36 protein-coding genes (1 of these 36 running past the window's edge) are annotated in these 57671 nt (G+C 41.3%); 20 read left to right on the top strand and 16 right to left on the bottom strand.

The window, feature by feature from the left end; genetic code table 11:
• The 3 genes from J8M01_RS10815 to J8M01_RS10805 all read right to left on the bottom strand — a co-directional run.
• A protein-coding gene (locus tag J8M01_RS10815; RefSeq protein WP_211057976.1) for a DUF3320 domain-containing protein crosses the window boundary here: on the bottom strand, window positions 1–188 show its start. It extends 4627 nt beyond the left edge of the window; 188 of the gene's 4815 nt are visible here — the first part of the coding sequence; its start codon is at window positions 186–188; its stop codon lies beyond the left edge, outside the window.
• 967 nt (window positions 189–1155) lie between these two features.
• The gene (locus J8M01_RS10810; RefSeq protein WP_211057975.1) at window positions 1156–1995 is read right to left on the bottom strand and encodes a transporter substrate-binding domain-containing protein; all 840 of its coding nucleotides are present in this window, start codon (window positions 1993–1995) and stop codon (window positions 1156–1158) included.
• A gap of 211 nt (window positions 1996–2206) precedes the next feature.
• Window positions 2207–3484 (bottom strand): acyltransferase, encoded by a 1278-nt coding sequence (locus J8M01_RS10805; protein ID WP_211057974.1) that lies wholly within the window; start codon window positions 3482–3484, stop codon window positions 2207–2209.
• Window positions 3485–3661: 177 nt separating this feature from the next.
• On the opposite strand from J8M01_RS10805, the gene J8M01_RS10800 reads away from it, so the two are divergent.
• Window positions 3662–4510 carry a LytTR family DNA-binding domain-containing protein gene (locus J8M01_RS10800; protein ID WP_211057973.1) on the top strand — a complete coding sequence of 283 codons (849 nt, stop codon included), beginning with the start codon at window positions 3662–3664 and terminating at the stop codon, window positions 4508–4510.
• 115 nt (window positions 4511–4625) lie between these two features.
• Here J8M01_RS10800 and J8M01_RS10795 read toward each other — a convergent pair whose 3' ends face one another.
• Both J8M01_RS10795 and J8M01_RS10790 read right to left on the bottom strand, forming a co-directional pair.
• Entirely contained in the window at window positions 4626–6107 is a 1482-nt protein-coding gene (locus J8M01_RS10795) for a serine hydrolase domain-containing protein (protein WP_211057972.1), read from the bottom strand.
• A 745-nt stretch (window positions 6108–6852) separates the two neighbouring features.
• Window positions 6853–7272, bottom strand: a complete 420-nt coding sequence (locus J8M01_RS10790; RefSeq protein WP_211057971.1) for a hypothetical protein — start codon at window positions 7270–7272, stop codon at window positions 6853–6855.
• A gap of 743 nt (window positions 7273–8015) precedes the next feature.
• Between J8M01_RS10790 and J8M01_RS10785 the strand changes: the two genes are divergently transcribed.
• From J8M01_RS10785 to J8M01_RS10770, 4 genes are all read left to right on the top strand, one after another.
• Window positions 8016–9500 carry a PfaD family polyunsaturated fatty acid/polyketide biosynthesis protein gene (locus J8M01_RS10785; RefSeq protein ID WP_211057970.1) on the top strand — a complete coding sequence of 495 codons (1485 nt, stop codon included), beginning with the start codon at window positions 8016–8018 and terminating at the stop codon, window positions 9498–9500.
• Window positions 9501–9516: 16 nt separating this feature from the next.
• Entirely contained in the window at window positions 9517–10719 is a 1203-nt protein-coding gene (gene fabD, locus J8M01_RS10780) for an ACP S-malonyltransferase (RefSeq protein ID WP_247671102.1), read from the top strand.
• Window positions 10720–10809: 90 nt separating this feature from the next.
• Entirely contained in the window at window positions 10810–12549 is a 1740-nt protein-coding gene (locus tag J8M01_RS10775; protein WP_211057969.1) for a carbamoyltransferase C-terminal domain-containing protein, read from the top strand.
• Window positions 12550–12711: 162 nt separating this feature from the next.
• Window positions 12712–34608 (top strand): non-ribosomal peptide synthetase, encoded by a 21897-nt coding sequence (locus J8M01_RS10770; protein ID WP_211057968.1) that lies wholly within the window; start codon window positions 12712–12714, stop codon window positions 34606–34608.
• A 124-nt stretch (window positions 34609–34732) separates the two neighbouring features.
• On the opposite strand, the gene J8M01_RS10765 is transcribed toward J8M01_RS10770, so the two are convergent.
• The 3 genes from J8M01_RS10765 to J8M01_RS10755 form a co-directional block, all read right to left on the bottom strand.
• Window positions 34733–35338, bottom strand: a complete 606-nt coding sequence (locus J8M01_RS10765) for a histidine phosphatase family protein (RefSeq protein ID WP_211057967.1) — start codon at window positions 35336–35338, stop codon at window positions 34733–34735.
• Between the two features lie 44 nt (window positions 35339–35382).
• Complete coding sequence (locus J8M01_RS10760) at window positions 35383–35784, bottom strand: DCC1-like thiol-disulfide oxidoreductase family protein (RefSeq protein WP_211057966.1); 402 nt, start codon at window positions 35782–35784, stop codon at window positions 35383–35385.
• Between the two features lie 324 nt (window positions 35785–36108).
• A complete protein-coding gene (locus tag J8M01_RS10755; RefSeq protein ID WP_211057965.1) occupies window positions 36109–36633 on the bottom strand; it encodes a Crp/Fnr family transcriptional regulator in 525 nt (174 codons plus the stop codon).
• Between the two features lie 154 nt (window positions 36634–36787).
• Here J8M01_RS10755 and J8M01_RS10750 point away from each other — a divergent pair, with 154 nt between their 5' ends.
• Genes J8M01_RS10750 through J8M01_RS10740 form a run of 3 tightly spaced genes read left to right on the top strand, consistent with a single transcriptional unit; the run spans window position 36788 to window position 38655 of the window.
• Window positions 36788–37522 (top strand): SDR family NAD(P)-dependent oxidoreductase, encoded by a 735-nt coding sequence (locus J8M01_RS10750; RefSeq protein WP_211057964.1) that lies wholly within the window; start codon window positions 36788–36790, stop codon window positions 37520–37522.
• 2 nt (window positions 37523–37524) lie between these two features.
• A complete protein-coding gene (locus J8M01_RS10745; RefSeq protein WP_211057963.1) occupies window positions 37525–37971 on the top strand; it encodes a DUF2141 domain-containing protein in 447 nt (148 codons plus the stop codon).
• A 21-nt stretch (window positions 37972–37992) separates the two neighbouring features.
• Entirely contained in the window at window positions 37993–38655 is a 663-nt protein-coding gene (locus tag J8M01_RS10740; RefSeq protein ID WP_211057962.1) for a VTT domain-containing protein, read from the top strand.
• Between the two features lie 233 nt (window positions 38656–38888).
• Here the strand turns inward: J8M01_RS10740 and J8M01_RS10735 are convergent, their stop codons facing one another.
• Window positions 38889–39266: a nuclear transport factor 2 family protein gene (locus tag J8M01_RS10735; protein WP_211057961.1), complete on the bottom strand. Its 378-nt coding sequence runs from the start codon at window positions 39264–39266 to the stop codon at window positions 38889–38891.
• Between the two features lie 167 nt (window positions 39267–39433).
• Between J8M01_RS10735 and J8M01_RS10730 the strand changes: the two genes are divergently transcribed.
• Window positions 39434–40315: a bile acid:sodium symporter family protein gene (locus J8M01_RS10730; RefSeq protein ID WP_211057960.1), complete on the top strand. Its 882-nt coding sequence runs from the start codon at window positions 39434–39436 to the stop codon at window positions 40313–40315.
• 177 nt (window positions 40316–40492) lie between these two features.
• Window positions 40493–41674 carry a right-handed parallel beta-helix repeat-containing protein gene (locus J8M01_RS10725; RefSeq protein ID WP_211057959.1) on the top strand — a complete coding sequence of 394 codons (1182 nt, stop codon included), beginning with the start codon at window positions 40493–40495 and terminating at the stop codon, window positions 41672–41674.
• A gap of 220 nt (window positions 41675–41894) precedes the next feature.
• On the opposite strand, the gene J8M01_RS10720 is transcribed toward J8M01_RS10725, so the two are convergent.
• The gene (locus J8M01_RS10720) at window positions 41895–42110 is read right to left on the bottom strand and encodes a TIGR02450 family Trp-rich protein (protein ID WP_192508545.1); all 216 of its coding nucleotides are present in this window, start codon (window positions 42108–42110) and stop codon (window positions 41895–41897) included.
• A 165-nt stretch (window positions 42111–42275) separates the two neighbouring features.
• On the opposite strand from J8M01_RS10720, the gene J8M01_RS10715 reads away from it, so the two are divergent.
• Window positions 42276–42650, top strand: coding sequence for a DoxX-like family protein (locus tag J8M01_RS10715; RefSeq protein ID WP_211057958.1), 375 nt, complete (start codon window positions 42276–42278; stop codon window positions 42648–42650).
• A gap of 35 nt (window positions 42651–42685) precedes the next feature.
• On the opposite strand, the gene J8M01_RS10710 is transcribed toward J8M01_RS10715, so the two are convergent.
• Window positions 42686–43861 (bottom strand): quinone-dependent dihydroorotate dehydrogenase, encoded by a 1176-nt coding sequence (locus tag J8M01_RS10710; RefSeq protein ID WP_211057957.1) that lies wholly within the window; start codon window positions 43859–43861, stop codon window positions 42686–42688.
• A gap of 131 nt (window positions 43862–43992) precedes the next feature.
• On the opposite strand from J8M01_RS10710, the gene J8M01_RS10705 reads away from it, so the two are divergent.
• The 3 genes from J8M01_RS10705 to J8M01_RS10695 all read left to right on the top strand — a co-directional run bounded on the left by J8M01_RS10705 (window position 43993) and on the right by J8M01_RS10695 (window position 45888).
• Window positions 43993–44640 (top strand): hypothetical protein, encoded by a 648-nt coding sequence (locus J8M01_RS10705; protein ID WP_211052480.1) that lies wholly within the window; start codon window positions 43993–43995, stop codon window positions 44638–44640.
• Window positions 44597–45418, top strand: a complete 822-nt coding sequence (locus tag J8M01_RS10700) for a transporter substrate-binding domain-containing protein (protein ID WP_211057956.1) — start codon at window positions 44597–44599, stop codon at window positions 45416–45418. Before J8M01_RS10705 ends, J8M01_RS10700 begins: the two co-directional genes overlap by 44 nt.
• 83 nt (window positions 45419–45501) lie before the next feature.
• Window positions 45502–45888 carry a hypothetical protein gene (locus tag J8M01_RS10695; protein WP_211057955.1) on the top strand — a complete coding sequence of 129 codons (387 nt, stop codon included), beginning with the start codon at window positions 45502–45504 and terminating at the stop codon, window positions 45886–45888.
• 579 nt (window positions 45889–46467) lie between these two features.
• Here the strand turns inward: J8M01_RS10695 and J8M01_RS10690 are convergent.
• A complete protein-coding gene (locus J8M01_RS10690; RefSeq protein WP_210996621.1) occupies window positions 46468–47430 on the bottom strand; it encodes a helix-turn-helix domain-containing protein in 963 nt (320 codons plus the stop codon).
• A gap of 98 nt (window positions 47431–47528) precedes the next feature.
• Here J8M01_RS10690 and J8M01_RS10685 point away from each other — a divergent pair, with 98 nt between their 5' ends.
• A complete protein-coding gene (locus J8M01_RS10685; protein WP_210996622.1) occupies window positions 47529–47942 on the top strand; it encodes an MAPEG family protein in 414 nt (137 codons plus the stop codon).
• A gap of 132 nt (window positions 47943–48074) precedes the next feature.
• Window positions 48075–49517 carry a 16S rRNA (cytosine(1407)-C(5))-methyltransferase RsmF gene (rsmF, locus tag J8M01_RS10680; protein WP_211057954.1) on the top strand — a complete coding sequence of 481 codons (1443 nt, stop codon included), beginning with the start codon at window positions 48075–48077 and terminating at the stop codon, window positions 49515–49517.
• Window positions 49518–49786: 269 nt separating this feature from the next.
• Here the strand turns inward: rsmF and J8M01_RS10675 are convergent, their stop codons facing one another.
• A complete protein-coding gene (locus tag J8M01_RS10675) occupies window positions 49787–51289 on the bottom strand; it encodes an aldehyde dehydrogenase (NADP(+)) (RefSeq protein WP_211057953.1) in 1503 nt (500 codons plus the stop codon).
• A gap of 23 nt (window positions 51290–51312) precedes the next feature.
• The gene (locus tag J8M01_RS10670; RefSeq protein ID WP_210996625.1) at window positions 51313–52314 is read right to left on the bottom strand and encodes a 4-hydroxyproline epimerase; all 1002 of its coding nucleotides are present in this window, start codon (window positions 52312–52314) and stop codon (window positions 51313–51315) included.
• Between the two features lie 330 nt (window positions 52315–52644).
• Here J8M01_RS10670 and J8M01_RS10665 point away from each other — a divergent pair, with 330 nt between their 5' ends.
• Both J8M01_RS10665 and J8M01_RS10660 read left to right on the top strand, forming a co-directional pair.
• Window positions 52645–53886 (top strand): FAD-dependent oxidoreductase, encoded by a 1242-nt coding sequence (locus tag J8M01_RS10665; protein WP_210996626.1) that lies wholly within the window; start codon window positions 52645–52647, stop codon window positions 53884–53886.
• Between the two features lie 8 nt (window positions 53887–53894).
• Window positions 53895–55115 carry a Xaa-Pro peptidase family protein gene (locus J8M01_RS10660; protein WP_192507434.1) on the top strand — a complete coding sequence of 407 codons (1221 nt, stop codon included), beginning with the start codon at window positions 53895–53897 and terminating at the stop codon, window positions 55113–55115.
• A 285-nt stretch (window positions 55116–55400) separates the two neighbouring features.
• Here J8M01_RS10660 and J8M01_RS10655 read toward each other — a convergent pair whose 3' ends face one another.
• Window positions 55401–55568: a hypothetical protein gene (locus J8M01_RS10655; RefSeq protein WP_211057952.1), complete on the bottom strand. Its 168-nt coding sequence runs from the start codon at window positions 55566–55568 to the stop codon at window positions 55401–55403.
• A gap of 284 nt (window positions 55569–55852) precedes the next feature.
• Here J8M01_RS10655 and J8M01_RS10650 point away from each other — a divergent pair, with 284 nt between their 5' ends.
• Complete coding sequence (locus tag J8M01_RS10650; protein ID WP_192507432.1) at window positions 55853–56056, top strand: ParD-like family protein; 204 nt, start codon at window positions 55853–55855, stop codon at window positions 56054–56056.
• Window positions 56049–56834, top strand: coding sequence for a type I methionyl aminopeptidase (map, locus tag J8M01_RS10645; protein WP_210996629.1), 786 nt, complete (start codon window positions 56049–56051; stop codon window positions 56832–56834). Before J8M01_RS10650 ends, map begins: the two co-directional genes overlap by 8 nt.
• A 299-nt stretch (window positions 56835–57133) precedes the next feature.
• On the opposite strand, the gene J8M01_RS10640 is transcribed toward map, so the two are convergent.
• The gene (locus tag J8M01_RS10640; RefSeq protein WP_192507430.1) at window positions 57134–57364 is read right to left on the bottom strand and encodes a hypothetical protein; all 231 of its coding nucleotides are present in this window, start codon (window positions 57362–57364) and stop codon (window positions 57134–57136) included.
• Window positions 57365–57671 lie beyond the last annotated feature (307 nt).

Here is a 57671-nt window from a genome sequence, read left to right as displayed (position 1 = left end):
TCTTGGTTTACTAACAATTCATAAATGTGCTCAGATTTTTCATCGACAATATCCAACACCTTTTGACTGGTGCTACGACAATTTAATTGTGGATTACCTCGAAGCCCCATATCTAAAAGCTCTAAACGACTTCGTTCTAGCTGTTGCTCAATATTTTCATTGTTAGATTTTGTGTGGACGACATTCATCTCATGAAATCCTTGCCTTTTGTTATCCATTAAATTCTAAAATACTGAATTATTTAAAGTTCTTTAATTTGGTGCAATTATTAGGTTAAACCCTTCTAAATGCCTTATTCTTGTTCAAAGCAGCCCTCAACGTGGCAAACATCAATTCAGTAAACTGACTAATTGCTACACCATCGACCTAGTTGTTATTTAAAAATAATAATTAAACTAGATACTTGATTCAGAACTTAAAAAATACACTATTATCCACGCCATTAGAAATAATTTCTTATTAAAATAAAATTCTGTGGAAATTTTTATTCTCACCATTAATCAAAAAAAATGGTTGCTGCTGGTTATTTATATACGGCAGTCACTTTAAATTTGCTCCGACTGCCGAAAGTGCATGACTAATCCCCCTAATACTTTCCCCTATTTAACTAGTTATTTTTACTGTGTAATTGTTAAGCATGTAACTTTTCACATTGCCTAGTAAGTAGCGTGTGTTTGCTTTCTAAACTTGTATAATACAAAGTATTTCCTGTATCGGGCCCAAAATATCATCCGAGTTCACTAACATTGTATCAATTAACTCTAGAGAACGAGTCGTAAGGGTCGCTGTCGTTGATTACTGAAACTAAGTAATGTCAAACCAACACGATACTAAACAACCAGACATCAAACTTTCGCCTCGCATCTCATCCATAAAATAATTGTTATCATCGAGATGTATTAGCCTATGTATCTTTATCCTTATAAAATCAACGTAGGATCAAGCGAACTAACAATTACTCGGCCAATACTTTGGTCATTGTTTGCAGTGAATGAACTTAACTGAAAAATGACTGAAGCACCGACCTAACGCTGGCTCTATGTCACTTCATGTTATTACTTTGATATCGCATATAAAAAGCAAAAGGAGGCGTTCAGCACAAGTGTGATAATGATGGTTGTTATCGAAAATTCGATATTCTTAAGCGGTGACCATCTAGCGTTCAAAATGATCTGAGTACAACGCTTCTAATTCTCCACGTTCTTTCATTTTTTGTAGTGCGGAATAAAACTGATATGCCACACTTTCTTTTACAATGAGCGTTGGAAAGTTACTTATTGATAGCTGGTTATCGGGGTCATATTTCGGGTTTGATACTTCTTGAAACAACGGAGACTTTCTTGAAAAGCCAAGATACATAGGAATAAGACTCTGATTTATCGCATTATAATGAATTTTTATTCCAATATCCGCTTCGCGATTTATATTATGATGTTTCATATAAGCAATGATGGGCTCAACATCGCTAATAAAAAAGTCGCCTCGCCCAATTGCTAACGCTGACAGCACATTTTTAATGGGTAAGTTACTCATTTGCACAATGTCTAAGTTAGGATACTTTTTGTGGTAATTAAGTTTGCTGCTGCCCAACTCAACCAATAACTTCCCTGATACGTGAGACATGTCAGCAATATCTGCATGATGTTTCGACGTGATAACAACTTCTTTTGTCCCAAAACCCATTGGTAAATAATACAAGTATTCTGCCCTAGATTGGGAGAATGATGCCCCTGGATAGAAATCCAAAGAGCCACTTTTCAAGTGTAAATGTACTCGTTTCTTAGGGAAGCGGACTATTTCCAAACTAGCACCAACTTTTTTCGCTGCGGCTTTAAATAGGTCGTTGTACAAACCAGAATTATCATTAATTGTACCGATGAAAGGAGGTGTAGGTTGATCTTTATACCCCATGACATTCTTCATTTCAGTCGCCATTGCAGTTATTGAAATGCTAACAATGACAACGGCTATTTGTATGATTGAGGTGTTTATCATCAATATTCTACCAAATCAAATAACTTACCTATTTGATAGTAGTTTAAATATTTTTAGAATGACGCGTTTTTGATAAGTAACTATAAATCAGGTTATTACGGATTTACGCGAGCTAAATATACAAAAGCACTGTGATTAGCCTTTCAATTTGGCATCTTACTTCTAACATAAACGTGACAGTGGCACAGTATGAGTCTACGAATGTGTCCCTCTAAAAGATAAGAGTTAAAGCAAGCGGACTGATAATAACGCAGCCTATTCCATATCCCCAACAACGCTGTGCGTAAGTATATTGGTGTTTCACACTCACACCGAAAAGAGGTCGCAGCGCATCAAAGCGATAAATTACTGAGAATAGCGCTGTACACACAGCAAACGTACCGCCAATAATAACCAAAGCTTCTAATGCTGCACCGAGTTGCCAAGGCGTTATCCAAAAGGCTAACGCAATGACAACACTCTGATGCAATATATAAAATGGAAATACCGCTTTATTCAAAATAGGTAAAAAACGATGATTGTGATTCAAAAAACGCCCAGCTAATGCCACCATTAAACTGACCCCTATCAGCCCTTGCGTCACATATACTAGATTCAGCACGTCTATTTGCCACTGTTCCGCCTCTGGGTTTTTCCATATTTGAACATATCCAATCAATATCAGAAGATAGCCAGCAATAAAAATCAGCAACAAAGACTGCCAATGGTGTTTCAAGCATTGAAATAAACTTGATTGCCTGGCCAGCATATATCCATACAGTAAAAATACAAACCCTAGTCCGTAACGAAAATACTCACTTTCACTATAGAATTTCAATAACCATATTGGGCATATCAAACATAAAAATAATACACAGCGTGATTGCTCAAAAACAGGCGAAATTAACCGAGACAAACGGCGACTATGTAAAAACGGTAATAGCACTAAAAGTAACAGTGTAAATTGCCATAATGATCTTAAATACCAGAGGTGGTTTACATCTACATGAGGCCATATACCGGCTTGATAGTCTTTAAATATCGGACTAGATAAGTCGACAAATTGTACAACAAAATCACTAAACGTTATTTTCAACCCAACTTCTTGGCTCATTTGAGCATAAAGCTGCACGGGTACGACAAGCCATACTCCAACGAGTAACGGCAAGAGTATCTTCACTGTACGCGTAACAACGAAATGTCTTAACGAGTATTTTGCAACCAAATACCTGAGTGCAACCCCTGAAATAAACCAAATAAGCGCCATTCTCCAGGGTGAAAAAATCAGCATCACATACTCGACGAGCTCCGTTAAATAAGCACTTTTGTAGTGAAACGGCCAATTTAGGCTATACACCATGCCTGAGTGATAAAATATTAAAGAAATAAATGCCAATATACGTAGCCAATCCAAATCGTAGCGTCGAGTAGAAAACGCATGCTCAACATCAAATATCGCCAACCAGGGATGAAACAACTTTTTTACCACACGACTAAACAGTCTTTTCATGACGTACTTTTTATCAATTAAACGGACCTTCAGTATCACCAATCGCTGAATTATATAAACCATAGAGTGCTTATAAAACAATGAGTAGGGATAAACGGTGGCATACAGGGATAAGATAGTTGGTAATGTACCCACTCCTTGATATGCTCAATACCTCCTGTTTTTAAAAGTGAATTTATGCCAAGCCTCAATCACATACAAAACTATCAAGAACGCTATATGTGGCTCCTTCTCTGCGGGTATATTTTTATCAATAATACCATTAACGCTACATCAAATATTATGGAGGCTCAAAGGGAGTCAAGTTTGTCATTTAGTTGGTGGGAACCCTTTGTGTGGGAATACTCAAGTGCGGTAGGTACATTATCTGTGTTACCTGCAATTGTATGGTTACTAAAAACTTTTCCATTTAACTGGCAGAGAATATATTCATCTGTATTGCGCTACTTTCTGGCATCGGTTCTATTTAGCCTAGCGCATGTATTCATTATGGTTATGCTGCGTAAATTAATTTACTTTGCACAAGATAGATATTATGACTTTGGTGTTTTATGGTTTGAACTAATTTACGAATACCGTAAAGATTTATGGGGGTTCATCTTCCTCATTTTTGTTATTAAAGCCTACAACTACATCATCTCGCAACTCTGTGGAGAAGCAGCACCTATTCTAGAAGGCGAAGAACCTACCACGCCACAATATGATCGCTTACTTGTCAAAAAGCTTGGGAAAGAATTCATTGTTAAAGTAAATGAAGTTGATTGGCTCGAATCATCAGGTAATTATGTTAATTTGCATATCGGGGCGCGTATTTACCCTTTGCGAGCAACATTAACACAGCTTAGCGCCCAATTAGCACCGCAAGGGTTTTGCCGTATCCATCGCTCATACGCAGTACGCCTTGATGCCATTGACTCTATTACCTCTCTACCCAGTGGAGACAGTGAAATACAACTGCATACAGGTAAAGATCTTTCCCTTTCACGTCGCTATAAAGAGCAGTTTAAAGCGCAACTAAAGCTTTAATAATCGATGAGCTCAATGTTGTTTATTTGACTTCTATCCACATAACCAGCAAAACAAGGATGTAAAATAAAAGGGACATGCAAACATTTTATGCCTGTCCCATTTCACTCGAAACTCAGTCACCTTGCCACTCAGAAGTAGTATCTCTGCATTCTTTCCAATTAAGCTTTCTTACACTCTCAACTTTTTTTTTCAATGCTTCGCCATTATCTAAGATTTGCTGACATTGTTCGCTTCGATGTTCGTCGTTATAAAAAATAATATTGCGGATCTCTTCCGCGATACAATCTGATTCATAACCAACTTTATTATAATTACTAAACACCATCACGGATTGGTCACGCTCTAGCAGTCTTGAAAAGCTGGTCACCCATGAATAAGGATAATTACCTGAGTACTGTAAAAATTTCTCATATTTTTTCAATTCGTCCGATTCCTTCATTCGATTATCGAAATCTGTGAGGTTATCTGGACAATCAGCCACCATCCCATACTCACTGGGGTTGATATAAGTAACAAACCAACCGTAACCAAAGTATTCACATTCGTTCTTATTTTCGGTTCTTTGATAAGGTGCAAACGCCCTTTCCTTTTGCTCGGCATTTAAAATTTTATCGCCATATAGCCCTTGATCCCACTTGTGCATATCTTTGACTGTAGAATACATATCTCCTGCTGAATACAGCACCAAAGGGTTGCTGTACGGATTTAGAAAAATATTTTCATAAGGTGCAGGCCCTCCTGTTGGAGGTAAACGGCCCGTCGTGCATGGCAAGTATGGGTTTTCTTTATAGACGTAGCCGTTTGTCATGTTCTCATAGATGCCAATGGCGTTAAATGTTCCGCTGTCATGCATAGATAGCGTATCTAATATTTTCTCTTTTACGATATTCCCAAAGTAATAACTCGGGTCAATTTCACCTTGTTTACCTGCTGTTATCTGTTCGATAATATTGCCTATTAGGTAGTAGTTACAGTTACTGTAGGTAAATTTAGAACCTGGTGTAAAACTGGGTTTATCTCCTTGCTCTGTGCAGGTGCAAAAACCATTCGCAAACGCTTCAGGGCCATTTAAATCTAAACTTGCATTACCCAAGTAGGGTCGCCAACCCCAGTTTAAAAATACCTCAGGATTATTACTGTAATCGTCAATACCTGACGACATACTCAACAAATTGTGCAGTGACACTTTCTTACATTCGTTATTAGGATACCAAGGTAAATAGTCGCCAATGGTCTTGGTTTTGAGATCTTCGTGAGCGAGCATTTTTAACAAAATGGCTGCCGTAAACGCCTTGGTATTTGAACCAATACGATATTTAGAGTCAGACGTATTGAATTGCACCTCTTTTTGAATGTTTTGTGGTCCACAGTTAGCCTTATACACCTCGCTTTCACCGGAAGTCACATATATACTGCCGAAAAATAACTGTTTGTTTTTGTCGCAGTACTCATTCACTATAATGTTAAATTTCTCAATTTGTTCTTGCGTAATGGTGTTATCTTTCGCCACGCTATCTTTAAAACACGCACTCAGAAGCAAACATATACAACACAAACTTATAACGCTTAATGGTTTTTGATAAGGCCAGTTCATTTTTCTTTCCTTCTTAAAGGTGCATAGTTAATTTAAGTCAATGTGATGACCATAAAATATTAAGCGTTGTGCTTAATATTTTCTATTACGCCCTTATTACACAATATCAAAACCAGTTACAGGCCCACCTGTATTTTAAACCTTTTAATTGATTTACGAGTTTACTGGAACATTAATAATTGCCGCATCTCATGCTCGTTCCGGCCAACTCTAGTCAACAGAGCTGCCCATATTAGTATGATTTGGTTAACCTACGAATGCATAGCGCTACTGATTCATTATAAGAATTGTACAAAAAATGGGCTTGGGTGTAGTTATACTATATATGCAAGAAATTTGTGACTGTCCCATCTGACTATAAGATAATGCTGTTGCTTGACAATGGGGAGTCCATGTAGCCCATTTAAGGGGTTGATAATAGTTTGCTAGAATGTGAAGCAAAACCGAGCAAACTGTTAGCAGTCCCGCTTTAAATTCTTGTAATATGTTAACCACGCCTAGCCATTTCTTTTTTATACTTATTCTCGGTAACGTACCACATGACTACACCAAACAATAAGCCTGCTATAGGCCAGACAATAACAGTAATGGGACAGGCACATAATTATACGCTCAGCATTGCAATGTAATGCCACCCTATTATGCAATAAATTTGTGACTGCTCCATCTTACTCGTTTATTGATTTAGAGTTAGCCATCACTGTATAAAAACGGTCAAAAAGAACATTAGTGCCTATTGATAGAGTTAAGGCTCATATGTATTAGCTGTACTACCCGCCAAGTAACGCCTTTGAACATAAACAAAATGTAACGTTACAAATAATGGAGCAATTATAAAAGGCAATAAGTATATATTTGTACCGCCAACTGAATAACTTGCAATGGCTGAAGATATTACGCCTAATGCAACATAAACTTTTAGCCTTTTAGGTTTAGTATTCTCCCGCTCTGGGTGCAAAGTTAAAACTAATAAACTTATTGCTCCCCAGAACCCACACAAGCCAAATAAAACTAATGTAGCATACAAGAGAACTGTTAGTTCACCAGAAAATAAGCCTACAAAAATTACTGGGCTAAATACAACACCTAAAATTAATAACAATAGTAATGGTGCAAACCCAATCATAAATTCGATAATGTACGCAAAACGTTTTAATTTATTCATTTACAGCTAACTCTTTAGTATTTATGTTGCACGTTTTTTTGCTGCATAATCGCTTGTTGGACTGAGCCGCTACCTGCTCGGTTTATCAGATTTGGTGTTATTTATGCGATGGGAATTTGCTTTTAGTGGCGTAACTTGTCTCGAGCCTACTTTCTCGGCTTGCCTGTCGCATTTAAGCTATCCCTGCATTCCTCAGTACGTTTTATCGTGCCATTAGAGCAATTAGAGCAATTATCACGGCTTTATCAATGATATTTTCACAGCTCACATACTTTTGTGCCCTAACACTTAAGTGGGTCCACATTCTGATTTGATAAATCAAGCTCTGCTGCTAGCTCGTTCGCTATCATTTCATTACCTCTCAAGCTAAAATGACGACTCCTATTAACCAAAAAATATTACACAGCATTTCAGCATCATTGGCGCTTTACATTATAAATAATCCAACCTGGATCAAAAACATCAAAAACATCAAAAACATCAAAAAGCTTTACTGACAATCACTAAGCACGACAGTAACTGCTGACGTATGTTGACATTGACTTAAACACTTCATAATTACCTGAGGTGGAAACTGATATATTGAATTTACAAAAAAACTAAGCCACTGATATATAGATACTTAATGTTAAATAGCAATACATTACGCTACCTTAAAAGTTCAGCTCTTCATTTCTCCACAATCTTTCCATATTTGTATTTCACTATTGCGCGTAATTACACAGATCACACGTAGAGTTCGCATGCAGACAGGCGTAAATAGAGTAGCCCCGATTTCAAATTCAGAGGTGCCCGATATCAGTACCAATGCGCCTTTGCCACACCTATCTCAAGAGTTTTGTATCACACCTGATAGTTTGGGCTCATATGAATTTAGGCAGGCCTACGGATTAAAATATGCGTATTTGTCAGGGGCGATGTATCGCGGTATTGCTTCCAAAGAGCTGGTTGTTGCGATGGCAAATGCTGGATTAATGGGTTTTTTAGGCACCGGTGGCTGTAGCTTAGATCAGATTGAAAATGACCTTCTGCACATACAGCGCGCCCTAACAACAGGGCAAGCTTATGGGTTAAATTTAGTGTGCAACCTGAATGACCCAGCGCACGAAATGGCCTTAGTGTCACTGTATTTGAAGTACGCAGTACCGTGTATAGAAGCCGCTGCTTTTATATCTATGACACCCGCGTTAGTGCTGTATCGCGTTAGCGGTTTATATCGAGGTACAGATAATCAAGTCGCATCACACTATAAAATCATTGCTAAAGTTTCTCGTCCTGAGGTGGCCAATGCATTTTTACAACCTGCTCCACTGCGTATCATTGAACAGCTGCTCAGGCGTGGCCAAATAACGCCTGAACAAGCCAAAATGAGCCAGTCTATTTTAATGTGCGACGATATCTGTGTTGAAGCCGATTCCGGTGGGCATACCGACCAAGGCCAACCCAGTGTTTTGCTCCCTGCAATTCAAAGTCTACGTGATAGCGTCGTATCAGCGCAGCCCTTTGCGCACGCTCCGCGTATTGGCTTGGCTGGCGGTATAGGCACACCAACTTCAGCCGCTGCGGCGTTTATCATGGGCGCTGATTTTATAATGACGGGCTCGATAAACCAATGCACCGTTGAAGCCGCAACGTCTGATGTAGTTAAAGATATGCTGCAAAGCATCAACGTACAAGACACTGACTACGCACCTGCAGGAGATATGTTCGAGCTAGGTTCAAAAGTACAAGTGCTTAAAAAAGGGGTGTTTTTTCCGGCCCGTGCGAATAAACTTTTTCAGTTGTATCAACAGTACGACTCCATTAATGCACTGCCAACGACGATACAAACCCAACTACAAGAGAAGTTTTTTAAAAAAAGCTTCGACGAGGTGTGGCAAGAAGTTGCACAATATTTAACTCAAACTGACAGAGCCGATGACATCATTAAAGCGCAAACAGATGCCAAATACAAAATGGCGCGAATATTCCGGTGGTACTTCTCTTACAGTATGAAACTGGCCTTTGCGGGCACCACACAAGACAAAGTGAACTTTCAAGTACATACGGGCCCTGCACTCGGTGCTTTTAATCAATGGGTAAAAGGCTCAAAACTTGAGCGTTGGCAAAATCGCCACGTGGCCGATATTGCCAATAAACTCATGCAAGAAACGGCTGAATTACTCAGTATCAAAACACAGCAACTCGTTGCTTTTAGTAAACCCAGTGCCATATCCGCCCAGCAGTAAAACAAGGCCTTTTGTAATGATGAACACCTATTTATTTCCGGGTCAAGGCTCTCAATATGTTGGTATGGGAAAAACGCTTTTTGCGCAGTTTCCAGAGCTCACAAACCTTGCTGATAAGCTCTTAAGCTATTCCATTGAGCAGCTTTGTCTTAACGATACACATAAACAGCTCAATAACACCCAATACACACAACCGGCCCTATTTGTCGTTAATGCCCTCGCCTATCATCAGCAAATAAAACAATCTGGACAGTCAGCTGATTTTTTAGCGGGTCACAGCTTGGGAGAGTTTAATGCCCTTTATGCATCTGGCGCTTTAAGCTTTGAAGATGCCTTAAAGCTGGTCATAAAACGAGGGGAACTCATGAGTAATGCACCACAAGGTGCAATGGCGGCAATTTTAAATATCGATGAAAAAACCCTCCAAAGCTGTCTTGAACACCCACAGTTACGCAGCATCGATATTGCAAACTTTAACTCGCGTGAGCAAATTGTGATCTCTGGGTTGGCTAAAAACATTGCGCACAGCCAAGCCATAATTGAACAACAAGGTGGGCGATTTATTCCACTCAATACCAGTGGCGCCTTTCATTCTCGTTACATGGCAGATGCCCAACAACAGTTTGCAAAGGTCATTAATAATACTGTTTTTAAAGCAATGCAGACGCCTGTGATTGCCAACGTTACAGGCTTACCTTATCAACCTGATGATATAAAGCACCATTTGATTGCACAAATGACCCAGCCCGTGAAATGGACCCACAGCATCCAATACTTGTACGCACAAGGTAACATGCAATTTAAAGAGCTTGGACCAAAAAAAGTACTCACAAAGCTAGTACAAAACATCACGCAAGATATAGCGCAAAATAGCGAGCAAGATACAGGTCGGCATTCAACACGCCTAGATACTAATCCACTAACGACAAAATCACATGTCAGCCCGATTAACACGCCTGTACCAGCAGAACAGCGTCAAACTGAAACCATGCTTGCAAAGGCTGAGCCGTCCAAGTTAAGCCCACAGCAACACGTTGAATACTGGAACTTACATCACCCTATTGGCACGCAAGTTCGCAGTATTACGCACGTCACTTCAATGACAAACCCTATTATGACAACACGCTCACAGGCCACGCTTATTTTTGGCCAAAGGGCCGTTGTGTATTTGCACAACTTTAATGGCTACTTTGCCCTTGACGAGCTGCAATGCATTTAAATTTACTCGCGCTTAATAATAGAGCAGCAACTTAAAGATGACACTCATTTTTAAATTGAAACAAACACTTAAAATACTTTGGTAGATACAATGAAATATTATATTGGTTTAGCAACATCATTCCATGATCCTGCACTGGCAATTGTTGATGCCCACGGCAACGTAGTTTTTGCTGAAGATGCAGAGCGATTCTTACAATATAAAAGAGGTTTATATTGTCTGCCCGATAACCCCTATTACATAGAAGAAATACTCAAACAATACTGCGCTGATTGTACTGAGCTGGTGATTGCAAAAACATGGAGTAAAGGTCGATCGAAAAGCACCAATATCCTTGAAAACATTTTATTGAGCGTATTAGAAACCTTCTCATTTAATATTGATGTAAATACCAGAGACATTAAGGATCAATTTTATTTTGCCAGAGCCTCTCATGCTGCTGCGGGTCGTACTTTGTCTCGGTTTTTTGAAGCGTCTTGTCGAAACTTCATCGTCGGTAATTACCGAAAAAAGCCCGCAACTGACATACGCTACTTCGATCACCACTTAACCCATGCAGCAAATGCCTGCTTTAATAGCCCATTCAGTGAAGCGTCTTGCTTAATTGTTGATGGCATGGGGGAAAAAAGTAGTATTGATTACTTCACCTATAAAAATGGCGTTATTACCCCTGCGCCCATCAAAGTAAAGCGCTCGTTTAAAAGCTTAGGATTGTTTTACACCATTATTTGTGAAAACCTCGGATTTGATCCGCTCAAAGGAGAAGAGTGGAAAGTTATGGGGCTTGCGCCATACGGTAAAAAAGATGACACAGTATATAACTTGCTACGTTCGTCGTTACAAGTTAAAAACGGGAACTTCGCAGTGCCCAAAAACTTGAATGCCATCATGCAAGAAATTAAAAGCATGGCGCGCGCGCCGGGAGAATCGGTTGAGCAGTACAAAGACTTTGCCTATACCGGCCAATTGGTATTCAGTGAAATCTTTATGGATCTCATTAACGCTATATACGAGCACGCCCCATCGAAAAACCTCACCATTGCTGGCGGCTGCGCATTAAACTCATCCTTTATGGGCACCGCGTTAGAACAGTCCAAATTTGATAATATTTATGTGCCCTCAGCACCTGCCGATAATGGCAATGCCATTGGTGCAGCCCTTTTAAGTTATCAACAAGATCACCCCCAGTGGCAGCCTGAAACAACAATCCAATCTCCCTATACAGGCTGTGTTATTAAACAAAAGTCACTCGACAAACTTGCGCAATATAGTCATTTAAAAGTGACAGACCATGGTGATGATGTCTATAAAAAAACTGCAGAGTTCTTAGCTGAAGGTAAAATTATTGGTTGGGCACAAGGACGCGCTGAATTTGGTCCCCGCTCTTTAGGTAACCGCTCTATCTTAGCCAACCCATGTTTAACTGACATGAAAGATATTATCAATGCTCGCGTTAAATTCAGAGAAGAGTTTAGGCCATTTGCCCCCTCAATTTTGCATGAATATGGCGAAGAATACTTTGAGAATTATCAAGAGTCGCCTTATATGGAACGTACTTTGGTATTTAAAGAAGCTGTGCGAAGTAAAGTGCCTGCTGTGGTTCATGTTGATAACACCGGCCGCTTGCAAAGTGTTAAAAAGCAGTGGAATGAACCTTATTACAACTTAATCGAAAATTTCAGACAAATCACTGGAGTACCCGTAGTCCTGAACACCAGCTTTAACATTATGGGAAAACCCATTGTTCACTCAGTTGAAGACATGCTTGCTGTATTTTTGATGTCGGGCATCGATATTCTTGTGATCAACAACACCATTTACGAAAAATAATGCGCTGTTATCTCCAAACCGCCTGTTATTGCAGTCGGTTTTGGGGCTCGTATCCGCAGCGCATCGCTATTTTAGCTGGTACAAGCCAAAAATATAACGCAAAAGATAGTAACTAACCGCATATTTTATCGCACTGTGACATAGACGTTTTAGAGACAAATAATGAAAGATACCCAAACACCATCGGCACCCGTTAACACCCACTCTACTCAAGATATTGCAATTGTGGGTTTGTCTCTTCGCTTTCCCGGTGCGCTCACAAAAGAGCAGTTTTGGCACAACCTAAACAACAAAGTCAGTAGTATTACCGAGATCCCAAAAAAACGCTGGGATTGGAAAAAAGATTATGATCCTGCTCCTAAAAAACATGAACAAAAAATAATAAGTAAATGGGGCGGGTTCATTGACAACATCGACGGCTTTGATGCCAGCTTTTTTGCTATATCGCCAACAGAAGCGCAAAGTATGGACCCACAACAGCGTTTAAGTTTGGAATTGGCTTGGGCCTGCTTTGAAGATGCGGGCTTATCTCCTTCAACCTTTAAAAATACCAAAACAGGTGTTTATTTAGGGTGTAGCAACACCGATTATCAAGAGTTTTCAACAGGTAACATTGACCCTCACTTTTTAACGGGCATGTCGACCGGCGTATTTGCAAATCGTATTTCTCACTACTTTAATTTTCAGGGGCCAAGCGAAACCGTCGATACTGCCTGCTCTTCCTCTTTGGTGGCAATTCACAAAGCGCTCAACGACTTTAAAACCAATGATATCTCGGCCGCTTTGGTAGGCGGTGTTAATTTACTGATCACCAAAAGTCGATATGTATCATTTAGTAAACTCGGCGTATTATCTCCCAAAGGTCGCTGTAAAACACTGGATGCCGATGCCGATGGTTACGTTCGCGGTGAAGGCCTTGGCATGCTTCTATTGTTGCCGCTCGACAAAGCACGTGAAGCCAATGCCAACATTTACGGCATCATTAAGGGCAGCAGTATTGGCCATTCCGGTAAAACCAATACACTCACATCACCGAGCCCATTTTCTCAGTCTCGGGTGATCCAACAAGCCCATGAGTCAGCGGGGATCAGCTCAGATCAAATATCGTTTGTAGAATTGCATGGGACGGGCACCAAATTAGGGGATCCGCTTGAAATTCAAGGCTTAAAGCGTGCATTTCGAGCTACAAAAGCGAAAAATAGCAAAGAGTCAACGTGCTACTTAAGTACCGTAAAAACCAATATTGGTCATCTTGAGTCGGCTGCGGGTATTGCCGGTGTTATAAAAGTACAATTGAGCTTCGCCAACAATGCCATTTCACCGCTACAAAACTTTACCACGCTTAATCCCAAAATATCCCTCGCTAAGTCACCATTTGAACTGGTCACTGAATCGACACCATGGCCACGCAAATCAGCTTCGCCACGTATTGCAGGTGTCTCATCGTTTGGTTTTGCTGGCGTCAATGCCCATGTCATTTTACAAGAGCCTCCCGCATATACTGCAGTGCCATGTGTCGTTGATCACGAAAACATCGTTCAATCCGTGTTTGTGTTATCAGCCAAAAACAAGCGTGCATTACATCAGCGGGCTTCTGCGTTATTGGCCTTTATTGAAGAAGCTTTAAATGACGATAAAAGCAATGCGCAATTAACCATACAAGACCTGGCTTATACTTTACAAGTTGGTCGTGATGCCATGGCATATCGTGTCGGGTTTGTTGCTTCTTCGTTGTCTGAGGCCGTGCAGCAACTTCATGCTTACCTTACAAATACCCCTGATCACTGGTGTGAAAATATAGTAGATAAACACACACTGACTCAGGCTGAACCTTGGCCAGAACCTCACTCAGACGCATGCTCACACCTAGATTTATCGGCATTGTTAACAGCGTGGACTCACGGGTACTTAGTCGACTGGGAAGCCCTGTATACTGGTTTTACTCCATCTAGAGTTAGCTTACCCAGTTACCCTTTTTCGCACAAACAATACTGGATAACGCAAACCGAGTCGGTCGAAAAATTAATCCCGAACAGCACACACACACTTCATCCATTGCTCCACACAACGGTGCCTGCCATGGATGAACTGGTATTTACTGCGACATTTAATGGCCAAGAATTCTTCTTCGCAGACCACAAAGTCAGTCATCAAGCAGTATTGCCAGGGGTGTGCAGCTTGGAAATGATAGTCGAGGCCATTCGTCAATCACATAACATGACAGCCGAACACATCGTAGAATTAAAAAATATTAGCTGGCTGCGTCCTATCGCTCTTGAAGAGCATAGCCCACAGACGAGCGTATACTTATCATTATGGGAAGACCAGAGCACCCTCACATTTGAACTGTGGAGTCATTTAGATGACAACCCGCAGGTCTATGTAAAAGGGAATGCTCTGCTGACCAATCGACTCTCGCAACCCACCGCCTCCTTCAATTTATTCACGTCGTCAACGAAGACTCATTGGCCGGATCTTGCGTTTAAAGATAGCGCAACCCACCCTGAACTAATTGAACACACAAAAGCAGAAATTTACAACATATTTGAAAAAGCCGGCATCAACTATGGCACAGCCTTTCAAGGACTGCATAAAATTCAAAAGCAAGGTGACGAGTTACTTGCTCAATTGTTACTTGATAAGTGCTACTGTAAAGGCTTTAACGTATCACCAACCATACTCGACAGTGCCTTACAATCACTCATGGCATTTTCTGATAGCGAAGAGTTAGCATTACCCTTTGCTTTAGAGCATATTGCCTTTACTGATATTGCCGCTTTATCGGAGGCGTTTTCAGCAAACAATAAACCCACCTCTAACAGTGAAAACTCAACAAATACACAGGTAATGTTATGGGTTCACGCGACAAAAACATCAAATAATGGCGACTCAGTCAAAAAATTCAACCTCACAATATACACAGAGAATGCGAAAGCATGCGTGCGTTTTACGGGGTTCTCTACGCGTTCAATAACAGCGTCTATTGACATTAAGCTTACAGAAAATGCACTTGAAACAAGCTTGCCGTCATCAGATATCACTAATCAAGCCCCTAATGCTCAGATACTTGCGACGGTTACACCTTGTTGGGTTATTACGGCGTTTGATGACGTTAAAAAAACGCCACTTAGCAATGACCTTTTGCAAGCGACACTGTGGGATTATCAAGGCCCTGCTCATTATAAACCGCCCTTTACTAATAACACTCAAAATGACATACAACACAGTGAAACAGCCGTACATCTAAATCATTTATCGAATCACCTTATTTGGCTTGCGCGTGATGAGTTCGCCGATCCTTTGGCTTTTTTTAAGTACATTAAATCACTGCTCCGTTCGGGTTATGGCGAAAAAGCACTGACCATCACCTTAGTGACACTACAAACCCAACGTGTTCATTGTGAGCAAGTTAATCCACAAGGCGCAGGGCTGATTGGATTACTGCAAAGTATCGCCCAAGAATACCCGCTTTGGCATATTACCATTGTTGATATGCCTACCAATCTATTTGATTGTTCACCCGTGTCCCAAACCGACATCCTGTGGCAACAAGTAGTCACTCTGGCACCTGCATTTTATGCCTATCGCAGCAGCCAATGGTATGCGTTTGATATTGCATCACACCACTATCAAAGCATGGGTGCAACACAGGAGACAGCTCAGTTCCCGAATACATCAGGTCAATGTGCGTATCGTCAAAATGGGGTATATGTGATTTTAGGCGGTGCCGGTGGGCTTGGATACGCCTTCAGCGAATGGTTAATTCGCACCTATGATGCTCAGCTTATTTGGCTTGGCCGTCGTGAAAAAAACAACGATATTCAACGCGCGCTAACGCAATTAAGTAATCTAGGTAAAACACCAGTATATTACAGCGTTGATGCCGGCGATAAGAGCGCAATGCAAACAGTACTCAATGATATAAACGCCACATTTAAACACATTCACGGCGTAATTCATTCTATTTTGCAGCTCAATGATCAAAGTATCGCGAAAATGAATGAAGCGCAATTTATCAGCAGCTATCACGCCAAACAACAAACGGGTGACGTTGCGCTTGAGCTATTCAAAGACATTGATTTAGACTTCTTTTTGTTTTTTTCATCCCTTCAATCATTCTCTCCTGCGCCAGGGCAAAGTAACTATGCGGCTGGTTGTCACTACCTCGATAGCCTCGCACAGTCTTACGCACAAAAGATGCCCATTAAAGTGATCAATTGGGGGTATTGGGGATCAATTGGCATAGTCAGCGATGCGTTTTATAAAAATAAAATGGCAAAACAAGGGATAGGATCAATTGAGGTTGATGAAGGAATGCAGGCGTTAGCACAATTTATGCAATCTCCCCTCGCCCAAGTTGGGGTCATCAAGCTCGCGCAAAATACACTGACTCACATGACAAAACACTATAGTTATTCAGCTGATAAGTCTTTATTGGTTAATGACGCTCTGTCTAATACATTCACGTCGCGTGTGCCTTATGATGTAAGTAACCCCAGCACAGACAATACTCAAATACTTGCCTTGTTGCGTCATGCACTTATAAAAGCCCAGTGGAATACTGAAGATAAACGCACTGCTGCCCTCTGCCAACTGCCTGCGTATTTCAGCCTCTGGTGGCAAGAAACACAAACATATTTAACTGACGCTGAATTGCTCGTCAATAGTGAAATTGCTAGTGCTGAACCAGCTAACACCGACATACTAGATGACACATACAATGAGGCGCTTGCATCACAAAACCCGCTCCTTGCTGCTTGTTTGGCGCAATTGCCGGATATTTTATCCGGTAATCAAAAGGCCACTGATGTGGTATTTCCACAGGGTACATTAACGTTAGTAGAGAGTGTCTATCAAAACAATGCCCAAGCCGACTATGCCAATCGCGTTTTGGTTGAACAAGTACAGCATTACCTCACTCATACTAACGTCAGTACTATAAATGTACTTGAAATTGGCGCTGGCACGGGGGGGACCACCCACGCAGTGTTGCCTATTTTAGATGCATGGTCTGTGGGTGAATACGCCTATACCGACTTATCCCAAGCATTTTTTAATCACGCAAAAGCACGCTTTCAAAATGACTACCCATTCTTACACACGCAATATTTTAATGTCAGTAAACCACTGGCAGCGCAAAATATTAAATTGGCGTATTACGATGTGGTGATTGCCACCAATGTTCTGCACGCAACGGCGCATATTAGAACAACACTACAAAATGCCAAGGCTTGTTTAAAGCCTGGCGGGGCGTTAATTATTAACGAAGTCGTTGAAAAATCGCTATTTACCCAACTTACGTTTGGCTTACTTGAAGGCTGGTGGTTAAGCGAAGATAAAGCACTTCGTATTGATGGGTCACCCATGCTATCGGTTGAGGGTTGGCAGCAAGTGCTGGCTGAAGAAGGCTTTACACATATCCATGTGTCAACTCACAAAAGCTCTGCACAACACATTATTCGAGCGCGCAGTAATGGGCAAATCGTTCAGCCCGTCGACACAATTCAGTCAAATAATAAACAAACTAACAACTCAGTACCTCCAACCAGATCTGACAACCAAGAAAACACCATAGCTATGACCGATACACATAACACGACTTCGCTTGCTTCGAGCACACTCACTTTTACCACGCAAACTTTGTTTGCTATTGCTAGCAACACCTTGGGGATACCACAAGACGAGTTAGATTCGAAAGAATCGTTTGCTGACTATGGTGTTGATTCCATTTTAGCGATACAAATGCTAGACGATATTAATGCACAATTTGATTTGAGTTTACCTGCAACCTTGCTGTTCGATTATCCTTCTATTGCGTCATTGAGTCAGTACATCGCCACAGAGCATCACACCCATCTTGCGCACCAATTACCGGACTGTGCACCACAAGCACATGTAAATGAGACTGAGCCAAACAACAATATTATTAACGGCAATACGAATTCAGTAGCCAGTATGGGCGAAATAAGCAACAAAAAAACATATAGAAAGCCTTCTTCAATTGATTTAACGCCATCAAACAAAACCGCTTTTAGAGCTGAGAAAACGCATACGCCACCGGCACCAGATCCTGATATGGATAACAAAATTGCCATTATCGGTATGAGCGGTCAATTTGGTACAGCAACAAATTTAGATGAATATTGGTCTCTGATCCAAAACCAACAAACCTCTGTGGTAGAACAACAGCGTTGGAGTCTCAATACCCTCGCAGAACAAGAGCAAGCGTGGTGTCGTTATGCCAGTTTACTCGACGATATTTCGTCTTTTGACGCTGGGTTTTTCTCAATTACGCCACAAGAAGCCATGTACATGGACCCTCAACAAAGAGTGTTTTTACAAGAATGCTATAAGGCGTTAGATGATGCCAATATGGCAACTTCGGTAGCGGGTAAAAATATTGGGGTGTACCTTGGATGTGCGCAAGGAGATTATGCGAGTTTAGCGCCTGATGACGCGCCTGCTCAAATATTTTGGGGGAATGCCGGCTCGGTTATTCCGGCTCGTGTATCATATTTTTTAAACCTAAAAGGTCCAGCCATCGCTGTGGATACAGCTTGCTCATCGTCTTTAGTGGCCATTCATATGGCATGTCAGGCGCTGGTTAATAACGAAATCTCTAGTGCCATTGTTGGTGGAGTCGCAACGTTATGCACCGCCAAGTTCTCGAAACATGCGGGGAAAGCGGGTATGTTAAGCCCTGACGGTACTTGCTATACGTTTGACGACAGGGCGAATGGATTTGTTCCCGGCGAAGGGGTTGGCGTATTGATATTAAAGCGCTTAGTTGATGCCATTGCCGACAAAGATCACATTTATGGCGTTATTTTGGGCTCAGCGACCAATCAAGATGGCACAACCAGTGGCATTACCGCCCCCAGTTCAGTGTCTCAAGAACAACTGCATCGTGATCTCTATAATCGCTTTAATATTCCCCCTGAATCCATTGGTCTTATTGAGGCACATGGGACAGGCACAAAGCTCGGCGACCCCATTGAGTTTCAAGCTTTAACACGCGCGTTTCGACACGATACCGGAAAAAAAGCGTTTTGTGCGTTAGGCTCTGTTAAAACCAATATAGGTCACTGTTTAACTGCCGCGGGTGTGGCTGGCGTGATCAAAACCCTCCTTGCGCTGAAGCACAAGTCCTTGCCACCTTCGGCTAACTTTAACATCGGCAATTCGCATATAAATTGGCAAGATTCACCATTTTTTGTGAACACACAAGTGCGAGATTGGCATGTGGATGTGGGTCAAAAGCGACGAGCTGCGATAAGTTCGTTTGGATTCAGTGGCACCAATGCCCATTTGGTTGTTGAGGAGTTTACACCACAACCAATCACGACTGTGATGAGTGCATCACAACCATTCATTATCAATTTATCGGCTAAAACCCCCTATTCGTTGCGAGAAAAAGCGCAACAATTACATAATTGGATACACGCGAACAGCACACAATGTTGTCAAGCCATTGCATACACACTCCAGATTGCACGTGAAGAAATGGAGTATCGTATGGGGTTTGTGGCATCAAGTACTGAACAAATCAAAACCGAATTACACCTTTTTATTCATAAAGAACAGGGTCTTTGGAAAAAAGGGGAAGTAAAGCAGGGAAAAACGATTCTATCAGCCTTAGATAGCAGTGACTTTAACCGTTGGGTTGAACAGCGAGAGTATACTAAGTTGCTCTCATTATGGGTGGTTGGCGCACCAATCGATTGGCATTTGCTCTATGGAGCTCACACCCCCAATACAATACGCTTGCCGAGTTATCCGTTTGCAAAAGATCGGCACTGGCTGCCTAATGCTCACTCTCCTCAATTAACCTTGAAAAGAAACGAGCAACATATTGTCTGTGATAAAGCGGACCATATCACACCGCCTAATAGTGAGATGGTGGCAGCTAGTGCAGCAACAGCCCTTGGCTTAGAGCCTCACACTGATAACAACTATCAAACGAGCAACTTTACTCATACACGACATAGCGGGCAAAAAGAGAATAAAACACCATACTTAACAAGCGCCGCAGCCCACTTGCTGCATTACATCCCACAATGGGTTGCTGCTGACATAACACAAACCCGCAGTGAAACATACGCGCACCGCCCAACACATAACATTCGTCATATCATCACGGTGGGTGATGCTCAGCTTAAGTCTCATACCCGTAACATGATAGCTGACAATACTACGGTGCTGCATTTGCATGCGCTAAATACCACTACAACAGACGCATTTCAAGCTAACAACCACGCGCACATCATTGCACAAAACCTGGTGCAAAGTTATGCCTCACAACTGTTAGATTACTTACACTCATTGAGCCCAATCACGTCTCCTACTTTATTACAACTGGTGATCAATGATAGCGCTCAAGCATCACGGCTCTCTTGCTCTGACTTACTGCTGTCGTTGTCTGGGATACTTAAAACAGCGTCACTTGAGTATACTCAGCTGCACACTCAACTGATCATGTTTGAACCAAATGAAAACCCTCAAGGTCATTACACCACATTCAGTGAAGAAGCGGTTATAGCTAAGATAAATCATGAAGCGACCCTGCCTCAACTTGCCGTTTCCCATGTTAAAACACGGGGTAACTCGATTGATAATTCAATTGATACCTTGTTTGGCGTAAACGAAACCTCTATCAGCAACATAGTACGTTACCACGGTGATAACCGTTCAATACTCATCTATACTAGTGTTAACTGCGATGATAGTCCTGATACAACGAACAATGATGAGCAAACACCTTGGAAAGAGCATGGGGTTTACGTCATTTCAGGAGGAACGGGCAAACTCGGATGTATATTCGCACAAGAAATTTTGCATAATACCGCCAATAGCCAAATCATTCTTATTGGTAGAACGCCACTAAACAATACCATCAATGCCCAGCTCAATACGCTGAATAACGCACAATATCGTTCGGGTCAAACTAGCAACGCGCCACGAGTGCACTACGTCAGCGCCGATATCAGTGATGTAGATAGTGTGTCGCAATTGCTCAGCCAAATAAGCTCGAATCATGGCACCATTACGGGAATTATACACAGTGCAGGGGTCATAAAAGACTGCCTTATACAGAAAAAACGCACAAATAACGCATCAAACGATCACAATTCCAGCTTAAATGAAGTCTTTGCCCCAAAAGTCTCCGGCGCTATTGCGCTAGATGAAGCAAGTAAAACGCTAGACCTTGATTTCTTTGTGTGCTTTTCGTCAATTGCAGGGGTTTTGGGTAATCTAGGTCAAGCCAATTATGCCAGCGCCAATGCCTTTGTCGACCTGTTTATGTCACATCGGCGTACGCTAGAAAAACAAGGCAAACGCCGAGGCATCAGTGTGTCGATTAATTGGCCTTTATGGTGTGATGGTGGCATGCAAATTGACGACATAACGCTTTCAATGTTACGCACACAAGGCGTTTGCCCACTCCCAAGTGAAACGGGCATTCATGCTTTTTATCAAGCGCTCTCTCATGCAAGTAAAGCTGCGCAACATTGTTTTTTATATGGTGAACCTGACAAACTTTCCCAATTATGGCACCAGCCTATATGGCCAAATTCAACCGCGTCATCGAATGGTACACTTAACCGCGCACCACACAACTGTGAGGAGCATGCCAATTCAAAAGCACAAAAAAGCAGTGAAGAAGTCATGCGCTATCTTAAATCCGTCATTTATGATATCACTCAGATCCCACCGAGTGATTTAGACATATATGAAAACTTCCGCGAAATGGGGTTTGACTCAATTATGCTCATGTCTATCGCACAAAGAGTAGAATCAGACGGGTTTTTGAGTATCTCAGCTTTACCACCGGCATTGCTCTTTGAAGTGGATACCATCGACACACTAAATGCCTATCTGGTAACACATCAAGTGTGTTCATCACACCATCAAACAACAACGCCAAAGATCAACCTCAGTAAAGACGCTTCGCGATTACAGGACACAATGGCATTATCAAAAGCACAACAAGGCCTATGGTTACAACAAAAACAACAACCAAGTTTAACTGCCAATAATGTCCCTTTAGTATTTGAAGTTGCCGATGTGAATGTACAAACGATGCAAAATGCGCTCGATTGGGTATGCCAAAAGCACCCTATTTTGACTGTATCAATGCGCGAAATTGAAGGCTTACCAACACAAGCCTTATTAGACCTGACACCAATAATTAGTACGCATCTAGCACACTGTGACTCTAAAACAGAGTTAATTCAACAGATTGATGATACGATAAATATTCCCTTCGAGCTGAATCAGCAATTACTCATTAGAGCCAGCTGCTGGCATGTTAACAACAATGGGCATTCTCTGGACTTAATGGTCATTGTCTTCCATCACTTAATCATTGATGGCGTGTCAGCCAGTCTGTTTCTTGAATTACTTATGAGTACATATACCGAATTATTGCACTCCAATACACACGCACCGCACATGCTAAACCATCAAGTACTCACTGCACCGGAGCCTGACTTAGGATTTTTCTCCTACTTAGAATGGGAAAAGGCCATGCTAAACAGTGAATCAGGTGTCATCATGCAGCGTTTTTGGCAAAATGAACTGCAAGGTACATTGCCAGTAATGACACTAAACCATGTAAAACCCCCTGCACCAATGCCCACCCATAATGTTTCACGGGTGAATGTATCCATTGCCCCACACACTCACAGTAAGATTGAGGGTTACTTAAAGCAAACTGGCGTGAGTGCATCGGTATTTTTCTTAACCGTGTATCAGTTAGTATTGCATCATTTTAGTCACTCGAAAGAAATGCTGATTGGTATCCCTGTTTTACATCGTCCAACAACAGACATGAGTAAATCGTTAGGGCTATTCGTTAATCAACTGCCTTTGCGCAATATCATTGACACATCTTGCACATTTGTTGAATTAGCACTGAGCAACCAAGATAAATTAAACTCCATCATTCGCCACAGCGGATATCCGTTCTCTGACATTGTCAGTGCCATACGTACACCGAGAAGTGTCTCGCACCACCCTATTTTTCAAGTAGGTTATGCCTATCATAACTTTATTCAAAGCGCATGGCTTGATCACAATAAGGCACTGGTGAATACGGTATGGGACGAGTTTCAACAAAACCCTGCGCTTGATTTAAGTTTAGAAGTTACCCCAATATCAGACCAATATCGGGCTACGTTTAAGTTTAACCAAGCGATTTACCATCAAACAACGGTTGAGCAATTCGCGCAAACGTATCAAAACCTTATTGTCGATATTTTAACTGCGGGTGCGAGAGCCCATGATAAAGCCATTGCCGAGTACTCTGTAAGTACAGCTAACACACGTGAAATGCGCTCTTCTGTCAATAATTACAGCGTACCAAACGTTGGCAACACAACGCACCCTCAATATTCATCATCACCGATGAGTATCGTCGACCTGTTTGAAAAACAGGCTATTTCAGCACCACACAATACCGCGCTCATTTTTGCGGATCGTAAGGTGTCGTATGGCGAACTGAGTCAAAAATCCAACGCTTTGGCTGTTTATTTACGCAACCAAGATGCATTTAAGCACAGTCTAACGCAAGATATACGCGTAGCTGTGTGTGCAGCACCCTCGTTAGAGTTGATAGTGACTATTTTAGCCATCTTAAAAACAGGTGCAGCGTATGTGCCGATTGACTCAAACTCACCACCAGAGCGAGCTGAATTTATTTTAAATGATGCAAATCCAGCGTTATTTCTAATCGACTCTGCTTTGTCGTTTGCCCATGAAAGTACGTTAAACAATGCACTAAAACTCAGTATCAGTGCAGCTCAAATTATATCGCTCGACACTGCTCTAATAGAAAGTGCTGAGTGTTTGAGCAAGCCCAGTGACACGGTATTCATGCACACCGAACCTAATAAAGTGACGTTAGTAGATGCACGTAATGTGGCATACATCATCTACACTTCAGGTTCTACAGGGCAGCCTAAAGGCGTGCTTGTTGAGCACCAAAATGTCACACAGCTTCTACAAAATAGCCAGCAATTGTTTAACTTTTCAGCACAAGATACTTGGTGTCTATTTCACTCATATGCCTTTGACTTTTCCGTTTGGGAAATATGGGGGGCATTACTCAATGGCGGTAAATTAGTCGTTGCTGATGATTTTACCAAAAAAGATTGTGCAGCCTTTGCAGATTTTGTTGCTGAGCACAAAGTGACGGTTTTAAATCAAACGCCGTCTGCTTTTTACCCCTTAATGGATATTTTTACTGCGAGCCCCGTTCTAACATCGCACTTACACACGATTATATTCGGCGGTGAAGCACTCAACCTATCACGTTTGAAGCCTTGGTTTTCGTCACCCGAGCCCATGCCAAAATTGATCAACATGTATGGGATCACTGAAACCACCATACACGTTACAGCTGCCACAATAACTTCCGAACTGGTATCGCAGCACAGTGATAAAAGCATCATTGGTCAACCATTACCTGGTTATCAGATCCATCTATTGGATGAGCAACAAAACACGGTTAAACAGGGCGTGGTTGGTGAAATGTATGTGGCTGGTACCGGTGTTGCGAGAGGGTATATAAATCAACCTGAGTTAACCGCTAAAAAGTTTGTCTCGCGTGCAATAAGCAGCTGCTCGGATGTGTCACATCCAATTCGCTTATATCGTACCGGAGACTTAGCACGTTTAAATCCACATGGACTACTTGAGTATGTCGGAAGAAGTGACGACCAAGTGCAGATCCGTGGGCATCGAATCGAATTAGGAGAAGTACAATATGCACTAGTAAGCCTCAGTTATGTGACCGATGCATACGTACTCACACAGCATAAACAACACGGTGATGTGTTAACTGCATACCTTATTACGACAGGGCCCATATCTGTCACTACGCTTCGAGGCGACTTACAACGTTGTTTACCCGAGTATATGGTGCCCGCATTTTTTATGTTTGTTGATAAGTTTCCCCTTACGGCGAATGGTAAAGTTGATAAAAATGCATTATGCAATCTCGCTAAAAACGATAAAGCGCCCTATGCTGAGGCACGTATCGCAAACTCTAGCACCGCATCAACCACCGTTAAGGCGCTAGGCAACCAAGTTATCAAAGTCTCTGATATCAATCATCCAGAGCCTCTGTCTCAATTGCTAACAAGCATTACTCAAATTTGGTTAGATGTACTTGATATTGACCACGTTGGCGTTGATGACCCATTTTTTGAGGTTGGGGGTAACTCCTTACTTGCAAATGTGTTATCTGCAAAACTCGCGGCACAATTGAATGTGGAATTTTCAATTACTCATATATTTCAATACAGTACGGTCCGAGCGATGGCCTTACATATACAAGACAACGGTCTCACTCATCCTGTGTTACAAGCAACTAACCTCGTTGAGTCAAGTCTTAATTTGCCAAGCCAAAATAACCGTCAGGGAATACATGCCAAAAGCGATAACACGGGTGCAACAGCACATATACCAGCAAATGAACAATCGTCTAAGTCATTAACCGGGCCATTAACTGAGCCATCGGCTAGCCCATCTTCCCCAGCCTATTACGCTTCAAGCATTGCCATGATTGGGGTATCTTGCCATTACCCTGATGCAGATACGCACCAAGCATTTTGGCAAAACCTCATTCAAGGCAAAGATTTCATTAAAAGGCTGAGTGAAGCCAGTGAAGCGTCACCAATCACTTGGTTAGACTCATGGGTTGATGGGCAAGACCTGTTTGACCCCGCGTTTTTCAATATTTCAGAAAAGAATGCCAAAACCATGAGCTATTCTCAGCGTCAGCTGTTACTTCATGCGTGGAAAGCAGTCGAAGATGCGGGCTACAATTGCGATAATATTCCAAATACAGGGGTTTATATCAGCGCTTCTGCCACCGATACGCCTGACTTAAATTTGCATGATAAAATCAAAGATGACCAGTTCATTCTAAATTCTCAAGACTATGTTGCCTCAACACTTAACCAACCCGGCACACTGCCCACAACCCTGTCTTACCATTTAGGGTTTACAGGTCCAAGCCTATTCGTGCATTCCAACTGCTCATCGTCTATGTCGGCCATTGCTTTGGCATGCACGGCGCTCAAAGCAAAAGAAATAGATTATGCCATTGTTGGAGCAGCTTGTTTGTATCCGCAGCGTTATACCGGTTATCAATACGAAAAAGGCTTAAACTTTGCCCCTGATGCTCGCTGCAAAGTATTTGATGAACATGCCGATGGTATGATTGGCGGTAACGGCGTATCAGTCATTGTTCTTAAACGCGCTGATGATGCTGTCAACGATGCTGATAACATTTACAGTATGATCAGGGACATTAAAGTCAATAATGATGGAAAAGATAAGGCTGGCTTTTTTGCACCAGGCATTAAAGGCCAAATGACGGTAATAGAGCAAACACTGCGCAGTGCGAATATTAACCCTGAAAGTATTAGTTATGTTGAGGCCCATGGCACAGGAACGGCTTTAGGTGACCCAATAGAGTTTAGCGCCTTACAACAGGTTTATCAGCAATACACGCAAAATAAGCAGTTTTGTGGTTTAGGAGCGGTAAAATCTAATGTCGGCCATACAGATACATTAGCTGGCTTAACAGGATTACTTAAAACGTCACTGTCGTTGCACCATAAACAGCTGCCAGCGTCTTTGCATTTTAATACGCCAAACCCACATATCGATTTAGCTAACTCACCTTTTTATATAATCGACACGCCCCAAGACTGGCACACTCCCTATTTACCTCGACGCGGCGCGGTAAGTTCATTTGGGATAGGCGGCACCAATGCACATGCCATTTTGGAAGAGTACGTGCCCAACAACACGAATACAACAGATATTGCCCATAGCAGTTTAATACAACAACCCAGTATTGTGGTGATTTCAGCTATCAGTGCACCGGTATTGAAACAGCAAATGGCGGCCCTACTGAGCCATCTCAACTCACCCCTGATAAGCGAGAAAGAGAGAGTAAATCTCGCGTATACATTACAGACTGGCCGTAAAGTCATGGCACATCGTACTGGTTTTGTGGTGTCTTCTTTAACGCAATTAAAAACCCAATTACAAAACCATTTACATCGTACCACCTTGGATAAGCCAATAAATACGGACGCAATGAGTATTACGCAAAATGAGTTAACACATCTTTTCGCGCAACATGCGTATGACGATATTTTGCAGCTTTGGCTTAAAACTGGATTTAGTGACTGGCAGTTTTTATATCAAGGTGCAAAAGTTTCGAAATTGAGTTTACCCACTGCACCTTTTGCATTAAAAGCCTATGCGTTGCAGCATAGTCAACTAAACCATTCACAGCTAAATAACACGGCACTAAATGAGATTACTGATCCGAAAAGACCAGCTGATCTGAATGAGCAAGACTTTGATAAATCAAAAAATCGCGTCAGCAAGAACACCGATACAACTGCTTTGCAATTGAAAACACCAACATGGGTCGCTAAACCCCCTTCAAATGTGTCCAAAAGTGATCCAATCTCCCCTCAACATCATGTGGTTTTTTGTGAAGTCCCTGAATTTAATATTAGCGGCGCAATCACACAGTCACTTCTTTGTAGTCATTATACGATTGAGCAAAAAGTAGAAGCATATGCGACCCAGTTGTTAGACATACTCCAAGGGATTGCTAAGTCGAAAACAGCAGCCGTATGTCAATTGGTACTCAATGACCGCAATACCACAAGCGCCTGCTCAAGCCAGTCCAACGTATACTTTTGCCTGCACAGTTTATTGAAAACGGTCAGTTTAGAGTGCCCTACGCTCAAAACACAGCTTATTTTGCTGGATAGTGCTTTATTAAGTGATCATACATATCGTGCTGAAACTGATGATGAAACCGCGCAAAGTGCTGTCGTATCGACCAGCACTGTCGTGAAGAGCCTGCTCACGCCGTATATAACCAACAACCTTTACAGTGATGATCATGTGATCCGCTACCACATAGAAAATGGACACTGTAATCGCTACATTCTGGATTACCACCCAGTCCAAACCCTGTGCCCAACACCGGCGTCACAATCACCATGGGTAGACAAAGGCGTATACTTAATAACCGGTGGCCTAGGAGGTATTTGTACGCATTTAATTCATGATCTCAATCGTCAAGCAGGTCATAGAACCGTGATCACAACGGGTACAAAGCCAAGCAGTCACCCACATGTACAAAAACAGCTAGCGGCATTAGCGCACCCAAACACCAGCCTCAAATACTACCAGGTGGATGTAACGAAAAAAATGGCGGTTATTTTGCTCGTCAGAGACCTGCTCACTGAATTTAAAAAACTCTCTGGTATTATTCATGCGGCTGGCGTAGTGAAAGACGGTTTATTTATAAACAAAGATCATGACACGTTTGCGCACGTCCTAGGCCCTAAAGTTAAAGGGGTGATAGCCCTTGATGAAGCAACTCAAGACCTCCCATTAGATTTCTTTGTGTGTTTTAGCGGTTTAAGCGGCGTTAATGGCGCTTTAACACAAGTTGACTATGCAACTGCAAACGCATTTTTAGACAGCTATATGCATTATCGCCATACACTGGTAAATCAAGGGTTACGCAGCGGAAACAGTTGCAGCATTGATTGGCCATACTGGCAAGATGGTGGTATGAAAATCAACCCTCAATTTGCCCCCCTGCTGACTCAAACAGGGTTGTCACCTATGCCAACGGCTGCGGGGATTACTGCATTTTATCAAGCATTCAGTCATAGCCAAACTGTCGTTGAGTATCAACAAGATCACGCTCGTATGACGGACTCAAGCACCTATACCGAAGCAACTGAAACATCCAGCGAAATCACGGCCACACCACGCTTTTCCAATAAAACCGAGCTATCGGTACAATTACGCAAAGATATAAGCTATATCGCAGCTTCTTTACTCGGTGTTGATGCAAGCGACATCGACCCTGATGCTGACCTGGGTGATTTAGGCGCTGATTCAATTGTGTTTATATCGTTTATTAATCAGCTAAATAAATTGTACCAGCTATCCTTATCACCGAGCTTGCTGTTTATGCACTCAACACTCAATAGCATTTTAATGCACTTGTTAGAGCAACATGAAACCGACCTATTGGCCAGCGTAACCCTGTTAGACAATACTGATGCAACCCAGCAAAACATCGCTGATGAGTCGCATAAACAAGGGCAAGTGACGCAACGACCGGCGCAAGTTTCAGCCTCCGAGCGTATTGCGATTATTGGGGTCAGTGGTGAATTCCCCGAAGCAAAAGATATAAATACTTTCTGGCAAAACCTATCTCAAGGTAAAGACTGCGTCGGGCCCTACACTTGGCCTGAGGTGACAAACGCAACCGGCAAACAGCTGCCCGAGCAAGTCAATTGGCTCGCGCGCGTTAGTCGCACACAACATTTCGATCCCTTGTTTTTCAATATTGCCCCTGCGGAAAGTAAGCGAATACAGTTACAAGAAAGCCTCTTAATGATGCATGTATGGAAATGTATTGAGGATGCCGGCTACGACCCAACGTCTCTGGCTGGTACAAATACCGGCGTATTTATTGGTTGTCAGTCTAATTACTCTGATGGCTTGCTCACGTCATCTGCTTTCGCACCTAACCGCATGAGCTTTTTGCTTGATTTACATGGCCCTAGCGAAGGGGTTGATACAACGTGTTCCTCGTCGTTAGTGGCAATTCACAAAGCCATTCAATCAATACAACAAGGTGAATGTACTCAAGCTATTGTTGGTGGTGTCAATATCATTGACTCTCCTAACGCATCTATTGCCATGAACGACATTGGTGCTTTGTCCCCATCAGGACGTTGCAAAGCATTTTCTGCAAACGCCGATGGTATTGTGCGCGGTGAAGGCGTTGGAATGATGTTTATTAAAAAACTATCGACATCAGAGTCAGATAACGATTCAATTTACGGCACAATTTTAGGATCTGCGGTGAACCATGGTGGTAAATCTCATGGTTTTACCGTACCGAATGCCAAAGCGCAAACCAGATTACTAACACAGGCGTGGCAAAACGCCAATATAGACCCTACAACACTTAGCTATATTGAATGCCACGGCACTGGTACATCGCTTGGCGACCCAATAGAAGTGGAAGCCCTTAAACACGCAGTGAGTAACAGCGCAGTGCAGCATGCTCAGCCATGCGCGCTTGGCTCTGTAAAAAGCAACATTGGTCACTTAGAAATTGCAGCAGGTATTGCTGGAATAATTAAAGTGCTGTTGCAGTTTAAGCATAAAACGCTTGCACCTTCATTGCATGTCGATACGCTTAACCCATACCTTGCACTTGATAATTCGCCATTTTATGTGCAAACCGAACAGGCCACGTGGCACAGTAAAGGTAACCGTCGCGCCGCTGTGAGTTCATTTGGGATCAGTGGCGTAAATGCGCACATTGTATTAGAGGAATACCTAGCTGATGAAGATCCCGTTGAGCTAACTTACCAAACTGAATCTCATCACATGCAACAAGTTGCAAAGCCTGCTTCCCTTAAAATTAATGGCGAGCAACTTTCTGGCTCAGCTCAGTCAATCGTTTTACTCTCTGCCACCAGCGAAGTTGCACTACATGCAAAAATTCAGACTTTATATGACTTTATAACCGCATCAAACCATGATACATCCAATGCAGTTAAGTCAGCTCAAAGCTATTTAACTCGTTTAGCGTATACTTTACAGGTTGGTAGAAAACATCACCCTTACCGTGCTGCTTGGATAGTATCATCTGTAGATGGGTTAAGCACACAACTATTAGACACCCTCTCAAAGATTACATTTGGTGACTTTAAAGCGTCAAAAGTAAAAAATGCTGACAAAGAAAAGATCACTGACCACGACCTAATCACGCTTATTAACTCTGGTAATTTGCAAGCCATTGCGCAGTTTTGGTTGACTGCAAAACAGATCAACTGGCCTACACTTTATCGTGAGCGTGCTCGGCCGCCAATGAAAATGCATTTACCAACGACCCCTTTTATTCACCCTAAGGAGCTGACTGTGTGTGATGACACCAACATAGCGCCTGTGAGTAACACCACTAACACGCCAGAAACACCTTGGTTAGTGCTAAAAAACCATTGGCAACATACACCATTAGCGTGTCCGACTGACTGGCTGCTAAAGCTCATAAACGTGTTCAAGACTCAGCGTGTGTTGTTTATTTCGCAAACAACACTTGAACAAACGTATTTGCATGAGTTGCTAAATAATACAGAACCAACACACGACGTGAACAATGCCAGTATCGTCTCTATGCTATTTGATGATATTGAAAATAGCAGCGCCCGGTTTACACCTGAAACGCTACCTGACGTTGTCTTTTTTATTGGTCAATCTGCCGACTTAAATCACGTCAATAGACAACTACAACCGTTGTATCAGTTTATTCAAGCAATTGAACCCTTTGATTCACAGCCAATCCAGCTATTTTATGCCTCGTTTATATCTGAGCACTGTGCTGCGAGAGAAGATATCACCGCCTTATTGAGAAGCTATTCGCTGCGTAGCCCTAAGCACCAGTGGACTATGGTGGAATTCAAGACAGCGTCAGTACCCAAAAACGATTCACAGAACTGGCAATCTCAATTGCTAAAAGAGTTTATAGCCCCTGTACTCACGCACTCTATTGACGAGCAATTTAACTATGTGCAATATCAAGGTGACCGCCGCTTTTGTGCGCAACTGGTAAAAACAGATCTATCGTCAAAGCACGTTATGACGAGTAACAGAGATGCAAAAAACCTAAGCTCTGACTCGATACAATTCAAGCACAATGGTACCTATCTCATCGTGGGCGCACTGGGTGAACTCGGTAAAAAGCTCAGTCAACATTTGTTAACACAATATAATGCAAAGCTTATTTTACTTGGTCGCAAGTCTGAAAATGATGCGCAAAGTGATTTAAAAGAACTTACAGCGCTGCCTGGTAACATTCACTATTTGTCTTGCAATATAGCTGTTGAGCAGGACATGACGCGCGTCGCAAAAATAATAAAAGAAAACCACTTAACAGACTCTGCGCTGAATGGGTTATTTCATCTTGGTACTGCATTTTCCGAGCAAGAGAACAACTGGAAAGACTTTGAACAGTCGATGGCCGTTAAGGTGTCCGGCTCACAATTATTAGATGCAGCATTTAGTGACGAGCCTCTGGACTTCTTTATGTTGTTTTCTTCGATGGCAGTGTTCGGCACTTTGAATCATTTATCATATTCATACGGTAATGGTTTTCAAAATACCTTTGCAACGATGAGAAGTACCTTAGTTGCTAATAACAAACGTCATGGTAAAACGCTGGCAATCAATTGGGGATACTGGCACTCAGATGATGCATTAAAGCGTATTGAAAACGGCTTTGCTGAGAAAAAAGGGTATGCCCTTATCACTATGTGTGATGCTTTTGACTATATGACAACCTTACTTGCATCTGAGCAAAGTACGCTCTGTGTTGTCATGAGCCATGATAAAGATAAAATTTACCAAAATACCTGTCAGCGCCTCAAACGCGTTGCAAATAAAGCCAAAGTGCCAGTCAATCACCAAGACGTCGTCACCGATTCAAGCCAACACAACGTCGCAGATATTGTGGTTAACATTATTGCTAATGTGATCGGCGTAACAGCAGAAGAACTTGAGCTTGATTGTGATCTCTATGAATACGGTTTTGATTCTATTTCGCTCCTGAAAACATTTCAGCAACTTAAAACACAATTACAAATTGATATTCAGGCTGATGCATTCAAAAATATGAACACCATACAAGCATTGATTGATGAGATTGAGCGCATATATCAGCGTAATGCACTTAATGTGAATTCAGATAACTCTTTTGTTAACGATGGCACCGCCACTATTCCTGATTTTATATTAGATGCGGGGGTCAGTTTGCCTAACTTAGCCGACTCGCAGCCTATAGCATTCGAAGCCGACATTAAGTCTGTGCTTCTGACTGGCGCCACTGGCTTTCTTGGGAGCCATATACTTAAGCAGTTATTAGACTCAACTGACGCTATCATTTATTGTTTAGTCAGAGCCAATACCGTTAAGCAAGCACAACAGCGTGTTAAACAAGCCGCCCAATCTTATCGTCTCGCTATTGATTTGCATCGTATTGTGCCGGTCTTAGGTGATATGGAGCAACCACAATTAGGACTATCCAAGAAAAATTGGGCCATGCTGTGCAAGCAGGTGCAACATATTGTCCATACCGCCTCATATGTCAATCACATACAACCCTATTTTGCCTTTAAAAAGTCGGTCAGTGGTACCAATGAGCTACTGACCATCGCCAGCACACACACGTTAAAAATGATCCACTTTGTGTCAAGCACAACGGTCAGTACTCAGGTGAACAATTCACACTTTTCAATCAACCCTATTGAAGACTTTATCGACGTAGACGATGCCGCTTTAATTTGTAGCGGTTATGGGCAATCTAAATGGGTGCAAGAGGAAAACATCAGACAAGCATCACTGACTGGGGTGCCATACACCATTTATCGCTTTTCTGAAATTTCAGGTTCATCCGCAACAGGCATTGGTAACACTGACGATATTTTTCATCGTATTTTGCGCATGATGCTCAGTGTGCCGGCTCGTGACGATGCAGCATCGTACTTAATTGATGTGATCCCGGTAGATAAAGCAGCTCAAAGCATTGTTTTTGGCATGAACGACACACAAAAACGTAACAAGGTGTTCAACGTTGCCAATAAAACGCCTCTCTCCATCGCTGCATTTTATGTCTATGCAGAGGCCCATGATTTGTCATTCACTAATGGTGATAAAGCCAACTTTATTGACGCCTGTGTAGAGTATGTGGCTAAAATAAAGAATGAGCATGAGCAAATTATTATGCAAGGCTTATTGTCTTCTCGCCCAGGATATGACGAATACCTGTTTGAAACCTACCTCATGCCAATGGATCCTTATCACAAAGACAACTTCTTAGCGTTCGTCGATACCTACCATGTTGATTTCCCTCAGTGGGACACTTTGTTTAACACCTACTTTAAACAGTGGAAAAAAGATAAGCACTACAAAGTTCTATGGCAATAGACAGTCATCATAGCCATTAATAACCGCCCGTTTATTGAATACATTTTTTTACTTCATTGAACGGGCTAAATCAGCGCAGGTCCAGTAACTTTGGCACTATCCAATATGCCACGGTGGAACTTGGCTAAGCGTTTAAAAGACTCACAGTGCGATTTTCAAATAAGTCATCGACAACTAAAACGGATATACTGCCGGGCGTTAACTTAAAAGCAAGGTGTCCCATACTTTCAATATCCAGCTTTTGAAATGCCGCTATGACAAAGCTTGCAGCAAAACCGTGTGTGATGACTAATGCACCACCGTCCAGATGCATAATTTCGTCGACAAAATCAGCCACGCGTATGGCAACATCACGCCGAGACTCTGCACCATCACAGATCCGATGCCCTAAACGGTCGCCTATCGGGCTTGTTGGTATGATAATTTTATCATGCTCTTTTTGGCACATTCCTTCATGCGTTCCAAAAGACATCTCTCTCAACCGTGGGTCTAGATTCAGTGGCAAATTCGAGTCAGCTAAGACTATTTCAGCCGTTTGCACAGCACGCGTTAAATCTGAACAGTACACAGTCATAGTATCGAGTTCAAAACCCAACCTCGCAATATTTTTCACTAAAGACGCCGCTTTAACCTTGCCCTTGTCCGTTAATTTTGAATCAAACCACCCCCCTACTTTACCCTCGACGGAGTGTGTTGCTTCAGCGTGTGTAATGAGACAGATCTTTTTCACTTGAACTCCGATATATTGAACGCCAACATCTTATTATTGGATTTTTACCATAGAAATTTGTTTTTTAATGCTTGAGTAGGCAGCATACACGCTTGAGTTTTACCAAAAAGATAGTACCTATTTCTTGCAAAAAAACGATAAAAATAGTCGCGAATTGGTCTAGGAAGTACTTTAAACACACGAACTAAAGGCCAACCACCGCATAAATCTTGAGCTATCTCAATTGCGGCATTTGTGCGGTAAAAACACTGACCGTTTTTAATAAGTAAGAACGTATCTACCCCGACATTTTCAGCGCTATAATCAGCGATTAACTTTTGCGCTGCAGGACCTTGCATCGGTGCAAAAACAAATTTATTTGTATGGTCTCGTTTTATAATAAAATTGATTGAACGGTTACAAAAATTGCAAACGCCATCAAAAATAATGATGTGGGGTGTACGCATAATTTTCCATGATTTAAATACTCATTGAGATTAAATAGCGCTTAAGCGTTGTTAAACGTAATTTATACTTCCATGAAAAGCCAAATGGCAATATATCAGCAACAGTCTATATCAGCACAGCTTCTCTGTCATACACTTTACCCACTAAAACGGGCAAGTTATTAATGAAATTTCTGGCTTATTCATTGTCATCAGGTGAATCACTCTTGCGTTGAAATTCAATCAGTAAGCCTGCGTTATCAACCGCTATATAGAGTGTTTTTGTGTAACGGCAACACTTTTAGCGTTTGCTTTAGTCTCCTATAATCGAAAACCAGCCAACGACTATTTGAGCCTGTTTTTGATGCGGCTTAACGCGACCGGAGTGACGCCAAGATATTTAGCAATATCATTTTGTGTGAGTTGCTCGGCGAGTATAGGCTCTCTTTCCATGAAATTGAGATAACGACTTTCTGCACTAAGCGTTAACAATTCATATTCGCGTTGTTCTTTCTTCATTGAAAGCATCAGCAATCTGTCAATTAATTGATTGGCGATGGTGTGATGTTCTTTTGCCGATTTTGTTAAGCACTTAAAAGGGATTTCTAGCAACTGGGTGTTTTCAAGAGCGAGTAAATTAAAAGTACACGGTAACCTCGCGTGAGCGGAGCTTAAGCTACCGATCATATTTCCTGGTTTTATGAAAGACTTGATACTCTCTTTGCCGTCAATAGAGAGGTAATACGCTTTTGCCAACCCACTGATGACAAAGTACAGAGAATCATTTGAGTCCCCTTGGTGAAAGACATGCGCTCCTTTTTCAAAGGAAACAGGTATCCCAGTCCTTTTTACAAACTCATCAAAGTTCATCTCTATTTATCCTCATTAGCTGCTGCGAAGTCAGTCTACCTACTCATTAGGATAACCGCTAATGATACATCACGTTTTAACCTAGGTTAATGCGCAGACCGTTGGTATCAATTAATTTATCTGCCACGCGTATCCACACAGCCTGAGAGGAAAAATGAAGTTAACGAACAAAACCATTGTGATCACAGGGGGAACATCTGGTATCGGCTATCAAATGGTTAAGTACCTGCACGTTGAAAATACTGTCTTGGTTATTGCACGGCAAAGCGAACGGCTGGATAAACTACTTGCCGAATTTCCAACTATCGAACTTTACCCCTGCGATCTTTCAAAACCGGCAGCGTATGAAAAGGTGGCCGATACCTTAACCAGAACACATAGACGTATCGATGTCTTACTTAACAACGCCGCCATTCAAAACACGCCGACTTATTTAGCGGATGATTTTAATTACGATGCCATCGCCCCTGAAATTAACCTTAATTTTACGGCTATTTGCGCCTTAAGTTACTTATTGTTGCCCAGTTTATTAAACAACGGAAAAACAGCGTTCATCACAAATATTAATTCAGGATTAGGACTGGTGCCAAAGACTAACTCAGCCGTCTATTGCGCGACCAAAGCCGCTATGGATATGTTTTCTCAAAGCCTGAACTATCAATTGGAAGAAACCAACGTAAAGGTGATACAAGCATTTTTGCCCCTGGTCGATACGCCAATGACAGAAGGTCGAGGTAAAGCAAAAATAACGTCAATCAAAGCCGCCACAGACATTTTAGCTGGCATTGAAAAAGAAATCGTAGTTAATGATCTTGGTAAGGTTAAGTTATTAAGATTATTACTGTTAATTGCACCATTCATTGCTAAAAAAATTCTTAAAGGAGGATAAGTATGAACATAAAATCAAGCCAAGTAATGTTAACTATTGGAGTATTTTTAATGAGTGTAACAAACACTTCTGCTGCAAAAACAATGTCTGTTCGAGTGACCAATATCAATACTGAAAAACCTGGAAATATCATTGCAATGCTGTTTGCCATGGAAGGCTTTCCTAAACAGCATGATCAAGCACTTACTTTAAAAAAACAGGAGATAAACGCGAAAGAAACCGTGTTTGATTTCACCATAAACGTTGAAAAATTCGCGATTAAAATTCTACATGATGAAAATAGTGACGGTAAGACAACGAAAAATTGGACGGGCATTATTCCTGCCGAAGGTCTTGGATTCAGCAATGGCGCAACATTGAGTTGGCATGGTCCGCCATCATTCAAAAAAGCGCACCTCACACTTGCTCAGTCTGTTGATGAAATAGTGATTCCGATTATCTACCCCTAATTTATGTCATGAGAATACGCGATGAAATCTTTATTAAAAGTCATATTAATTCTGGCGCTGTTTTTTGCTAGCACATTTATTGTGCTGAAATTCACAGGGATCATCACGGTTGAAAAAATTCAATTATGGCTAGATGCTGCCAAGTCAGCCAATCTTGCATATGTCATGCTGATTGTCGTAGGACTGCTGTTTGCTGATTTGTTTATTGCCGTGCCGACGTTAACAGTCATCACAATAGGTGGTTATCTATTAGGGCCCATTTATGGAGCCATTGCGAGCACGGTTGGACTATTTTTAGCTGGCATGTGTGGTTATGGGGTGAGCCGATATTATGGCCATGTGCTTTTTCATTTTTTAGTCAAAGACCCTAATAAACGTGACGAAGTCATAGCACTGTTTAATAGTCATGGCCCGGTTATGTTACTTCTGTCGCGCGCAACGCCTATATTACCAGAGGTATCAGCTTGTATGTCAGGCATGACTAAAATGCCATTTTTCAAGTTTTTGGTATTATGGTTAGTCAACGTTGTGCCTTACACAATTATAGCGTCGTATGCCGGCTCTATTAGTGACTGGGATAATCCCATGCCTGCAATCTTTACAGCCATCGGTTTAACTCTGTTTCTTTGGTGCGGATGGCTTGTTTTCAGATTTACGAACAAAAGCAAGTTATCAATCGGCTAAAGTTTAAATGGTACATCAAATAACGATGCGCTCGTGATACTGCCAGCGCATCGACTAAAATCACAGCTTCACCACGAAAGGTTGTCTCTCTCGAATAAACTCAGCTAACACCTTAGTACCTACCAGCACACCGACTTAAGACAGGCGATTAATAATGATCTCAATATACTTTGTATAAAGTAAAGGCTTTAGATTTTGACAATATCAATTCGAAATGACGTACTTTGATAATTTTATGCTACAAAAGCTGTTGATTGGGCTGATATAACTTGCACATTGTGCCCTTTTTTTAACCACACTCTTGAAAATGCAAAACGCCCATTAGATTCAGCGCCTTGATACTTTGCGGTTATGTCAGCATTCACATGGACCAAGCCACAATCTCCATAAGCATGCACTTGCATGCCACTCAAGGTAATTGAAGTAATCGATAATAAACCCGATTGATGTAATGCGATATCTTCTTGTTTTGAAACACGATGTCCGAGATGATTAATAAAAATGAGTTCATCGGCGAGTAAATCATGCAATGTCTCAATATTAGAACAGACCATTGCCAATCTTAACTGTTGCTCTGCATCTATCACTGCCTGAATTAATGTGTGTTCCATACTTACCTAAGGGCCTATATTTTATGAATTAAATAGAGCAAAACTACCTAGTTTTATAAGGCTAAGCAACCATTTAATTAATTCGCTATCGTAACGCTCTTGGCTATAATTTAAAATCGCCATACTTACACTACCATCACTTCGATACCACTTAGCTCGGAGCCTTTATGCTTAATACCTTAATTTCTATCGCATTACCAATTGCGCTTATTATTATCATGATAGGCGTTGGTCTCAGCTTAACGTTCGATGACTTTAAACGGGTGTTTAAACAACCAAAAAGCTTTCTCCTTGGCGCTTTTTGTCAACTTTTAGTACTGCCTTGCACAGCGCTATGCATTATATTTATAACGGGTATGAAAGGTGAGTTAGCTGCTGGTTTATTTATTCTTTCACTTTGTCCTGGCGGCACCACATCAAATTTGTTTAGTTATTTAGCTAAAGCAGACGTGGGGCTATCGGTATCATTAACAGCTGTAATTGGCTTTATTACCCCTTTTACCATACCGCTACTCAGTATATGGGCCATAAATATTTACGTAGGCACCAATTCATCATTCTCACTTCCTCTTTTTGAAACTTGGCTCAAATTGATGATAATCACCGTTATTCCTGTCGTATTCGGTATGATACTACGTAAAAAATGGCCAACCACCGCCACAAACGCTCAGGCATACGTCAGCTGGCTTTCAATGACTATTCTTGCATTAGTCATCATCAGTATTTGTGTTACGTTAGACAATAAAATTGTTGAATATATTCTTTTGGCTGGCCCTGCAGCGATAGCGCTGAATATCAGCACAATGCTAATTGGCTTTTTAGTAGCCCACTATTTTTTACACAACCGAGCGCAATCGCGAACCATTACATTGGAGGTGGGGCTTCAAAATGGCACCCTCGCACTGCTGATCACAACTGGCATGCTTAACAACCCTGTTATGTCTATTGCGCCCAGCATTTATAGTCTAATCATGTTTTTTACTGCCAGTTTATTTACCTTTATTGTGCTCAGAATACAACCGCCACAGGCTATCATTAATAATAATTAAATTAATAACAATTATTAAAGACTAATCATATTAATACGTTTAGTATTTATTTGAAGGTAAGCTTTGTGTGGCCTCTTATGCTGGTTTGAATAAATAAGAAGCTGATGTGTGCAACCGCCGTTTACCTTTTTAATCTCGCAGTAATTCAAAGGAAAATTAATACAAGGAGCATATGAAATGCAACTCAAAACACGACTTAATACTAAGTCATCCATTCTGTGTGTTGTAGCCACACTCATCGCACAACCTGTTCTCGCAACACAAGTATGTGATTTTGTTATCCCCTCTTCGCAATACAAAATTGATGGTTCACAACTTCAAACATCCCCAGGTGATAGGCTATGTCTAGCGAAAGGTGAAAGAGGGCCGCTCAGAGTAACTAATTTACATGGTTCGCCTGAACATAATATTGTCATAACTAACCAAGACGACACAGTAACCACCATTGAGTATGAATATAGTATCGCAATAGAAAACTCAAGTTACCTGCAAGTGACATCCACAGCACAAGACTCTGCTTCCCCATACAAACTCAAACTAGGGGGCACATTGAGTGTCGGCAAACTCAGTCACCATATAGAAATTGATCATGTTGAAGTCTACCGAGCACGGTTTGCTGGTTTGCTAATCAAAACTGACCCCAACTGTGACAGCGCAACATGGGCCGAAAACTTTACTATGTCAGGGCTGTCTATACACAACAACTTTATACACGATACAGAGTCTGGTGAAGGTATGTACGTTGGCTATACAGGACACAGTAGAACGCTCGAATGTGACGGAAAAACAACCACTGTCTACCCACATAAGATAACCCATGTTGATATATCCAACAATATACTTGAGAACATCGCAGCTGACGGCATTCAACTAAACTCGGTGCAAAACAATGCACGAATAGCCCATAACAAAATCTATCGAACTGGGTTAAGCCCTTTCTCACCAGCATGGCAAAACACTGGTATTCAAGTAGGAGGAGAAGGCGTTGTTGTTACAGGTAATATGATTTTTAAAAGCGGTGGTAACGGTATGATGCTAGATGGAGATAATTTAACGATTGAGCACAACACCATTATCAAGGCTGGCGAAAATGGCATATTTGCACGTAACCCTGCGCAGCAAGATATTACTCGTAGCAACGGTCTACCTCATATCTATCGGTATAACCACATTATCCAAAGTCAGAGCTACGGGATTAAACTCTACGCTATCAATACCGCTACGGCGAATGCCATTTATCAAAATACTATTGAAACGGATGGAAGCTTAGATGCTGCGCAAAGGCCTATGACTTTGTCTTACCTTAACGACTCTGTGTTACGTACTGAAACTGACAACCGATATTTTATTACGCCTTGATAGTTATCACGCCGTAATAGTGCCAATGTTTATATCAGGCACTAAGACAATAAAAACGTGAATAAATCCAAATTAAAGTAGGCTTTTAATAGCCTACTTTCTTTGGCAGCTTAGCCATGGACTGTATGAACACCACTCTCTCATACTTTAACTAACGCTGCTGCACTCAGTGAATAACCCAAGTTTCCAATAATTAGTCAAATGCCACAGCTTTTCCTCACTATCGCCAACCCACCTTCCACATGTCCCCTTCTTTTAGCGTACGCCAGTCAACTTCAATTGCACGTTTTGTCATCACAGCCTCAATAATACACAACGTAATACGCCCTTCTTCATCAAACTCCACTTCTGACACAATAAAGTGTTTTTCTTTATGTTGAGGAGAAATAGCGGTCCATTTACTGTTCAATAACTTTCTAGGATTAATTTTATGCACCATGCCCTCTTTTAGCTTTTTTCAACCCATTGTTAACGTTCTACATTAAGACTACGTATCAATCACGCGTAAAGATCGATTAGTACAAAGATTGCGGTAGGATTTGCAGCGCACATTCATTAGAATGACAACGAAACTTCACAAAAACTCACCAAAGGATACGGCGTGTCTACACTTTACATTGCTCGATTCATTATTAGTTTCAGCTGGATTTATCATGGCATTTTCCCAAAGTTACTGCATATTGCGCCACTCGAACACGCCATGACAGCAAGCATTGGATTGTCAGAAACAACCTCTTATTGGATCACAAAATCAGCTGGGGTGGCCGAAGTGGTATTTGGATTGTGCGTGTTTATCTACTTTCGAGTACGTTGGGTGATCTATTTAAATATATTGGCGCTTACAGGCCTATTAATGTTGGTCGCCTTACTCTACCCAGTTGTATTAATTGATGCTTTTAATCCAGTCACAACGAATATTACCCTCATTGCATTGAGCTTAATTTTGCTAAATAGTTTAAATCAAAAAAAAGGCTGATCACTCAGCCTTCAACTGGTGGAACGAAGAATCTGTTACGCGGCATCCTGTTTCGTTGCGACAGGATTTTCAGATGTTAACTTTGGTAATGGGTTACGAGACCCAATAGCTTCTTCAATCGATGAAAAACCATCCGCTTTTAGCAACTTCACCAGCCCACGATTAATTTCATTAATACTCTGTGGACCGTCGAAAATGAGCGCCGAGATCATATGCAATAAGCTCGCGCCTGATGTGATTTTTTCATAGGCATCTTTGGCGGTAAAAATACCACCAACACCTATAATAGTAAGCTTTCCCCGTGAGCGACGGTATACATGCCTAATAACATTGGTGGAAATACGCTGTAACGGCAAACCGCTCATCGCCCCTTTATGATAAGGCAACTCTGCTTCTATAAATTCTTTGTTATGTGAAGGTTTAGCGAGGTTAGTTAAAACAACTCCATCCATTTGGTGCTCAATACACGCGTCTACAATTGTATTTATTTCATCGTTAGAAATATCCGCTGCGAGCTTAACATAAATTGGTCGGCCAGCGACACGATGTGCATTCACAGCAATAAGAAGCGCATCTAAATTTTCTTTAATAACAAAAGGTTCGCCATCTTGAGTATTTGGACAACTAATATTAATCGTGTAATAGTCGCCAATGTCTTTAAATAAAGACAGTGTTTTGGTGTAATCATCGATAGAATCTTGTAAATCAAATTCTGAGGTTAAATTTGATTTAGCCGCATTGATCCCCACTTTTAATTTACCAAAATCCACATCTTTCAAACGCTTTGATATGGTTTCTGCGCCTTGGTTATTTAAACCATACCATACCAAAATTGACTTAGATTTTACCATTCGAAACAGTCTTTTCCCGGGGTTCCCTGGGCACACTTCACCAGTAAACGAGCCAAGCTCTGCTAAACCAAAACCTATTGATGGGTATATTTTTGTCAACTCTCCATCTTTATCAAATCCCGCAGATAAACCTAGAGGATTTCGATACTCTATACCATCAACCGTTGATTTAAGACTTTTGTGCCCATAATTGAACAACATAGAAGTAAGTAGTCGTGTCAGAAAATTTGACCCAAGAAATACGCCTACACGTTTGAACATATAGTGCGCCTCTTCAGGGTCCATTAAGAATATCACCGGTCGTGAGATACGATAAAGAACCTTAAAGAAAAAATTCCTCAGCCCGATTATAAAGCTCATTTTAGCCTCCAGTTATTGTGTGAATGATTATTGATGCTAATTTGAATGTTAATTACCTTACACCTTGCAAATCTTAATAGCAATCCTTCTCATTATCATTTATGTTGTATTTAAAAAATAATGGAGTCGCTATGAAAACACTGCTAACAACTTGGTTTACGAGTCGAATGGCAAAGTCACGGCCGAGGCCAAATAAAGGTACACGCGCAACAGAGGCATGCACGCATTCACAGTGGAAAGACACTGGCAAAGTATATTATGTGCTAGAAACCCTCAAGATAAGTTACGTTTCAAACAATGGCGATATTACTTTTGAAAATTTATCAGAAGAGACAGTCGCCTCATTGATATTAGATATTTATGAACCAGGCAATGCGCAATTGACACCCAAAGTAATCGCCGGTGTACAGTCATGTTTGCATATCAGCGTATGCGGGATAAGTTGGCAAGAAAATGGCTCTCAATTGCGAATTAAAGCGATCCCCAATGCTGCGGTGCTCCGTACTAGGAACAGTATATTTAGCAACAGCCAAGCCCAGTTTCAACATGCTTCATTCGCAGTGGATGAATCAACCCTCGAGATCCCTGAACGCGCTGCTACACCCTCGATATTTACGTATCGCAATATTGATTTAGCGCAGTTTATTTCACAACTAAAGCAAGCAAACGCAGCCCTACCTGATACATTGCCTCGCAAACCACCAATATGCAGAAACAATTTTATGAAGGTATACAGTGAGCACGAAGCATCAATTCTTACACAGTTATCATCAGTATAGAAATACCCAGCTTTCACAAGTTGACCAAGCAGATCTATACTTAAGCATTATCAGCCAACTAAGCTTAGCCATGTATCGTATTCGGTTAATTTTGCTGTTGATTGCACCATGGTACTTGGCAGCTTTAGTCCCAAGTATCCGAGTTGTGACCGAAGACTTGCCACCTTATCAAATTGTAAAAGATACAACGATAGTTGCTGGGAGCTCATTTCAAATAGTCAAACGTGCGCTCTCAATTGCTGGATACCAGCAAAATATCGAAGTGCTACCATGGGCACGCGCCTATAAAATTGCACAAACACAACCGAATACTTTAATTTTCTCTATTGCAAAAACACCAGAAAGAGCGCCCCTTTTCCATTGGCTTTTCAAACTACAACCTTTGCAATATCAATTCTATTCATCAACAAAACACAGCACTGTGACAATTGGGAATATTGATGATGCCAAGTCTCTCATAGCCGTAAGTGTAAGGGGCAGTTACGAAGCAAACGCGCTAAGAGAAATGGGGTTTAAAGAAAACCAAAATTTACTCATTGTTGGTAATTTCACCGCAGCGTGGCGTAGTCTTGAAATGGGTAGAGCTGATATTATGTGGGCTTCTCATATACCTGCTAACGCGTTGATAAATAGTCAATATGGTTACTTTCCACATGAGCATGTTATTAAACACCATGAACTATATGTTGCGCTTAGCCTCAACACCCCGGAGCCCGTTGTAACTAAACTCAAAAATGCCTTTGTTGAGGCCAGTCACGAGTTAAACAATCATCAGTAACGCAAATTATGTTGTTCTGAAAGCTGTCTAATCCACTGGGACTTTGCTAAACCTATATTATGATGTAACGATTTGTAACGGCCATGAGCGATAGCAATAAAACACATCAATTTCAATATGACATATTAACCGACTTGCCAACCAGTATTATAAAGGTGTCGGTCAAAGGGTCTGGAACCCCAACAGAAGTCATCAACATGTATGATGAAATTAATCGCGTCGCAAAACTGCACAACAAGCCAAACTTATTACTCAATGTGGTTAATTTAAAGCTAAATTATAGCGGCAGTGATGTTTTAAAGGTGATGAAAGCAATAGAAAATATCTTGCTTCATGTGCGTATCGCAAGAGTCGTGAGCCCAGCCGATTTTAAAAGTGATTTAATAGACTTGTTTGCAGATAACAATGCTTTAGAAATTAAAAGTTTTTATAGTGAAGAACTTGCCATTACTTGGTTGAATGAGCCTTAGTTAACAGATGATAAATCTCACTCACAAACCAACTGTATGAACCTATTAATTGCTGGTACATCAAAATACGTTGAACTGAGATAACAGCCTACAAAGAGCTGGATAACGTTCACTATTTAATGTTAAAAAACACCGCCACAGTGATGCCCCATACCATCTGCTTTGGCTTCTACTTGTGTTAAACAACGCGCATCCTGTGAGTAATCACATCGCCTTGTAAAGCCTGCACCTGCGATATTTTAGGTAATTTCAAATGATAAAACCGCGTTTTTTTATAGTAACTTTATCTTTGATTCTTTGGGATTAACCGCATTTTATTATCCTTTATGTAATGAGTTCACTCAACTAAGTCCATTATATTTATACACAAAAGAATAGGGGCAGTTGATCTTTCAGGTTCATTTTAGCACCCCTTTCTCTTTGTTGCTTAATGTTCGCTTAGATTACTAGGCCACGTATTAAGTGCCGCGATCAAAGCACGCTCAAAGAGAACAAAAGTAGAACAGCAAAGATTAACAACCCCTAGTGTATATAATATATTCCAAAGTAAAACTGTCACTATTTTATACCCCCTGAAAGCTATCCCCTTTCGCTTGCCGTCCATTGTTTCATAGATTGTCCATACTGTGCTTTAAATTGCTTATTTAACGCGCTCAAATCTTGATAGCCGACCAACTCTCCAATCGCATCAAATCGATGCTCAGTTGAGCGCAACAATTGCTTTGCTCTTTCAAGTCGCGCCAAGCGAACATAAGCCGACGGTGATAATCCCACATGTTTATTAAATCGTCGGATCAATGTTCTCTCACTGACACATAACCTATCGGCTAAAACGGGTAATGTAAGATCGTCTGACAAAGATTGCTTAATATAGTGTTGTAGCGCCAATAATTTACGGTCTTGATGTAACTCAAACGCATGGCACGCCATAAACGAAAGCTGAGACTCCCGTGATTTTGGAATGGCAAGCCATGAGGCAACATCATCTGCAAACTGCTCGCCAAGCACCTGTTGTATAAAATACAACATCATAGGAAAATAGCACTGTACAGCTCCTGAAGTAATGAACTTATCGTCATGTATGTAAATCGCTTCTTGGCTGACATTTAAATGCGGAAAATATTTGGCATAAAATGTCTTCAGCCACCAGCTACTGGTTAACTTAATATCATTTAACACACCAGACTTTGCCAAATAACTCACTCCGGTACACCCAGCCAAAACAACTTCACTTTGCTCAATAAGCTTTGTGATGTGAAATTTTAGCGGTGCAATTTGTTGGCATTGTTGCCATAACGCTTGCTGCCCTAAGTACTGACTCCCGACCCAAATCATCGCATCACATGACTGTATACCAGCCAATGGAGTACAACTTTCAAACACCATACCTTGACTCGCGCGCACTGTATCAGTTGTTAAGCTCACCAATTGCCACTCAAATATAGGCCGTCTGGCCAACGTATTGGCCACATGTAATACATCGATAACGCCCATAAGACCACTGGCGAGTACGTTATCTGGAATAATGATCGAGACTTTCAATGTGTCACTTTTAACTTAAAAACTGTCATATATGACACCTTAGCCAAACAGTGAATGCTGGTAAAGTAAATTCATCATCAATATTTAGGAGCACACCTATGTGGATCCAATACCCTCTATTCTTCTTACTGATACTCATTGCATTTTTGTGGATATTAACCACAGTATTACGCGTGCGAGCTTATATAACTCAGTCAGTATCACCCACTGATATCACTTTCATTAACAAACACAACCTCTCGAAATTAACGGTTTTGGCGGGTAACAGTTACGACAATCAATTTCAACAACCTGTGCTATTCACTATCTTGCTGATCACCTTGCAGCTGCATCAACTTGATGGACATTTATGGTATGTGATCAGCTGTTTTTTTGTCGTTGCACGTTATTGGCATTGTGCAGAGCACATTATGGGCCGCAATTTACTCTTACGTACCATCGCATTCGCTATGAGCTCTTTAACTTTATTTATTGGCTGGTTTTGTTTTATCTATCGAATGTATACACAATAGGTATATTTCACGCCAAGTGTTTTACCAAATCTAAGTGCTTAATTGTCGTCAAGTGTAAAATGGCCTTTAAGCGCCTCTCAGGCAATGATAAAATTGTGTCACTCAATTCAAACCAGTAACACAGAGCGCACCTTGGACAGTTCAACTTATATTCCCGATGCATTTATTGATGACGTACAAACATATATTCCCTCACATTTGGCGCTCACGGATTTTTTAGATGCGTGTAAAACCCCACTTAGGCGATCTGTTCGGGTTAACACTCTTAAAATGTCGATTTGTGCATTCAAAGCTTACTGTGTTGAGCATAACTGGCAAATAACCGCGGTACCATGGTGCGAAACCGGTTTTTGGCTCACCCGTCCAAATGAGGAAGAACACAACTTAGCTTTGGGCAATACTGATATTCATTTAAGCGGCTGTATTTACGTACAAGAAGCCAGTTCAATGCTGCCACCTATTGCATTAGAAGCTGCGCTTAGTAACAGTACTTATGTGTTAGATATGGCATCAGCGCCAGGTTCAAAAACCTCGCAATTAAGCGCGCTAATGAATAACCAAGGTGTGTTAGTTGCCAATGAGCTATCGTCTTCTCGACTCAAAGTACTCGCAGCAAATATGAAGCGCATGGGTGTTGCAAATTGTGCGCTGTCGCATTTTGACGCCGCCATATTTGGCGATTATATGTTTGAAAGTTTTGACAGTATTTTACTCGATGCGCCTTGCTCAGGCGAAGGTACAGTAAGAAAAGACGCAGATGCGCTCAAAAATTGGTCTATTGACTCAAATATTGATATTGCAGCGGTTCAGAAAAAGTTAATTCGTAGTGCATTCCTTGCACTCAAACCGGGTGGTACATTGGTTTATTCTACCTGTACATTAACGCCTCTAGAAAATCAGCAAGTGTGCGATGCCTTACTCGACGAATTTACGGATGCAATTAAAGTTGATCCGTTATCATCATTGTTTCCCGATGCAGACAAAGCAACAACACCTGAAGGTTATTTACACGTTTGGCCTCAAATTTACGATAGCGAAGGCTTTTTCATTGCCCGCTTCATCAAAACACATTCGGTAGACAATGATCAGCAAAAGTATAAGAAAGGCGCGTTTCCATTTTCCCCCTCAGATCATAAGTTACAAAAGAGTTTTATCGACTATATTAACACGCATTTTGGGCTCAATGTGTCGTTGCCTGGTCAGCTTATGAGTAGAGACAAAGAGCTCTGGCTATTCCCTGATGGCTTTCAACCTATAGAGAACAAAATTAAATATGCCCGGCTGGGTATACAGTTAGGTACTACTCATAAAAATGGTGTGAGATTGGAGCATGAATTTGCAACAGCACTTGGAAAGTACGCCACAAAAAACACCTATGCAATGTCTGATAGTGACGCGCGTGATTATTTCAATGGTAAGGATATTCGACTGGCTGACCCTGTAAATGTAACGGGCGAAGTCATCTTAACGCTATGCGGTGCGCCTGTTGGGTTAGGGAAATGGCAAAAGAGTAAAATCAAGAATAGCTTACCCAGAGACCTTGTTAGTGACAGTCAGTTAATAACTTGGGTATAACATGAATATATCTTTTTATATTTTTTAGATTAAATACTTATATAAACATTAAGCAATTGATTTTAAATGAATTAATATTTCATTAAGTTGTTTGTAAGTTTTGTGAAATATTAACTACACTTAAGTTACTTTCTACTTCTCCCTACAGAAGAAAGGTGTTTTTTTAGTAACGCTTTGGCTCCATTGGAGCTATCCCCTAAGCCCAGAGCAAGCGAGTGCTCTGGGCATTTTTTCACATATTTTTTAAAGAAATAATTACGTTTGTTACATTAATTAGCACGCTGACGACAAATTGGTCGCAAGAACCTAAGCATGGCATTTAAACCAACAGATGTGCTTCGAACATCTGTCGATGATGGATATGGGCCACCATGGTTCATTGATGGGCACACTTCAACACCCGTTGGCATCTGGTTTTCAATGATCCGCCCTACTTTGTATTCTAGCGCTTCAATCACTGCTGCAGATTTCTTCAGATCTTGACGAGTACCATGAACTGATGCAGTTAATTGCCCATCAAGTAGCTCAACCAAGCGCTGTAGTTGACTTTCTTTATCATATGTCACCATCATAGCCATAGGTCCAAACACCTCTTCACGTAAAGAAGCATCATTTGTGAACGTATCGATATCTGTCGCGAACAAGTGGGCATTCGCATGGTGCGGTTCACTCAATTCACCTTGTGCTAGCAAAGTGACGTCATCTCGTGACGTTAATTGTGCAATACTGTGTTTAAAACTCGCCACAATGTTTGGTGACAATAATGTGTCTGATGCACTCGCTTGAATATTTTTTATCGCTTGATCAACAAACTCATGACTGGCTGCAGGCACCAACCATAGACCAGGGCTCGTACAAAACTGTCCATTGCCCATTAACAGAGCCTGACTTAGCTGATCTGCCACAGTTGGTCCCGCTTCTTGTACTTTTTCCTTTAAAATAAGCTGTGGGTTTATGCTGCCTAGCTCTCCGTAAAACGGGATCGGCTCTTGTCGCTTTGCGATTGTGTCTAACAGTTTATGTGCAACCGAGAATGATCCTGTAAAACCAATTGCTTTAACTTGCGGCGCACCAACTAACTCATGCGCAATGTCATAACGTTTTGCTTGGATCATTGAAAATACGCCTTTTGGCATAGCACACTTATTAATAGCCTTGTCCATTGCTCTGGCCATTAATTCACTCGTCGCCGGGTGAGCTGTGTGGCTTTTCATTACCACCGGACATCCAGCTGCCAGTGCTGCAGCAGTATCACCGCCTAAGGTAGAAAATGCATACGGGAAGTTTGATGCGCCAAACACGCCAACAACCCCTAGGGGTAAATAATCAAGTGCTGTATTTGGTTTTGGTAAAGGAGAACGATCAGGGATCGCAGCATCAGCACAGCCAAAGTTTGCAATACTATCTTGACTACCTTCTAATGCATGGGCAAAAGCACGTAACTGATTCATTGTACGTCCACGCTCACCTTGCAGTCTTGCAATGGGTAGATTCGTTTCTTGATGCGTCGTTTCGATTAAAACATCGCCCAATGCTTCAATTTCATCTGCAATAGCATGTAAGAACGTTGCACGTTGTTGATAATTGGTTTTCCGATACGTTTTAAATGCCAACCCTGCTTGCTCAATCGCACTCGCCAACATATCTGAACTTGCTTCGTAAATAGGTGTTTCTAGACTTTTATTCAACTTAGGTGAAAAGCCAAAAAATGCCTCGGCTTGATCTGCTATCACCCAATCGCCCGCAATAAGACTTGCTCCAGTAACTTGCATATTACCTCCAAAAATTTGATTAATTACACTACTTGAAATCCGAAAGCATACGGGTCACTATCATCAACACTAATGTTGCTAGTACCAGTTACTTTTGACCATCCTCGGATGCTTGGCTGTATCGCTACTCGCCCAGCAACTTCTGTAATACCTTCTATACATCCAATAAATTGGCTGCCAATATAACTTTCATGAATAAACGGCTCATGCGCTAACAGTTTGCCTTTAGCATGTAGCTGCGCCATTCTGGCACTGGTTCCTGTTCCGCAAGGGGATCTATCTAACCCTTTTTCACCGTAAAAGACGGCATTGGCAGCATGTGAGTCAGATTGTTTAGGCCGTCCGGTCCACAACACATGCGATGCGCCTTGCACTGTAGGATCTTCTGGGTGAACACATTTGAGTTTTTGATTCACCGCATTTCTCACTTTCGGGCTGAACGTCAATATGTCACTGGCGCTCCATTTATCAATGCCCGGAAAGTTCTGCTGCGGCTCAACGATGATGTAATAATTCCCACCATATGAAATATCGACGGTTAATTGACCTAAATCAGGCACATCTATCACAACCTGTTCATACGCCAAAAATGCGGGAACATTGAACAATTTAACCCATTCAACATGCTCACCACTACGTAAATACTGTGCATTGACCCGTCCTGCCGGCGTATCTATTTTTAACTCGCCTTCTACTTTTGGTTGTAATAGACCAGCCTGCAGCGCAAATGTGATCGTGCCTATTAAGCCGTGCCCACACATAGGCAAACACCCTGAGGTTTCAACAAACAATACGCTTGCATCACCATCTTCTGTGGTCGGTGGATAAATAAATGCACCTGACATCATGTCATGGCCTCTTGGCTCAAACATTAACGCCTGACGGATCCAGTCAAAATCAGCCATGAAGTGCTGACGCTTCTCACTCATTGTGGACCCCAATAAATTTGGGTGTCCACTGGTGATCAACCGCACAGGGTTACCACATGTGTGGCCATCAATACATGAAAATGTCCCTCTGCGCATACTATTTGCCGTCACCGTTAAATTGAGTTATTACTAATGAGTAAACCCCTTGCCAATTTGCCATCTTGGTTTTTCCTCTATCTGGTTTTTATGTTTACCATCTTAAGTATATTGTATACAATAATCAATGTCCAAGTTAAGAAAATATTACCATGGATAATAACAATCTTAACTTTTCATCCAGAAACTATGGGTAACTTACGGATAAATATGAAATTTGTATTTATAAAAATAATAATAATAGACATCAGTTTGACTACAATTGTGTAGATACAATCTACTGAGATTTACAATATTGATAGTCAATTCAGCTAAAAAAGAGGAAAGTGCATGTCTAATCAACCTAAAATTGCTGTTATTGGCGCAGGTGTCGTCGGTTTATGTACAGCCAAGAATTTACAAGATCAAGGCTTTTCTGTTACTTTATTCGACCAACAAGGTATTGCTGAAAAATGCTCAAAAGGCAATGCGGGACACTTTGCCACAGAGCAAGTTTTTCCACTGGCTCAAGCAAGCTTATTGAAAAAGCTGCCTGGTATGTTGTTCAACCCCAACGGCCCGCTAAGGATTGATTGGCGCTATCTTTATAAAGCCTTTCCATGGTTTTTTAGATTTGTTTGTAACATGAGAAAAGCCAAGCTCACCGAAAATACCAATGCCTTAAAAGCGCTTAATGAGCCTGCTTTATCAGCCTATAAAGCGTTATTAGGCGATCAAGATTTTACCGACCTAATTACCTTAAATGGCAGTTTGCTGACGTTTGAAGACACCCCTGAGAGTGATATTGAAAAACTGTACCAACAATATAAGCAACATAATGTTGCGGTGAAATGGCTTAAAGGGAAAAGTGTGTTCTCTATTGAGCCTAACTTAGATAAACGCGTTAAAAACGCACTCTTATTTACGGATGTAGGACATAGCATAAACCCCTATCATTTATGCCAGCATATTTTTTCTTTGTTTCATCGTGCGCACGGCGAATTTCAACAAGTGGGCATTAAAGCGATTCAAACAACAGACCAAAATATAGCACTTACCACCTCCGACAATACCACACATCAGTTTGATAAAGTCATTATATGCACAGGTGCATGGAGTAAATCTCTCACCAGCCAATTAGGCTTTAATGTGCCATTAGATACAGAGCGCGGCTACCACGCCATGATCAAAAATCAAAGTACCCTGTCTCGTCCAGTTGCATCTGCAGAACGTCAGTTTATTATAACGCCCATGTCAGAAGGCTTACGACTCGCAGGCACGGTTGAGTTTGCTGGGCTTGATGCACCAGAAAACCATCACCGCGCGACAATGTTATTGAAACACGCAAAGGCACTACTGAGTGGCATTGATGAAAAACCCCCATTTGACACTTGGATGGGATGTCGCCCATCATTACCCGATTCATTACCCGTAATCGGCCGCAGCCCAAAGCATCGCAATGTGTACTTTGGGTTCGGTCATCAGCACCTTGGCTTAACTCAAGCGGCAATTACAGCAAAACTATTAACACAACTTTGTAGTGGTGAAGTACCTAGTTTGGATTTGACCCCATATCGAATAGATAGATTTTAGGAGAAATTATGACAACCCATGGTGTAGGCATACAAAGCCAACAACAAGCGCTAGACTCGTTAACTAACATGACGACTGATGTGCAAGCAATTGGTTATGAAGAATATCAACAACGTATTAACCGTGCACAAGCGTACATGCAAGAACATAATATTGCAGCAATATATCTAAACGCTGGCACTAACTTAACTTACTTTACAGGTATGCAATGGTACGCGAGCGAGCGTATGGTCGGAGCAATATTACCAGCCAAAGGCACTGTACAATTTATTGCACCAACCTTTGAAATTGGTACTTTGATTGACTACCAAGTAATTGAAGGCCCTATTCATTGCTGGCAAGAGCATGAGAGCCCTTATCAACTGTTTGCTAAAACACTATTAGAGCTTGATATTACCGTTGCAGCGACGATTGGTATTGATGAAAGTACTGCTTTTTTCATTTTCGATGGCATACGCCAAGCTGCGCCACAACATACTTGGATCAATGCTGATACAGTTACCGCACACTGCAGAATGCATAAATCAGCCACAGAGCTTGCTCTGATCCAACGTGCAATGGATATGACTCTAGCAGTACATCAAGCAACCGCCAGTATGTTATATGAAGGGATCACCACCACAGAAGTAGAAACTTTTATCAATACAGCACACAAAAAAGTCGGCGCATCAGGTAACTACTTTTGTATTGTGCTGTTTGGTGAAGCCTCTTCATTTCCGCATGGCGTTAAAGAGCCACAAACGCTTAAACAAGGTGATGTCGTACTCGTTGATACAGGGTGTAAAGTTGAAGGCTATTTGTCGGATATCACCCGAACTTATGTCTTTGGTACCCCCTCACCAAGACAGCGTACTATGTGGGATCATGAGAAAAATGCCCAAATAGCCGCGTTTAACGCTGCACAAATTGGTAAACCGTGTGGGGCTGTGGATGATGCAGCGCGTAACTACCTAACCTCTGTCGGATTAGGCCCAGATTACAATGTCCCTGGCTGCCCACACAGAACAGGCCATGGTATTGGCTTAGACATACATGAATGGCCATACTTAGTTCGTAATAACCCGCAACCTTTACAAGCCGGTATGTGTTTTAGTAACGAGCCTATGTTAGTCATTCCTGATGAGTTTGGCATTCGTCTAGAAGACCATTTTTACATGACCGAGGCAGGCCCTAAATGGTTTACTCAGCCGAGCCACAGCATTGATGATCCATTTGGTTTAAAAGAATAAGTACGTCCATACTCTGAAATCGATGCCCTATTCACTTTAGGGCATTCTTCTATTGAAGTAAGAGTATAGAATATTACTGCAAACTATTTCTTTTGAAGTCATCCAATTCATCGCTTTATATTATTAATATCATTAAGAAACTGACGTATAACCATGACTAAAAGTTGTATACCACAGCGCGTGGTACATAGAAGAATATGTGAAATGTAATTAAAGACAGGTTGAGTAAATGATTTTAACTCTTTATAAAACATGGCAACTTATTAGTTGCCATTGATATGCTAATTAGCCTCTAAATGGCGGCACATTAAGACAAATACAATGCCCTTGCGGCGTACCCGGTTTACCATCGTGAACCGCTGGGCAAAGAATATTACGCCCACCTGAGATCCGCGCTAAGTGCTTTATAGATATAATTTCAAGGACTCGTGATTTTGATTTAACTTTTTTCATAAAACTTCCTTTTACTAAATTAAGAATTAAAAATACCAATCAAGGTAATAAAAACGACTTAGTACACGCAAAACCGCTTTTCTGTAGCGTATTACCTTAAATCGGAATTAAATTATACACCCCCTACAATTGAATACAATATACAAGATGGTAAAGTTGATTAAGAAATTTGAGACTAAACTGAAGTTAAATTAGGAGCATGACGTCAACGTCTCTATTTTCACCTTTCTTTTTACGCCAACAATGATACGATATATATATAAACCATATACGGAACATATATTTTGGGTATCGTAAAAATTTCAGATGAATTACATGAAGAGCTACGCTCAACGTCACACGTTATGTCTCGCTCTATTAATGCACAAGCCGAATTTTGGATTAAAATAGGCAAGCTTGCCGAGCATAATCCAACAAAAACCTTTGCTGAGCTTATTCAGGCGGAGCTCACTAAACACATAGACGCTGAGACAAAAAATAATGTCTGACGTTTCAATCAAAAATGCCAGTCAAATTGCGCTTATGCGTCAATCAGGTAAGTTACTTGCGCAAGTGTTTATGATGCTCGATGAGTATGTAAGACCGGGCCTGACCACAATGCAAGTTAATGACCGTGTGGAGCAATTCATTGTTGAGGAACTGCAAGCCCGACCGGCGTCAAAAGGGCAATATGGCTATCAATTTGTTCTAAATTGCTCAATTAATGACGTGGTTTGCCATGGCGTTCCAAGTAAAAGCCAAATTATAAGAAGCAGTGATATTATCAATCTTGATATTACGCTTGAGAAAAATGGCTATATTACTGACTCTAGCAAAATGTATGTGATGCCTGATGCAAGCACTGAAGCTAAGCGGTTAGTATCAGCAACCACAACTGCACTATACAATGCGATTAAGTTAGTCAAGCCAGGTGTTAGACTTGGAGACATAGGCCACATGATTCAAAGCTTTGCACAAGCCAAAGGGTATAGTGTAGTGCGCGAATACTGCGGTCATGGTATTGGTGTAGAAATGCACGAAGCCCCTAATGTTTTGCATTATGGTACCCCCAATACAGGCATGAAACTACAAGCTGGCATGACCTTTACCATCGAGCCTATGATTAACCAAGGTAAGGCCAAAATAAAAACAAAAAAGGATGGCTGGACTGTAGTAACCAAAGATAAAAAGCTCTCAGCCCAAGCTGAACACACCATTTTGGTAACCAATTCAGGCTTTGAAGTACTGACCTTACGTCCAGAAGAAGCAGGTATTTTCGATAGTTAATGCGCTCAGTTTATCATTAATGATGTCGCTCAATATGAGCGACATTACGCTTATATTATATTCATTATCCTGACGATAGCTTAAAGGTAATTTACACCATGTCGCTGTACACGACGCAGCAATAAATATGGCTTAAAAAAGCAAAGTATACGCGCCTAATGCTGACTAAAAACAGTGTCTATATTCATTATCAGAACATGCGATCAATATACACATTAATGAGCGCACGATATGCGCATTCAGATGGGGGGTAAAATGAGCAAAAGCGCTGAATAAGCTCAGCGCTAATCATGAACTTTTTAACGACAAGTACCGACTTCAATTAAACGTTTAACCGATGTTCTTTGGCCCACTAGTTTACCCATTCGGCCAAAACAAGGTCGATAATAAGTTCCTACCTGACTACCCGCTGAATCGTAGTAACCATATACTTTAAATGTAAAATAATCACTCGATGCGTAACTGTGTGCGGCATAAGTCAGTACTGCAATACCAGCTGCTACAATTGTTGCTAACATAGATTTTTTCATTTTTATATTCCTTCGTTATAGAGTTACCAAGCATCCCTTGGTGTAATAAACGTAGTAAAAGAATGAAATAAATACAACATTGCCAATAAACGTATAATCAACACGTTAAATATAAAGTGTATAAAAGCACTGTTGCGTTGAAAAAGCCTTCATGGTTGTGAACCACCACCCTTCGTCGCTCTGAACTAAAACTTCGTCGCTCTGAACTAAAACTTCGTCGCTCTGAACTTGTTTCAGAGTCCACTCTCATTATCCCACAAAACACATAGACCCTGACCTACGTCAGGGAGACAATACGGGGTTCTAG

This window comes from Pseudoalteromonas sp. MMG005 (genome assembly GCF_018101015.1).
GTDB lineage: Bacteria > Pseudomonadota > Gammaproteobacteria > Enterobacterales > Alteromonadaceae > Pseudoalteromonas > Pseudoalteromonas aurantia.
This window is presented reverse-complemented; position numbering and strand designations above follow the sequence as displayed.

Excerpts from the sequence above, each read along its gene's own strand:
- J8M01_RS10810 (WP_211057975.1), bottom strand. The coding sequence starts at position 1,995 with ATGATAAACACCTCAATCATACAAATAGCCGTTGTCATTGTTAGCATT.
- J8M01_RS10805 (WP_211057974.1), bottom strand. The coding sequence starts at position 3,484 with ATGAAAAGACTGTTTAGTCGTGTGGTAAAAAAGTTGTTTCATCCCTGG.
- J8M01_RS10800 (WP_211057973.1), top strand. The coding sequence starts at position 3,662 with ATGCCAAGCCTCAATCACATACAAAACTATCAAGAACGCTATATGTGG.
- J8M01_RS10795 (WP_211057972.1), bottom strand. The coding sequence starts at position 6,107 with ATGAACTGGCCTTATCAAAAACCATTAAGCGTTATAAGTTTGTGTTGT.
- J8M01_RS10790 (WP_211057971.1), bottom strand. The coding sequence starts at position 7,272 with ATGAATAAATTAAAACGTTTTGCGTACATTATCGAATTTATGATTGGG.
- J8M01_RS10785 (WP_211057970.1), top strand. The coding sequence starts at position 8,016 with ATGCAGACAGGCGTAAATAGAGTAGCCCCGATTTCAAATTCAGAGGTG.
- fabD (WP_247671102.1), top strand. The coding sequence starts at position 9,517 with ATGATGAACACCTATTTATTTCCGGGTCAAGGCTCTCAATATGTTGGT.
- J8M01_RS10775 (WP_211057969.1), top strand. The coding sequence starts at position 10,810 with ATGAAATATTATATTGGTTTAGCAACATCATTCCATGATCCTGCACTG.
- J8M01_RS10770 (WP_211057968.1), top strand. The coding sequence starts at position 12,712 with ATGAAAGATACCCAAACACCATCGGCACCCGTTAACACCCACTCTACT.
- J8M01_RS10760 (WP_211057966.1), bottom strand. The coding sequence starts at position 35,784 with ATGCGTACACCCCACATCATTATTTTTGATGGCGTTTGCAATTTTTGT.
- J8M01_RS10755 (WP_211057965.1), bottom strand. The coding sequence starts at position 36,633 with ATGAACTTTGATGAGTTTGTAAAAAGGACTGGGATACCTGTTTCCTTT.
- J8M01_RS10750 (WP_211057964.1), top strand. The coding sequence starts at position 36,788 with ATGAAGTTAACGAACAAAACCATTGTGATCACAGGGGGAACATCTGGT.
- J8M01_RS10745 (WP_211057963.1), top strand. The coding sequence starts at position 37,525 with ATGAACATAAAATCAAGCCAAGTAATGTTAACTATTGGAGTATTTTTA.
- J8M01_RS10740 (WP_211057962.1), top strand. The coding sequence starts at position 37,993 with ATGAAATCTTTATTAAAAGTCATATTAATTCTGGCGCTGTTTTTTGCT.
- J8M01_RS10735 (WP_211057961.1), bottom strand. The coding sequence starts at position 39,266 with ATGGAACACACATTAATTCAGGCAGTGATAGATGCAGAGCAACAGTTA.
- J8M01_RS10730 (WP_211057960.1), top strand. The coding sequence starts at position 39,434 with ATGCTTAATACCTTAATTTCTATCGCATTACCAATTGCGCTTATTATT.
- J8M01_RS10725 (WP_211057959.1), top strand. The coding sequence starts at position 40,493 with ATGCAACTCAAAACACGACTTAATACTAAGTCATCCATTCTGTGTGTT.
- J8M01_RS10710 (WP_211057957.1), bottom strand. The coding sequence starts at position 43,861 with ATGAGCTTTATAATCGGGCTGAGGAATTTTTTCTTTAAGGTTCTTTAT.
- J8M01_RS10705 (WP_211052480.1), top strand. The coding sequence starts at position 43,993 with ATGAAAACACTGCTAACAACTTGGTTTACGAGTCGAATGGCAAAGTCA.
- J8M01_RS10695 (WP_211057955.1), top strand. The coding sequence starts at position 45,502 with ATGAGCGATAGCAATAAAACACATCAATTTCAATATGACATATTAACC.
- J8M01_RS10685 (WP_210996622.1), top strand. The coding sequence starts at position 47,529 with ATGTGGATCCAATACCCTCTATTCTTCTTACTGATACTCATTGCATTT.
- J8M01_RS10675 (WP_211057953.1), bottom strand. The coding sequence starts at position 51,289 with ATGCAAGTTACTGGAGCAAGTCTTATTGCGGGCGATTGGGTGATAGCA.
- J8M01_RS10670 (WP_210996625.1), bottom strand. The coding sequence starts at position 52,314 with ATGCGCAGAGGGACATTTTCATGTATTGATGGCCACACATGTGGTAAC.
- J8M01_RS10665 (WP_210996626.1), top strand. The coding sequence starts at position 52,645 with ATGTCTAATCAACCTAAAATTGCTGTTATTGGCGCAGGTGTCGTCGGT.
- J8M01_RS10660 (WP_192507434.1), top strand. The coding sequence starts at position 53,895 with ATGACAACCCATGGTGTAGGCATACAAAGCCAACAACAAGCGCTAGAC.
- J8M01_RS10655 (WP_211057952.1), bottom strand. The coding sequence starts at position 55,568 with ATGAAAAAAGTTAAATCAAAATCACGAGTCCTTGAAATTATATCTATA.
- map (WP_210996629.1), top strand. The coding sequence starts at position 56,049 with ATGTCTGACGTTTCAATCAAAAATGCCAGTCAAATTGCGCTTATGCGT.
- J8M01_RS10640 (WP_192507430.1), bottom strand. The coding sequence starts at position 57,364 with ATGAAAAAATCTATGTTAGCAACAATTGTAGCAGCTGGTATTGCAGTA.